At 40.5% G+C, this 57,671-nt stretch carries 54 protein-coding genes, 1 other RNA gene and 1 pseudogene (2 of these 56 only partly in view); 32 read left to right on the top strand and 24 right to left on the bottom strand.

The features are described from left to right. Positions 1-424: the 5' portion of a non-canonical purine NTP diphosphatase gene (locus FHG64_RS02370; RefSeq protein ID WP_139064908.1), read on the bottom strand. The gene continues 149 nt to the left of window position 1, outside the view; 424 of the gene's 573 nt are visible here — the first part of the coding sequence; its start codon is at positions 422-424; the stop codon falls past the left edge of the window. Between the two features lie 11 nt (positions 425-435). Next, on the bottom strand, positions 436-909 hold the full coding sequence (gene rlmH, locus FHG64_RS02365) for a 23S rRNA (pseudouridine(1915)-N(3))-methyltransferase RlmH (protein WP_139064907.1): 474 nt from the start codon (positions 907-909) through the stop codon (positions 436-438). 41 nt (positions 910-950) lie between these two features. Here rlmH and nadC point away from each other — a divergent pair, with 41 nt between their 5' ends. From nadC to priA, 5 genes are all read left to right on the top strand, one after another. Next, complete coding sequence (gene nadC, locus FHG64_RS02360; RefSeq protein ID WP_139064906.1) at positions 951-1,808, top strand: carboxylating nicotinate-nucleotide diphosphorylase; 858 nt, start codon at positions 951-953, stop codon at positions 1,806-1,808. Positions 1,809-1,811: 3 nt separating this feature from the next. Further along, on the top strand, positions 1,812-2,735 hold the full coding sequence (locus tag FHG64_RS02355; protein ID WP_139064905.1) for a YihY/virulence factor BrkB family protein: 924 nt from the start codon (positions 1,812-1,814) through the stop codon (positions 2,733-2,735). A 25-nt stretch (positions 2,736-2,760) separates the two neighbouring features. Continuing rightward, on the top strand, positions 2,761-3,324 hold the full coding sequence (locus FHG64_RS02350; protein WP_139064904.1) for a chalcone isomerase family protein: 564 nt from the start codon (positions 2,761-2,763) through the stop codon (positions 3,322-3,324). A gap of 48 nt (positions 3,325-3,372) precedes the next feature. Further along, entirely contained in the window at positions 3,373-3,804 is a 432-nt protein-coding gene (locus FHG64_RS02345; RefSeq protein WP_139064903.1) for a DUF2147 domain-containing protein, read from the top strand. Positions 3,805-3,900: 96 nt separating this feature from the next. Next, positions 3,901-6,354: a replication restart helicase PriA gene (priA, locus tag FHG64_RS02340; RefSeq protein WP_139064902.1), complete on the top strand. Its 2,454-nt coding sequence runs from the start codon at positions 3,901-3,903 to the stop codon at positions 6,352-6,354. A gap of 54 nt (positions 6,355-6,408) precedes the next feature. On the opposite strand, the gene FHG64_RS02335 is transcribed toward priA, so the two are convergent. Next, positions 6,409-7,119: a LytR/AlgR family response regulator transcription factor gene (locus tag FHG64_RS02335; protein ID WP_139064901.1), complete on the bottom strand. Its 711-nt coding sequence runs from the start codon at positions 7,117-7,119 to the stop codon at positions 6,409-6,411. A 161-nt stretch (positions 7,120-7,280) separates the two neighbouring features. Here FHG64_RS02335 and rpsF point away from each other — a divergent pair, with 161 nt between their 5' ends. The 4 genes from rpsF to FHG64_RS02315 all read left to right on the top strand — a co-directional run bounded on the left by rpsF (position 7,281) and on the right by FHG64_RS02315 (position 8,952). Continuing rightward, positions 7,281-7,619: a 30S ribosomal protein S6 gene (gene rpsF / locus FHG64_RS02330; RefSeq protein ID WP_139064900.1), complete on the top strand. Its 339-nt coding sequence runs from the start codon at positions 7,281-7,283 to the stop codon at positions 7,617-7,619. 2 nt (positions 7,620-7,621) lie between these two features. Continuing rightward, complete coding sequence (gene rpsR, locus FHG64_RS02325; RefSeq protein ID WP_029036469.1) at positions 7,622-7,918, top strand: 30S ribosomal protein S18; 297 nt, start codon at positions 7,622-7,624, stop codon at positions 7,916-7,918. Positions 7,919-7,931: 13 nt separating this feature from the next. Then, positions 7,932-8,381: a 50S ribosomal protein L9 gene (gene rplI / locus FHG64_RS02320; RefSeq protein ID WP_139064899.1), complete on the top strand. Its 450-nt coding sequence runs from the start codon at positions 7,932-7,934 to the stop codon at positions 8,379-8,381. A gap of 94 nt (positions 8,382-8,475) precedes the next feature. Beyond that, positions 8,476-8,952, top strand: a complete 477-nt coding sequence (locus tag FHG64_RS02315; protein WP_139064898.1) for a DUF6495 family protein — start codon at positions 8,476-8,478, stop codon at positions 8,950-8,952. Positions 8,953-8,955: 3 nt separating this feature from the next. Here the strand turns inward: FHG64_RS02315 and FHG64_RS02310 are convergent, their stop codons facing one another. Then, a complete protein-coding gene (locus FHG64_RS02310) occupies positions 8,956-10,197 on the bottom strand; it encodes an ABC transporter permease (protein ID WP_139064897.1) in 1,242 nt (413 codons plus the stop codon). A gap of 173 nt (positions 10,198-10,370) precedes the next feature. On the opposite strand from FHG64_RS02310, the gene hisS reads away from it, so the two are divergent. After that, a complete protein-coding gene (gene hisS, locus FHG64_RS02305) occupies positions 10,371-11,741 on the top strand; it encodes a histidine--tRNA ligase (RefSeq protein ID WP_139067871.1) in 1,371 nt (456 codons plus the stop codon). 42 nt (positions 11,742-11,783) lie between these two features. On the opposite strand, the gene FHG64_RS02300 is transcribed toward hisS, so the two are convergent. The 3 genes from FHG64_RS02300 to FHG64_RS02290 are packed head-to-tail and all read right to left on the bottom strand — an operon-like array spanning position 11,784 to position 14,174. After that, the gene (locus FHG64_RS02300) at positions 11,784-12,122 is read right to left on the bottom strand and encodes a CCC motif membrane protein (RefSeq protein ID WP_139064896.1); all 339 of its coding nucleotides are present in this window, start codon (positions 12,120-12,122) and stop codon (positions 11,784-11,786) included. A 15-nt stretch (positions 12,123-12,137) separates the two neighbouring features. Beyond that, the gene (locus FHG64_RS02295; RefSeq protein ID WP_139064895.1) at positions 12,138-12,422 is read right to left on the bottom strand and encodes a DUF2752 domain-containing protein; all 285 of its coding nucleotides are present in this window, start codon (positions 12,420-12,422) and stop codon (positions 12,138-12,140) included. Between the two features lie 15 nt (positions 12,423-12,437). Then, the gene (locus tag FHG64_RS02290; RefSeq protein WP_168191299.1) at positions 12,438-14,174 is read right to left on the bottom strand and encodes a T9SS type A sorting domain-containing protein; all 1,737 of its coding nucleotides are present in this window, start codon (positions 14,172-14,174) and stop codon (positions 12,438-12,440) included. A gap of 86 nt (positions 14,175-14,260) precedes the next feature. On the opposite strand from FHG64_RS02290, the gene FHG64_RS02285 reads away from it, so the two are divergent. Both FHG64_RS02285 and FHG64_RS02280 read left to right on the top strand, forming a co-directional pair. Beyond that, positions 14,261-14,482 carry a hypothetical protein gene (locus tag FHG64_RS02285; protein WP_139064893.1) on the top strand — a complete coding sequence of 74 codons (222 nt, stop codon included), beginning with the start codon at positions 14,261-14,263 and terminating at the stop codon, positions 14,480-14,482. Further along, positions 14,472-15,023 (top strand): Smr/MutS family protein, encoded by a 552-nt coding sequence (locus tag FHG64_RS02280; protein ID WP_139064892.1) that lies wholly within the window; start codon positions 14,472-14,474, stop codon positions 15,021-15,023. Before FHG64_RS02285 ends, FHG64_RS02280 begins: the two co-directional genes overlap by 11 nt. A gap of 2 nt (positions 15,024-15,025) precedes the next feature. On the opposite strand, the gene FHG64_RS02275 is transcribed toward FHG64_RS02280, so the two are convergent. Continuing rightward, positions 15,026-16,069 (bottom strand): hypothetical protein, encoded by a 1,044-nt coding sequence (locus FHG64_RS02275; protein ID WP_139064891.1) that lies wholly within the window; start codon positions 16,067-16,069, stop codon positions 15,026-15,028. Positions 16,070-16,156: 87 nt separating this feature from the next. Between FHG64_RS02275 and FHG64_RS02270 the strand changes: the two genes are divergently transcribed. Then, entirely contained in the window at positions 16,157-17,305 is a 1,149-nt protein-coding gene (locus FHG64_RS02270) for a cysteine desulfurase family protein (RefSeq protein ID WP_139064890.1), read from the top strand. A gap of 391 nt (positions 17,306-17,696) precedes the next feature. On the opposite strand, the gene FHG64_RS02265 is transcribed toward FHG64_RS02270, so the two are convergent. After that, on the bottom strand, positions 17,697-19,388 hold the full coding sequence (locus FHG64_RS02265) for a M23 family metallopeptidase (RefSeq protein WP_139064889.1): 1,692 nt from the start codon (positions 19,386-19,388) through the stop codon (positions 17,697-17,699). Positions 19,389-19,567: 179 nt separating this feature from the next. On the opposite strand from FHG64_RS02265, the gene FHG64_RS02260 reads away from it, so the two are divergent. From FHG64_RS02260 to rny, 4 genes and pseudogenes are all read left to right on the top strand, one after another. Then, positions 19,568-19,858, top strand: a complete 291-nt coding sequence (locus tag FHG64_RS02260) for a hypothetical protein (RefSeq protein ID WP_139064888.1) — start codon at positions 19,568-19,570, stop codon at positions 19,856-19,858. Positions 19,859-19,867: 9 nt separating this feature from the next. Beyond that, positions 19,868-20,161, top strand: coding sequence for a cell division protein ZapA (locus FHG64_RS02255; RefSeq protein ID WP_139064887.1), 294 nt, complete (start codon positions 19,868-19,870; stop codon positions 20,159-20,161). Between the two features lie 53 nt (positions 20,162-20,214). Then, positions 20,215-20,322, top strand: a non-coding RNA gene (ssrS, locus tag FHG64_RS02250) — 6S RNA. Between the two features lie 51 nt (positions 20,323-20,373). Beyond that, a pseudogene (gene rny / locus FHG64_RS02245) lies at positions 20,374-21,944 on the top strand (ribonuclease Y). A 1,122-nt stretch (positions 21,945-23,066) separates the two neighbouring features. On the opposite strand, the gene FHG64_RS02240 reads toward rny, so the two are convergent. Together FHG64_RS02240 and xerD are read right to left on the bottom strand one after the other, a co-directional pair. Continuing rightward, a complete protein-coding gene (locus tag FHG64_RS02240; RefSeq protein WP_139064886.1) occupies positions 23,067-24,032 on the bottom strand; it encodes an aldo/keto reductase in 966 nt (321 codons plus the stop codon). An 80-nt stretch (positions 24,033-24,112) separates the two neighbouring features. Beyond that, positions 24,113-25,015 carry a site-specific tyrosine recombinase XerD gene (gene xerD, locus FHG64_RS02235; RefSeq protein ID WP_139064885.1) on the bottom strand — a complete coding sequence of 301 codons (903 nt, stop codon included), beginning with the start codon at positions 25,013-25,015 and terminating at the stop codon, positions 24,113-24,115. Between the two features lie 113 nt (positions 25,016-25,128). On the opposite strand from xerD, the gene FHG64_RS02230 reads away from it, so the two are divergent. The 5 genes from FHG64_RS02230 (at position 25,129) to FHG64_RS02210 (ending at position 28,345) form a co-directional block, all read left to right on the top strand. Next, positions 25,129-25,758: a porin family protein gene (locus FHG64_RS02230; RefSeq protein ID WP_139064884.1), complete on the top strand. Its 630-nt coding sequence runs from the start codon at positions 25,129-25,131 to the stop codon at positions 25,756-25,758. A gap of 119 nt (positions 25,759-25,877) precedes the next feature. Next, positions 25,878-26,483, top strand: a complete 606-nt coding sequence (locus FHG64_RS02225; RefSeq protein ID WP_139064883.1) for a porin family protein — start codon at positions 25,878-25,880, stop codon at positions 26,481-26,483. 131 nt (positions 26,484-26,614) lie between these two features. Next, on the top strand, positions 26,615-27,079 hold the full coding sequence (locus tag FHG64_RS02220) for a hypothetical protein (protein WP_139064882.1): 465 nt from the start codon (positions 26,615-26,617) through the stop codon (positions 27,077-27,079). A gap of 121 nt (positions 27,080-27,200) precedes the next feature. Next, the gene (aroQ, locus tag FHG64_RS02215; protein ID WP_139064881.1) at positions 27,201-27,620 is read left to right on the top strand and encodes a type II 3-dehydroquinate dehydratase; all 420 of its coding nucleotides are present in this window, start codon (positions 27,201-27,203) and stop codon (positions 27,618-27,620) included. Continuing rightward, positions 27,620-28,345 carry a Dph6-related ATP pyrophosphatase gene (locus FHG64_RS02210; RefSeq protein WP_139064880.1) on the top strand — a complete coding sequence of 242 codons (726 nt, stop codon included), beginning with the start codon at positions 27,620-27,622 and terminating at the stop codon, positions 28,343-28,345. The genes aroQ and FHG64_RS02210 overlap by 1 nt, the downstream gene beginning before the upstream one ends. A 616-nt stretch (positions 28,346-28,961) precedes the next feature. Here the strand turns inward: FHG64_RS02210 and lpdA are convergent. From lpdA to FHG64_RS02185, 5 genes are all read right to left on the bottom strand, one after another. Continuing rightward, positions 28,962-30,353 carry a dihydrolipoyl dehydrogenase gene (lpdA, locus tag FHG64_RS02205; protein ID WP_139064879.1) on the bottom strand — a complete coding sequence of 464 codons (1,392 nt, stop codon included), beginning with the start codon at positions 30,351-30,353 and terminating at the stop codon, positions 28,962-28,964. A 160-nt stretch (positions 30,354-30,513) separates the two neighbouring features. Next, positions 30,514-31,071: a collagen-like protein gene (locus FHG64_RS02200; RefSeq protein ID WP_139064878.1), complete on the bottom strand. Its 558-nt coding sequence runs from the start codon at positions 31,069-31,071 to the stop codon at positions 30,514-30,516. Between the two features lie 15 nt (positions 31,072-31,086). Beyond that, positions 31,087-31,479, bottom strand: a complete 393-nt coding sequence (msrB, locus tag FHG64_RS02195) for a peptide-methionine (R)-S-oxide reductase MsrB (RefSeq protein WP_139064877.1) — start codon at positions 31,477-31,479, stop codon at positions 31,087-31,089. Positions 31,480-31,500: 21 nt separating this feature from the next. Continuing rightward, a complete protein-coding gene (msrB, locus tag FHG64_RS02190) occupies positions 31,501-31,983 on the bottom strand; it encodes a peptide-methionine (R)-S-oxide reductase MsrB (RefSeq protein WP_139064876.1) in 483 nt (160 codons plus the stop codon). Between the two features lie 20 nt (positions 31,984-32,003). Continuing rightward, positions 32,004-32,879 (bottom strand): alpha/beta hydrolase, encoded by an 876-nt coding sequence (locus FHG64_RS02185; RefSeq protein WP_139064875.1) that lies wholly within the window; start codon positions 32,877-32,879, stop codon positions 32,004-32,006. 178 nt (positions 32,880-33,057) lie between these two features. On the opposite strand from FHG64_RS02185, the gene FHG64_RS02180 reads away from it, so the two are divergent. Then, positions 33,058-33,879, top strand: coding sequence for a M48 family metallopeptidase (locus FHG64_RS02180; protein ID WP_139064874.1), 822 nt, complete (start codon positions 33,058-33,060; stop codon positions 33,877-33,879). A gap of 64 nt (positions 33,880-33,943) precedes the next feature. Further along, positions 33,944-35,260 carry an MFS transporter gene (locus tag FHG64_RS02175; protein WP_139064873.1) on the top strand — a complete coding sequence of 439 codons (1,317 nt, stop codon included), beginning with the start codon at positions 33,944-33,946 and terminating at the stop codon, positions 35,258-35,260. 47 nt (positions 35,261-35,307) lie between these two features. Here the strand turns inward: FHG64_RS02175 and FHG64_RS02170 are convergent, their stop codons facing one another. Genes FHG64_RS02170 through FHG64_RS02155 form a run of 4 tightly spaced genes read right to left on the bottom strand, consistent with a single transcriptional unit; the run spans position 35,308 to position 38,261 of the window. After that, positions 35,308-36,039, bottom strand: a complete 732-nt coding sequence (locus FHG64_RS02170) for a head GIN domain-containing protein (RefSeq protein WP_139064872.1) — start codon at positions 36,037-36,039, stop codon at positions 35,308-35,310. A gap of 27 nt (positions 36,040-36,066) precedes the next feature. After that, complete coding sequence (locus FHG64_RS02165; protein WP_139064871.1) at positions 36,067-37,170, bottom strand: DUF4097 domain-containing protein; 1,104 nt, start codon at positions 37,168-37,170, stop codon at positions 36,067-36,069. Then, positions 37,151-37,711, bottom strand: coding sequence for a DUF4179 domain-containing protein (locus FHG64_RS02160; protein ID WP_139064870.1), 561 nt, complete (start codon positions 37,709-37,711; stop codon positions 37,151-37,153). Before FHG64_RS02160 ends, FHG64_RS02165 begins: the two co-directional genes overlap by 20 nt. Continuing rightward, positions 37,701-38,261: an RNA polymerase sigma factor gene (locus FHG64_RS02155; protein WP_139064869.1), complete on the bottom strand. Its 561-nt coding sequence runs from the start codon at positions 38,259-38,261 to the stop codon at positions 37,701-37,703. The genes FHG64_RS02160 and FHG64_RS02155 overlap by 11 nt, the downstream gene beginning before the upstream one ends. Before the next feature lie 215 nt (positions 38,262-38,476). Between FHG64_RS02155 and lon the strand changes: the two genes are divergently transcribed. Continuing rightward, positions 38,477-40,927 (top strand): endopeptidase La, encoded by a 2,451-nt coding sequence (lon, locus tag FHG64_RS02150; protein WP_139064868.1) that lies wholly within the window; start codon positions 38,477-38,479, stop codon positions 40,925-40,927. A gap of 60 nt (positions 40,928-40,987) precedes the next feature. Here the strand turns inward: lon and FHG64_RS02145 are convergent, their stop codons facing one another. Beyond that, entirely contained in the window at positions 40,988-42,670 is a 1,683-nt protein-coding gene (locus FHG64_RS02145; protein ID WP_139064867.1) for a glycoside hydrolase family 26 protein, read from the bottom strand. Positions 42,671-42,846: 176 nt separating this feature from the next. Here FHG64_RS02145 and cmk point away from each other — a divergent pair, with 176 nt between their 5' ends. The 7 genes from cmk to FHG64_RS02110 all read left to right on the top strand — a co-directional run bounded on the left by cmk (position 42,847) and on the right by FHG64_RS02110 (position 49,264). Continuing rightward, on the top strand, positions 42,847-43,554 hold the full coding sequence (gene cmk / locus FHG64_RS02140; RefSeq protein ID WP_139064866.1) for a (d)CMP kinase: 708 nt from the start codon (positions 42,847-42,849) through the stop codon (positions 43,552-43,554). 182 nt (positions 43,555-43,736) lie between these two features. Next, positions 43,737-45,590 carry a 30S ribosomal protein S1 gene (gene rpsA / locus FHG64_RS02135; protein ID WP_139064865.1) on the top strand — a complete coding sequence of 618 codons (1,854 nt, stop codon included), beginning with the start codon at positions 43,737-43,739 and terminating at the stop codon, positions 45,588-45,590. A 181-nt stretch (positions 45,591-45,771) separates the two neighbouring features. Then, positions 45,772-46,311: a bifunctional pyr operon transcriptional regulator/uracil phosphoribosyltransferase PyrR gene (gene pyrR / locus FHG64_RS02130; protein ID WP_139064864.1), complete on the top strand. Its 540-nt coding sequence runs from the start codon at positions 45,772-45,774 to the stop codon at positions 46,309-46,311. Between the two features lie 9 nt (positions 46,312-46,320). Further along, positions 46,321-47,250, top strand: coding sequence for an aspartate carbamoyltransferase catalytic subunit (locus tag FHG64_RS02125; RefSeq protein WP_139064863.1), 930 nt, complete (start codon positions 46,321-46,323; stop codon positions 47,248-47,250). A 28-nt stretch (positions 47,251-47,278) separates the two neighbouring features. Further along, positions 47,279-47,611, top strand: a complete 333-nt coding sequence (locus tag FHG64_RS02120; RefSeq protein WP_139064862.1) for a ribonuclease Z — start codon at positions 47,279-47,281, stop codon at positions 47,609-47,611. Positions 47,612-47,662: 51 nt separating this feature from the next. Next, positions 47,663-48,568 carry a ribonuclease Z gene (locus FHG64_RS02115; protein WP_139064861.1) on the top strand — a complete coding sequence of 302 codons (906 nt, stop codon included), beginning with the start codon at positions 47,663-47,665 and terminating at the stop codon, positions 48,566-48,568. A 192-nt stretch (positions 48,569-48,760) separates the two neighbouring features. Beyond that, positions 48,761-49,264, top strand: a complete 504-nt coding sequence (locus FHG64_RS02110; protein WP_139064860.1) for a CAP domain-containing protein — start codon at positions 48,761-48,763, stop codon at positions 49,262-49,264. A 1,858-nt stretch (positions 49,265-51,122) separates the two neighbouring features. Here FHG64_RS02110 and FHG64_RS02105 read toward each other — a convergent pair. The 3 genes in view from FHG64_RS02105 to FHG64_RS02095 are tightly spaced (at most 17 nt apart) and all read right to left on the bottom strand, a layout consistent with a single transcriptional unit that may run on beyond the window. After that, positions 51,123-52,997: an OmpA family protein gene (locus FHG64_RS02105; RefSeq protein WP_139064859.1), complete on the bottom strand. Its 1,875-nt coding sequence runs from the start codon at positions 52,995-52,997 to the stop codon at positions 51,123-51,125. A gap of 17 nt (positions 52,998-53,014) precedes the next feature. After that, complete coding sequence (locus FHG64_RS02100) at positions 53,015-53,929, bottom strand: PorP/SprF family type IX secretion system membrane protein (protein WP_139064858.1); 915 nt, start codon at positions 53,927-53,929, stop codon at positions 53,015-53,017. Positions 53,930-53,939: 10 nt separating this feature from the next. Beyond that, positions 53,940-57,671, bottom strand: partial view of an HYR-like domain-containing protein gene (locus FHG64_RS02095; RefSeq protein ID WP_139064857.1) — the 3' portion only. Its footprint extends 6,762 nt past the window's final position; 3,732 of the gene's 10,494 nt are visible here — the last part of the coding sequence; its start codon lies beyond the right edge, outside the window — the gene reads right to left on this strand; its stop codon occupies positions 53,940-53,942.

The following is a 57,671-nucleotide window of genomic DNA, read 5'->3' as shown; positions in this document are numbered from 1 at the left end:
TTTCCCGGGTGATAGTGCCGGTACAAATCCCCTGGAATAAAAACTGGTGGTCGTGCAGGTTAAGAGCTATGACAGTTTTAAATTGTGCTCTCCTGTTATCCTCATCTTTCAATTCTTCAAGCAGTTTTTGAACGTTATCTTCATTGCTTTTGCCTTCACCGGCGTATCGGGCAGAGTAAACCCCCGGTGCACCGTGAAGGGCTTCTACTTCCAGGCCTGTATCATCGGCAAAACAATCCAGCCTGTAATGCTCTTTAATATGATCTGCCTTTAGAATGGCATTCCCATCGATAGTATCAGCCGTTTCAGGGATCTCTTCAAAGCAGCCAATATCATCCAGTGAGAGCAATTCTATACTCTGGGGCATCAGAGCCTGTACTTCCTGTAGTTTGTTTTTATTGTGTGTTGCAAAAATAAGTTTCATTTAGAGGGGTTTTATCGATGGTGGTAGGGTTCGTTTCGTAAAATGGTAAAGCCACGGTATAGTTGCTCCACGAAGAATAGGCGTACCATTTGGTGGGAAAAAGTCATTTTTGACAATGATAATTTGGAATCGGCACGCTGGTATACCTCACTTGAGAACCCGTAAGGCCCGCCAATTATGAAAACAAGCTGCTTTAATCCACTGTTCATTCGTTTTTGAAGGAATTCTGAAAATCCTACTGAAGAAAATTGCTTGCCATTCTCATCAAGGAGAACCACAAAATCTGAAGCGGTTAGACGGCTAAGCAGCAATTCGCCCTCTTTTTGTTTTTGCTGATTTTCATCCAGGTTCTTTGCATTCTTTATATCTGGAATAAGTTCCAGCTCAAATTTGGTGTAAAACTGAAGACGTTTTATATAGACATTCGTTAGATCCTGAAGAGCAGGATCATCTGTTTTGCCTATACCCAGTAATTTTATGGTCATTTTCCTTAGACTTTGCTACATTTACAAAAATAACTATTGCAATGATCTCAAAGGCACAATTTGACAAGGAAATTGATTTAATTATTAAGAACGCTGTGAGGGAAGATGTAGGGGAAGGGGATCATAGCTCTATGGCCTGCATTCCCGAAAATGCCAAAGGCAGGGCGAAATTACTTGTGAAAGATAAGGGTTTGCTTGCGGGGGTAGAATTTGCAAAAATGGTCTTTGATTACGTGGATAGCAGCCTGGTTGTTGAACAGGTGCTTAAAGACGGGGATGCCGTAAAGAGAGGTGATATTGGTTTCTATGTTGAAGGTTCCTCCAGGTCTATCCTGAAGGCTGAAAGGCTGGTCCTTAATGGGATGCAGCGTATGAGCGCTATTGCAACTAAAACATACGAGTTTGCCAGCAGGCTGGAGGGCACAAAGACAAAGATCCTTGATACAAGAAAGACCACCCCGGGGATACGGGCCCTGGAAAAATGGGCAGTAACCATAGGTGGTGGTGAAAATCACAGGTTTGGATTATTTGATATGGTGATGCTAAAGGACAATCATATAGATTTTGCGGGTGGAATCACAGAGGCTATAAGGAAAACAAAGGATTATTTACATAGAAACAATCTTGACCTTAAGATCATTGTAGAGGCCCGGGATATGGAGGAGATCGAAGAGATCCTGCAATGCGGGGGCATTCATAGGATACTTATTGATAATTTTGATTTTGAGGAGACCAGGCAGGCAGTGAAGCTTATAAATAATAAATGTCAAACAGAATCCAGTGGAGGTATCACTCTGGAAACGGTGAGGAAATATGCAGACTGCGGTGTAGATTATGTATCCAGCGGGGCACTTACCCATTCTGTATATAATATGGACCTTAGTTTAAAAGCCGTGTAATAGATGCGCGTAAAGAAAAAGGCCACCACCTTGCTGGAAAGGTTCACTTCCTCCCTGGAAAGAAGGGCCCGTAAGGTAATCCTCCCGGGTATGGATGGCTTGAGCCTTTATGACCTTTGGGTGATCTACTCCGGTGGGATCATAGAAGGAACCTTCTCTACCAGGGCCAGTGCTATTGCTTTCAGTTTCTTTATGGCCATCTTCCCATTCCTGCTGTTCATTCTTAACCTCATTCCCTATATAACCATAATTGATGATTTCCAGATCGAGTTCCTAATCTTCATGGATTCGCTTTTACCACCTACGACTTCAGAAACTTTTGAGGACATTTTTCTGGATATAGCCAACAACCCTCGCGGTGGGTTGCTGTCGTTTGCGTTTATACTTTCAATTTTTTTAATGACCAACGGGGTTAATGCGATCTTTACAGGCTTTGAATTCTCATACCATACCCATAAGAACCGTTCTATTGTACGGCAGTATATTATAGCAGTGGGTGTCTCAATTATAATGGCATTGTTGTTGCTCATTACTGTGATAATCTGGGTTTATCTTACCTATGCGGTAGATGATCTAAGTGAACTGGGGGTGCTGTTTGAAAAGACCATCACCTCTCAATTTTTGATTTATACCGTATTGGTAATATTAATTTATATGGCGGTTGCAACTCTTTATTACTTTGGCACCAAAGAAGGAAGGCAAACGAGTTTCTTCTCTCCGGGTGCATTATTTACCACCGTCCTTATAATGGTTACAACATTTTTATTTGGACTTTATATTGAGAATTTTTCCTCGTATAACGAATTATATGGGTCCATTGGGGCACTATTAGTCCTTATGGTATATATTTGGTTAAATTCTAATATATTGCTGCTTGGCTTTGAACTCAACGCCTCACTTTTAAAAATGAGAAAGAATTTTAAATAGATTAATTATTATAAACTAAAACACAATGAAAAAAGCGTTTATCTTATTTTTTGCCATGGCTTTTATAGCTGTTGCCCCTGCACAAACAAAAGCTGGTGGAGCCACGATCCCTAACACTGTAAGTTTTGAAGGTGAAAAACTCGTTCTTAACGGGGTAGGGGTAAGGGAAAAATTTTGGATGGATATGTATGCGGGAGCACTGTATCTTAATAACAAATCTTCCAATGCCAATACCATTTTAAATGCCAATGAGCCCATGGCCATTAAATTACATATAGTGTCAAAACTTATATCCAGTGATAAAATGATAGATGCGGTGAATGAAGGTTTTGAAAATTCTACCAATGGTAATATCACTCCTATAAAGCCTGAAATAGATAAATTTATAAGCTTTTTTAGGGATGAAATAACCAAGGATGATGTTTTTGATATTGTATATCTTCCTTCAAAAGGTGTGATTGTTTACAAGAACGGAAATGAAAGAGGTACTATAAAAGGGATGGAGTTTAAGAAAGCTCTTTTTGGGATATGGTTATCTAACAACCCGGCAGATAAAAAACTAAAAGAGGGCATGCTTGGAAAAAAATAGTTTTGGTCTTAATGTAAGGGATAATTTAATTTTTAATTAAATATTGAGATGAAGAAGATCAAAAACATATGTTTGCTGGCTTTGTTATTTGTGGTAACTCACATGAACGGGCAAAGCGTATTCGGGAAATGGGAAACCATTAATGAAGAAACCGGTAAGCCTAATTCAATTATAGAAATATACGAGGAAGATGGCCGGGTGCATGGGAAAGTGGTTAGGATCCTTAAAAAGGAGGACCGGGATCGCACATGTTCCAATTGTGAAGGTCACTTGAAAGACAAGCCTTTGGAAGGCCTTGAATTGATGACCGGCCTTGAAAAAAACGGAAACGAATACTCCGGGGGAGTAATAGTAGATCCCGAGACCGGTAAGGAATACAAATGCAAAATATGGGTTGACGAGACTAATCCAGACCTGTTAAAAGTGAGGGGGTATATAGCCTTCTTTTATAAGACCAAGACCTGGCATCGCCTGGAATAAAGATTTTTCCATACTTTTAAAAACCATTCTTTTTTAAAGAGTGGTTTTTTATTTGGTATCAAAAGAAGTTTAAATTTGTGATCCCATAAACCTTCTATGAGTTTTTTTTTAAATGTTATCCTGCCATTACCACTTGAAAAGCGCTTCACCTATGAAATTAGCAGGGAGGAGGCCAGCTTTATTCAGCCGGGGATGAGAGTGGCAGTGCCGTTTGGAAAATCTAAAATATATACCGGTATTGTTGCTGAAGTTCATAACACCCCACCACAGTTATACGATGCTAAACCTATAGAACAGATCCTGGATAACGCTCCTGTGGTAACACCGGGCCAGCTGAAGTTTTGGAACTGGTTAGCCAAATACTATATGTGCAGTGAAGGCGAAGTGCTTAGAGCGGCATTGCCCGGCGGATTCTTGCTGGAAAGTGAGACTCTTGTCCAGCTTGGCAATACGAAGGAGGTGAATGAGGATGAGCTGGGAGATGATGAATACCTCTTATATGAAGCTTTGCAAAGACAATCTTCATTAAAGATAAAAGAGATCATCCAGCTGCTCGATAAAAAAACAGTCTTACCCGTTATCAACAAAATGGTTACCAGGGGCATCGTCGTGGTCAACCAGGAGATCTATGAGCAGTATAAGCCAAAGCTTATAAAATATGTAAAACTCAATAAGGAACATGCTTCAGAGGCTGCGATGCACGTACTTCTTGATGATTTAGGAAGAGCCCCTAAACAGCGGGAGGTGATCCTTACTTTATTCCAGTTGCAGGCCGGTTCTAAAAAACCAATAAAGCTCAAGAACCTTGTTAAGGCCAGTGGCAGTTCAGCAGCAGTAGTGAAAACCCTCATTGATAAAAAGGTTCTAATCGATTTTAAGCTTCAGGAGGACAGGGTGAGTTTTGAAATAAATAAATCCACTACCGTTTTGGAGCTTAATGAATGGCAGCAAAAGGCCTTAAGTGAGATCAAAAAACACTTTAATGAGAAGGAAGTATGTTTGCTGCACGGCATCACTTCTTCTGGAAAGACAGAGGTGTACATCAGGCTTATTGAAGCTGCCATTGCAAATGGAAAGCAGGTATTATACCTGTTACCGGAAATTGCCTTAACTGCACAACTGGTAGCCCGGTTGCAAGCCTTTTTTGGAGAAAAGGTGCTGGTATATCACAGCAAATATTCAGTGAATGAGCGCATGGAGATTTATGAGCACGTACTTAAAGCCAGTGAGAAAGCACAGGTGATATTGGGTGCAAGGTCCTCTTTGTTCCTGCCTTTCAATGATCTGGGATTAATAGTTGTTGACGAGGAACATGAAACCACGTTTAAGCAATTTGATCCCGCTCCAAGGTATAATGCCAGGGATGCAGCTGTTGTCCTGGCAAATATGCATGGGGCCAATCTCATTTTGGGTAGTGCTACCCCATCTATCGAATCCTATTATAATGCTTCACATGATAAATACCGGTTGGTAAACCTGGACAGGCGTTACGGGGAAGTGTTGTTGCCCGAGATTGAAATAGTAGATATTAAGGAAAAATACCGCAAGAAAAGAATGACCGGTCATTTTTCTGACCGCCTGCTGGAAGAGATCAAGCTTGCCCTCGCTGAAGAGGAGCAGGTGATCCTTTTTCAAAACAGGCGCGGCTATTCTCCTATCCTGGAATGTACCACCTGCGGTCATTCCCCGCAGTGTCCCAATTGTGATGTAAGTTTGACCTACCATAGCAATAGTAACCAGTTACGATGCCATTACTGTGGATATCACATTGCAATGCAGAAGAAATGTATGGCCTGTGACAGCCCCGAATTAACTACAAAAGGATTTGGAACAGAGCAAATTGAAACTGAACTTAAGGCACTACTGCCTGAGGCACGCATTGGAAGAATGGACCAGGATACTACCCGGGGGAAGCATGGGCATCAAAAGATCATTACCTCCTTTGAGCAGGAGGAGATAGATATCCTGGTAGGAACCCAAATGCTTAGTAAAGGACTGGACTTTAGGAAAGTGAGGCTCGTTGGAATTATGAATGCAGATACCCTGCTAAATTTTCCAGATTTCAGGGCTCATGAGCGCAGTTTCCAGTTGATGCTGCAGGTGGCAGGAAGAGCGGGCAGGACCAAAGATCGTGGTAAGGTTTTGATACAAACCTACAATCCGCACCATCAAATTGTCAAACAGGTATCGGTTAATGATTATAAGGGAATGTACAAAGAGCAACTGGAGGACAGGTACCAGTACCAATACCCGCCATATTATAAACTTATAAGGTTTACTCTTAAAAGCAGGGACTATAGTAAGACAAACGAAGCGGCAGACTGGCTTGCGAGGTCTTTGCAGAACGTTTTCAGGGAGCATGTTCTGGGCCCTGAATTTCCACCGGTTGCAAGGATAAGAAATGAATATTATAAGAACATACTGCTCAAGATCCCCCCAAAGCAATCTTTAGGTAAAACCAAAGCTTATATAGAGAAGATCATGGGTAGTTTTAAGGCTATAGGTGCCTGGAGAAGTGTGCGGGTGATCATCAATGTAGACCCTTATTAAAATAAAAAATCCTGATCCGAAGGTCAGGATATATTTTTGAATATTATAGAGTTACTATTGCATTGCACTAAGAGCGTCTATAAGATTTGATTTCTTATGCCTGCTCAATGGGATTTGCTGTTTGTCTATTTCAATATTCTTACTGTTATAGCGCTCCACCTTCTCAAGGTTTACTATATATGATTTATGGATGCGCAGGAACTGGTCCCGGGGTAATTGTTCTTCAAAGGATTTCATAGTAGCAAGAACTACAAAGGTATCCTTCTCTGTCACAAATTTCACATAGTCACCCAGAGCTTCTATATATTTTAGTTTGTTTAAAAATACCTTTCGGTTCTTCAGGTTGCTCTTTACGAAAATGAAATTTTCATCTTCCAGGGGAGTTCCATGGGTTTTTAAGTTGTGAAGGTTAATTGCCTTACTCACTGCATTATTGAACCTTTCTTTGCTTACAGGTTTATGTATATAATCTACAGCATCATAATCAAAGGCCTTAAACGCGTATTTGGTCTTCCCGGTAACAAAGATGATCTGTGGTTTATTTGGCAGGTCATCCAGCAGTTCAAACCCGGTAAGGATAGGCATTTCTATATCAAGAAAAATAAGATCAACCTCTGTATCCAGCAGGCCATTTTTGGTCTCAATGGCGTTGTTGTACTCGGCTACCAGCTTTAAATTTGGATGGTCTTTGATGAGCTTAACAATCGACAGGCGTTGTAAACTTGAATCATCAACTACAGCACATTTAAGTAAAGTTTCTTCCACGGTAAAAGGTTAAGTCTAAACAATATTAAACATTAAATTTTATTAATACAAGATAAATATGAATTTCATCGATTAAAAATGTACTTTGCCGTGTGAGAAAGGCTTTGCGGTTATAAAAAAACATGTTACTTTTGCAGCCAATTTAATTTAAATCATATTTTATGAATCATTATGAAACTGTTTTCATCTTGAATCCCGTTTTATCTGATGACCAGATAAAGGAAACAGTTAAGAAATACGAAGATTTTCTTGTTTCTAACGGTGCCGAGATGATATCCAAAGAGAATTGGGGGCTTAAAAAACTTGCTTACCCAATCCAACACAAAAAGAGTGGTTTCTATCACTTATTTGAATTCAAAGCTCCGGGAGAGGCTATAAATCCTCTTGAGGTTGAATTTAGAAGAGATGAGCGCATGATGCGTTATCTTACTGTAAAGCTTGACAAGCATGCAGCTGCCTGGGCAGAAAAGAGAAGAAACAGAAACAAAGAAAAAGCGTAGTTATGTCATCTATTGAACAACAAGCAAAAGGTAAAAAAGACGGAGAGATTAGGTATCTTACTCCGCTTAACATAGAAACCAACAAAGCTAAAAAGTATTGTAGATTCAAAAGATCTGGTATCAAGTATATCGATTATAAGGATCCGGACTTTTTAATGAGCTTTGTAAACGAACAAGGGAAATTATTACCCCGTCGTCTAACAGGTACTTCTTTAAAATATCAGCGTAAAGTGGCTGTGGCTGTAAAGCGTGCACGTCATTTAGCATTAATGCCGTATGTTGGCGATTTATTAAAATAATTAGGAGGCAATTATGGAATTGATACTTAAAAAAGACGTAGAGAATTTAGGGTTTAAAGACGATTTGGTAACTGTGAAGAACGGTTATGCAAGAAACTTCCTAATTCCACAGGGATTTGCAACTTTGGCTACACCTTCTGCAAAGAAAGTATTGGCTGAAACTATGAAGCAACGTGCCTTCAAAGAGCAAAAGAATATCGAAGAAGCTAAGAAGCAAGCTGCCAAATTAAATGGACTTGAACTTAAGCTTACTGCAAAAGCAGGTGCCGGTGATAAAATGTTTGGATCTATTACAGATGCAGACCTTGCTGAGGCTTTGGCTAAAGAAGGGATCGAGCTGGACAAAAAATATATCACTATTGCAGGTGGTAACATTAAGCGTTTAGGACAATATGAAGCTACTTTGCGTTTTCACCGTGAAGTAATATCTACCTTCAACTTTGATGTTGTTGCTGAGGCATAATTGAAATAAGAATAGCTTAAAGGCCTACTCCCCGCGAGTAGGCTTTTCTGTTTAATAATGCGAAGTTTTATAAAAATTTTATTTTAGACTGAAGATGAAGTATACCCGCCTCACAAAAGAACAATTTGAAGAGCTACACCAGGAATTCATAAACTTTCTGGCCACCCAGTCCATTACTGCTGCAGAGTGGGAGTCTATTAAGAAGGATAAACCTGAAGTAGCAGAGGAAGAACTGGATATATTTAGTGACCTGGTATGGGAAGGCGTACTCGATAAAGTAGAGTACCTTGAACATTTTTCTGCAAATCAAATGTTCCTGTTCAATATCACCTCTATTCAAATTAATTTGATAGCTGTGAAGATCGAGAAGGATGATATTGATATTAGGACCCCTGCAGGTTACCAGTGGCTGCAAAAGAATTTAATGGATGATAGTGTAAATCTTTATACTTCTTCCAAAGTTCTTAAAGAGGACAGGAATAAGGATATTTTTGCTCTTATTCAACAAGGGGCCGTGATCACCAAAGGTGATCTATATAGGTACTTTGACACTGTTGTAAACGAAAGCTAACAGCTATTCGTAATGCAGTGATTCCACAGGGTCTTGTTTTGCTGCCTTGCTGGCAGGGTAACTGCCGGCCAGGATCGCCACCAGGATGGTAATCCCGGTTGCCCATAACATCGCCCTCCAGGGAGTCACAAAATCAAAACTAGCCGCTGTTGCCACTGCATATCCTATAAGTATTCCAAACAGGATTCCAAACAGGCCGCCAATTTGGCCTATGATAAGGGTTTCCATGAAGAATTGTGTGGCAATAGTACCCCTTTTAGCGCCCAGGGCTTTCCTAATCCCAATTTCCCGGGTACGCTCTGCTACAGATACGAGCATGATATTCATAAGGGCAATTGAGGAGCCAAAAATAGTAATGATGGAAATGATCCAGGCTGCCACATTGAGATAACCTGTAATTTGAAAGATCTGGTTTATAAGGTCATCACTACGTGCCATTCCAAAGTTATCCTCCTCCACAGGATTTAAACCCCTAATATTTCTGAAGGTAATAACAGCTTCACTTTGTGCGCCTTCCAGTTTTTCCTTGTCATCTACTTTCACACTAATATTATAATTAATATTTGGCTGTGTAAAAATGGAGCGGGCGATTTCTACGGGAATCAATACCCGTAGGTCCTGGTTATTCCCAAATGTGGATCCCTTGGATTCCAGGATTCCTATTACCCTGAATTTTGCGCCCCTTATACTAATAGTTTTATCAATGGGAGAAATGTCTTTAAAAAGTCCTGTAGCAAAATCGGCACCCAGGATGGCTACGTTATTATTATTCTGGATATCGAAATAGCTGAAATCGTGGCCTTCCTCGAGGTCCAGGCCCGAATTTGAAAGGAAATGTTCATTTACACCAAGAATGGAAACCTCAGGATCTGTTTTTTTATCTTCATATTTAACCTCTGCACCACTGGTCCCGGTAAAAGAGATGGAAGTTTGGGTGCCGGGGTATTCATAAACCTCTTTGAATTTCCTTACCTCGCGGTAAGAGATCACAGGGTGTACCTTTTCCCTTTGTCCGCCACCGCGTGCCTGGGCTGTAAAGGAATAACGCTGTAGATTAAAGGTATTTGCCCCCATGGATGCGAAATCACTGCTTATAGTGTTCTCCAGGGCGCTAACAGCACTTAAAATCCCTACCAGGGCAGTAATTCCTATGGCTATAATTAGGACTGTGAGAATAGTCCTGAGTAACTGACTTTTAATAGAGTCGAAAGCGATCCTAATATTTTCCTTAAGCAGTGGAAACATATAATTCTTTTAACTGGTCTACAGGATTAGACTAACAAGGAGGCTTAATGTTACTTAAAAACTGAAAATTGTTTGGGTTCGTATAAAAATTAAGATATTTGCAGCTCAAAAGTTCTGCTTTTTGTGGTCTTAAGGGTTACAGGGAGAGAACAGGAAAACAGCACATATCCATCATGGCACAAAAACCTTCCATTCCAAAAGGAACAAGGGACTTTACCCCGGTTGAAGTTGCAAAGCGCAATTATATTATAAACACTATAAGGTCCAAATTTGAGAATTTTGGATTTCAGCCTATTGAAACCCCCAGCTTTGAAAATTCTGATACCCTTATGGGTAAGTATGGAGAAGAGGGCGACAGGCTTATTTTTAAGATCCTCAACTCCGGGGATTATTTAAAAAAAGCTAATGAGGAGGCATATACCGAGAGGGATAGTACAAAATTAACTTCCTCCATAAGTGAAAAAGCTCTTCGCTATGATCTCACGGTGCCTTTTGCAAGATATGTAGTACAGCACCAAAGCGAACTTGAATTTCCATTTAAACGGTATCAAATTCAGCCGGTGTGGCGGGCCGACAGGCCCCAAAAAGGTCGCTTTAGGGAATTCTATCAATGTGATGCAGATGTTGTAGGGAGTGACAGCCTTTGGCAGGAGGTAGAATTTGTGCAGTTGTACGATGCTGTGTTTAGTGCCCTGCACTTAGAAGGAACCTTAATTAAGATTAATAATAGGAAAATACTTTCTGGTTTTGCTGAAGTGATTGGGGAGCAGGATAAGCTCATAGATTTTACCGTAGCCCTGGACAAGCTTGACAAGATTGGAAAAGATGGAGTGCAGAAGGAAATGCTCGAGAAAGGAATTTCAGCTGAAGCTTTGACGAAAATAGAACCGGTCTTTGGTTTAACGGGAACTTTTCAGGATAAGATGGATATTCTCAAGGATATCCTAAAGAATTCAGAAACTGGAAAAAAGGGAATTGAAGAGCTGGAATTTGTAGAAAATGCCGTGAAGGAGTTAGGACTGGAGACTGCAAGACTGGAACTTGATGTTACCCTTGCCCGTGGACTCAATTATTACACAGGGGCGATCTTTGAAGTGGGTGCACCTGCAAGGGTCAAAATGGGATCCATTGGAGGCGGTGGCCGCTATGATGATCTTACCGGCATCTTTGGATTAAAAAATATGAGTGGGGTTGGGATCTCATTTGGCCTGGATAGGATCTACCTGGTGCTTGAGGAGCTCAATCTCTTTCCTGAAACTGTAACTGTGTCTACCAAAATCATGTTCATTAATTTTGGAGAGAAGGAAGGGCTGTATGCCCTAAGAGCTGTGAATGCCTTACGCAAGGAGGGAATAGTTGCTGAGCTCTATCCCGATCCCGCCAAAATGAAAAAACAAATGAATTATGCCAATAAAAGGCAAATTCCATTTGTTGTGCTGGCAGGTGCCGAGGAAATGGAGGCTCAAAAATACGGCCTTAAGAATATGAACACAGGAGAACAGGAGAAGATCAATTTAGAGGAACTTATCTCCAGGATATCATAAAAAAAACCGGGATTTCTCCCGGTTTTTTTGTTATAGCTTTAATTAACCGCCATATTGCTCTATCATTTCCCGTTGCATTTCTTCTATGCCTTCCACACCATAAAGAACCAGCATTACTATATTGGCAATGATCACCAGGACACTTAAGATAACCCCGATAATGGCCAGAATCCTTCCGGTTTTTACATTTTGATAGCCGGTATAGGCTTCCGGGTTAGAGTTATAAAGATCTGTGGCTTTCTTAGAAAGGACCAGGGCTACTATTCCAAAGATTAAACCCACTACTCCCCAGCAGCAACATCCCACAATGGATAAGATGCCAAATACGAGAATAAGGGTTGCATTAGGAAGTTGTTGTCGTTCTGTGTTGTGAATTTCCATAAAGAGTTGGTTTGGTTAATTGATTAGTTGAAACATTTTAAATAAATAATTGCCCACCAGGATAGCAGCTGTTATAATAACCAGCCCCATCTTGATGATAAAATCATTTTTAAATTTATAAAACAGGTTAAAAAGCACAAAAGCAAGGAGTAAAAGGATAGGGTAGATGGGAGGGAATAATTTGAAAGCAGCTCCAAATTCCCCTTTTAAGAGAAGCAGCAGTGCTCTTTGGCCACCACAACCATAACAATCCAGCCCAAAAATCTCCTTATTTAAACAAGGGAGCAAGAATTCCTCCATGATAATTTCGTTCTTTTAATTTGAAATTATCACTTTTTTAGAAATTACGGTGTCATCTATGGATTTTATTTTCACAATGTAAACTCCCTTGACAAGATTATCTGTCCTTAGCTCATAAGTTGTAGTGCCTTTTTCTCCCTGAATTTCAAATATTCTTTTACCTGAAATATCAAAAAGCCTGATACGTTCGGCAGTAAATTGAGGTTCTATTCTAATTTCCAGCCTTTTTTCCCTGTTATTTTGAAATATGTTAACCAGGTTAGGGCCTACGGGCGGTAATTCCTCACCGGCTGCTTCACCTGCGTTAAAGGTTATGAAAAATCTTTCAAGATGGGTTCCCTGCTCCGGAAAAAGAACGGCAGCACCCGCCTGCAGGTCGTGGTAAACCTGCATTTCCTTGTCTAATAGAAATAAAGGAAGCCTGAAGTTTTCTTTTTCTGATATTTCTACACTTACCATAGAAGAATCCGCAATATCCAGCAGGATAGGTATCTCTGCAGCTTCTTGATGTGGCCTTACGTCTATGAGAAAGGCTTCATCCTGCAACCACCAGCCGGCATCTGTTACCAGAGGGGTAAGATTACGGGCATCCATAGCCAGATCAAAGCCAGGAGTGGAATCTTCCCTCAAAGCCAGTAACAACTGCCGGGTATAAGAAGGGAATTTCACATTGAATCTTATAATGGAAGTAGTGTGTTCTGGTTCATTATTATTTGCTGTTGTTTTAAATTGTGATACCCGGGGAGCTTCTTTTTGGAAAACCCTGTATTCATTCCTGAAAAAGAATGCCCCGTTTTGTGCTCCTTCCACAATAAAACCCTGGCCAATAGGGGAGAATCTACGAGCGTAGTTACCACCTGTTGCACCTGTTTCCTGAAGCGGATTCCCGGCCTGGTCATAGGAGTAGAAGACCGCAGGTACATAACCGTTATTTCCTGCAGCAGGAGAGTAAGCTCCATAGCCTCCCTGGTAATCCTGCAGGTAATGGGAGTTAACTTCTTTCGAATCCCAGAAATAAGCAATCCCTGTAATGTTAGTGTTATCTGTCAAAAATGCATTGAGGTCCAGGGCAGAGGGATAGGGGTTGCCAACGAGTTTTATCTCATCTTTTTTTATTTGCAAAGGGAACAATCCACTGTTAGGCCTTCCTCTAAAATCATAGCGTTGAGCATTTCCCGGGTTATTGGGCACCCCATAAAGGCTAACATTTAAATTTTTGCCGTTTACACCCTTCATTGTAAAGCCCTCGCCAGGCTGTATATCAAAAGTATTTCCTGCAAACTGCCAGTCACCGTAATTACTCCCGTCAAGGGTGTAGACCCACCGGGAGGAAATAGTTAAGGGTTGAGCCTGCCCATCCAACCCTGTGGTGATAATTGCTTTTTGGCTCTCAAGTGTAGTTAGTGGCTCATAAAGAATTTCACCAAAAGAAGGATGCGGGGAAATACTTTGTACAGGAGATGCCCAATAGTTGTAACTATAAGCCGAGGCAGTACCTTCCTGGAAAACAGAGAGTTTTCCATCTCCTGTATTGGGCATATTCTGGCTGCCTTGTAAGAGCTGGGCTTCCTTCCTTAAATAGATGCTGGCTATCCCACCGGGGTTGGCTTTGGTATGAATGTTCTTTTGAACAAACAGCAATTCCCCTTCAGAATAAATAAAGGCCGGTTCACTTCCCCGGGGCTGGATGTGAAGTTGGGAAATGCCGTAAAATGGCAGTAATAAAAATGCTATGATGTATATTTGTCTCATATTGCCAATTATCATTTTAAAGATAGGGCTATAGATAAAGTGTTTTTACTAATAAAAACATTTTAATTGCTAAAAATCAGTTAATTATGGACAGGAAGAATGGCCAGGTGATCAATACTATCCTCATAGTTGTAGGTGGGGGGATCTTAATTTATACCATTGCAATTGAGGAACCTCAAAAATATCTTCAAATAGCAGGATTTATATTAATTATGCTAGGGTTATACAGAGCTACTAATTATTGGGTAGAAACAAAAGACGATCATAAGATCGAAAAAGAGCAACAGGAAAAAGAAAATGAAATTTAAGATCAATGATAAGGTTGAGGTGCTGGATGATGCCTTAAGGGGTAAGGTCATTGACATTAATGGAGATCAAATTACCATTGAGACAACTGAAGGTTTTATGCTTCAGTTTCATGAGAATGAGCTGGTGGGAACAAATGACGAGCAAAGCCGGCTTATCTCCACTACAGATGTTAAAATTGCTGATGTTCTAAGGGAGAAACAAGGTTCTAAGAAGCCAAGATCCCAACGTATCAAGCCAAAGGAGCGAAATGCCCCTCCTATGGAAGTAGATCTTCACATAGAAAAACTTGTGAATTCTTATAGAGGGATGAGCAATTATGATATTCTAACCCTGCAACTGGATACTGCGAAACGACAAATAGAATTTGCCACCCGAAAGCGTATCCAAAAGATCGTATTCATACATGGAGTAGGAGAAGGGGTGCTTAAAGCTGAACTCGATTTCCTGCTGGGCCGTTATGATAATTTAAAATTCTATGACGCCGACTATCAAAAATACGGTGTAGGAGCTACAGAAGTCTATTTCTTTCAGAATTCCTGATCCTATCCTTCGTCAGGATTTTCTTCTTCTTCTTCTTCTTCTTCTTCTTCAGGTTCTTCGGTTCCGGCCGGTACAATAAGAGTGGGGGTGGTAGCGCCGGGAGAGAAGCTACCCAAAGTTTTTTCAGTGAAAGAGATTTCCTCGCCGTCACCACCCTGGTTCCTTAGCTTCAGGTTTCTTGCTTCAATGGTAGAGGAATAACGTACAGGGATGTTGTTCACAATATTGAAAGTTATCTCGCCGGTGAATCTTTCAGCAGTAAAGCGATCAAGATACCTTCTCAAATTTCCGCCTTCATTAAAAACCCGGTGAGGTTCCTGTATCTCCCCGGTGATTTCAAGGCGCGTTGGTACGCCGTCACCATCATCATCAGGGTCCAGGTAATTTGGTATCCCATCACCATCTGTATCCAAAAATCCATCAACTGTAGGATTTTCTCCTATTGCAATTCTTATCTCTTCTGAAGTTAACACATTGTCCCCGTCATCGTCAATATCAAGATAATCTGGGATCCCATCGCCATCTGTATCGCGGTTTGTGGCCATCCCTTCTTCTGCTGAAGGTATCCCGTCACCATCATGGTCCAGCTGATTATTTACCCGGTTATATGTAATCGAGGAGGATATAATGATCTCTCCGCCAACGCTTCTGTATTCCTGAAGTACACGCGGGGAAGCGGGGGGCACATCCCTGCAAAAATAATCATTGGGTATTTCGCCGTCATAAGTACGGTAGATCACTTCATTTGCCCCGCTCAGTGTGATCCTAATTGGTGCAATTTGTTCATTATCCAGCGGCACTCGTAAACTTTGTAGGCCACTTATGAGCCTCGAATTATCTGCAGACAAACCAGAGTTATTTATCTGGATGGAAAGGGTTTCATATACATTGCTGTTGTTGATGTGATAGAGAACCTTGTTTCTCTCATTGCTGCACATACCGCTAAAAGCCTGGTCTTCGAAATCAAAAGTAGTAATGATGATCTCCCCGTCATCACAGGAAGCGAATAGAAAAAACAAAAGGGCTATAAAGGGCAATGCTCTCATGGATATCATTTTCAACAAAAATAAACTTTTAAGAATTTATGGCAGAGCATCGACCTAATAATTTAAATTATTTTAATTTTGTTGCCCATGAAAAAAGTATACCTCGACAGCGCTGCCACCACCCAAATGCGGGATGAAGTCATTGAAAAAATGATTACCGTAATGAAAGAAAATTACGGAAACCCTTCATCTACACATGCATATGGAAGGTCATCTAAATCCTTAATTGAAAATGCCCGAAAGACAGTTGCCGGCATTTTAAATGTTTCTGCTTCTGAAATTATTTTTACTTCAGGAGGTACAGAGGCAGATAACCTGGCTCTTAATTCGGCCATACGAGACCTGGGTGTAAAAAGGATCATCACCTCAAGGATAGAACATCATGCCGTTCTTTATACCGTAGACCAATTAAAGAAATGTTTTGAGGTTGAGGTGGAATATGTAGGCCTTGATGAAAAGGGACAGGTGAAATTGTCCCATCTGGAGGAACTACTGCAAAATTCGGAAGCCAAAACCCTGGTGAGCTTAATGCACGTGAATAATGAAATTGGGAATATTCTGGATATTGAAGCGGCAGGTCAAATTTGCAAAAAATATAATGCGCTATTTCACTGTGATACAGTACAATCAATAGGCCATTTTAAACTGGACCTTCAAGCCTTGCCTGTGGATTTCACAGCAGTGAGTGCCCATAAATTCCATGGACCAAAAGGGGTGGGATTTGCTTTTGTGAGAAAGAACAGCGGACTTAAACCTCTTATCTTTGGAGGGGAGCAGGAGCGGGGACAACGTGCCGGTACAGAGAGTGTTCATAATATCGTGGGCCTGGAAGAAGCGCTTAAAATAGCATATAGTAACCTGGAAGAGGAAAAGGAATATGTAGCTTCGCTTAAAGGATATTTTATCGAGCAGTTAAAAGAAAATATTCCGGGAGTAAAGTTTAATGGGCTATGTGAAGATCCCGATAATAGTACTTACACTTTAATCAATGTTTGTCTACCGGTCACCCAGGAAAAAGCGCTTATGCTTTTGTTCCAGTTGGATCTAAAAGGTATTGCCTGTTCCAAAGGTAGCGCCTGCCAGAGCGGGAGCGATAAGGGTTCCCACGTGTTAAGTGCTTTCCTTCCTGAAGAAGACCTTCAAAAACCATCCTTGAGGTTCTCTATGTCCCATTATAACACACGGGAAGAGGTAGATTACGTGGTGGAGGTGCTAAGGGAGTTTGTTGAAGCGTAGGTGTTGTATACTGTATACTGTAATTGGGGGCTGGAGGTAAATTAGTGGCGGGGGAAATTGTTTTCTGTTTACCTTTTTCTGTTTTCCGTTTTCTGTTTTCCGTTTTCCGTTTTCTGTTTTCTGTTTGTCTGCTGAATAAACCACTAATTCACGAATATATTTGCTCCCTTTCTGCAATTAGTATTGGTTAATATTGGAAAAGGCCACAAATGGTAGAGCAATGCCATTTTTTATATGATGCCGAATTTCTTTTTCCGCCGGGAATAATTGATTTAGGATATGTGAACCATCCGGTTTGATTTCAAAAGTACTATCCGGCCAATATTAAAATTCCGTACCACATCCGCTAAGCATTACATTATACAATCTACAGTATACAGTATTCAAAAACCTACTTCCTAAAAAAAGTAGCCTCATAAGTGGAGCTGTTCCCAACATTATCGGTAACTATCACTTTAAGATTATTCTCGGTATCAGTAACAACACCGTCACTAAATTTATGAGTGAGGGTATTGTTCTTGTATTCATATTCCATTAGAATGAACTTTCCGTTTACCGTGGCCCTGTAGCTCTTTATTCCTGAAAGATCATCGGCTATACGTATCACCAGGGTGCTGTTCCCCGAGATCCACTGGCCGTTCTTAAAATTGACCGGAGTGATGGAAGGTGGCCTGGTGTCTTTTGCCAGGGTATAGGTGCCAAAGGTCCTAATTCCTGTAGTAAACCTGTCACCTTTTTTTGTAGTGGAGTTATAGGAAGGCCTGCCCCCGTAACCAAGACGGGCAATAAACATTTTCTCTCTTTCTTCTTGCGGGTAATCGCTTACATTAAATCCAAGGGTGATGTTACTGTGAATGGGAGTGTCATCTTTATGGAAATATATAGTGTCTCCCTGGAATTTTATGTCCAGGTAGGTGTCATCATACAGGCTGCCCTTTGGAATGTAAGCATCAATACCGTTCTCATCTACATTAAAAGCCTGGTTAGCCTGAACGAAATAATCGGTTTCAGGTTGGCGTTTTTCGGGTTTAACAGCAGGTTGTTTTCCCTGGATCTGTACTCTTACCATCTTTTCATTTCCGGAAAAGTCGGTTACCTTTATACTGTAAATATAATTAAGGCTGTCCTGTACATTGACAATTCCGCGATCTACTACAGTGTTATAGATGCTCAGGTGATTATTTGGTCCCACAAAAAGCTTTTTAACCCTGCTGCGGTTATTTGCATAATACTCATAATCTATAAGCTGGTTAAGATGTCTTGATTCATTAAATGAGAACCGGTCCATATTCATATCAAAAACAACATCCCCGTTAAGGTTGGCCTGGACCCTGTAAACCCCGTTATTATTTGCCGCAGCATCCTGCTTATCAATGGCAGAGATCCCAAAACCAATTTCTCCACAAGCGTCTATTTGTTCTGTCCTGAAGGAGCCGTCATTCAAAGGAATAAGCCTTATCCTTTGCCTGCGGGTAGAGCCGTTCACATGCGCATCTTCCCCAATAGGATATGCATATAAGCTATTGATGGTTGGTGGCTGGGAATCCTTTACATTGATCCCGAATAATTTTGGGTTCATAGGCCTTTGATTGCCATCCCGTATTTCGAAGTGAAGGTGTGGCCCGCCACTACCTCCTGTATTCCCGCTGTAAGCAACAAGGTCTCCCTGGTTAACCGGCAGGACACCTGCTTCAGGGTAGATTTCTACTTCATAGCTTTCCTGTGCGTATTGAATTTTCTTTATATAAGCTTCAATTTCCGGGGAGAATTCTTTTAAATGGCCATAGACCGTGGTGTAGCCGTTTGGGTGCTGGATATAAAGTGCTTTCCCGTATCCATAATGCTGTACGTTGATCCTGCTTACAAAGCCTCCTGCAGCAGCAATCACATTGAGGCCTTCCCGTTGCTGGGTTTTAATATCCAGGCCACTGTGAAAGTGATTAGACCTTAATTCGCCAAATGTGCCTGAGAGTACCAGGGGAACATCCAGCGGCTCCTGGAAGTATTCTTCGGGAACCTGAGGTTGTGCCCATAGGCCGCTAGTTATTATCAGTGAAAAAAGGGTAAAAATTTTCTTCGTCATACAATTGGTAATAGCAATTTTGGGGTGGGTAAAGATAATTAAACTTTTGTACAAAAATAATGCCCTGGTAATGTGCGGGGTAGAAGAATTTACATAGATTTTGAAAATAGATTTAAAAGTATTGGGAAATTTCAAGCGGTATGTTAACTTTGTATGAATAAGTAGCACGTTGAGCTTTTATGAGTGAATTGACAGAAATAGTTGATAATCTTGAAAATAGGATAAGTAAGTTACTTCACAAATATGAAGTGCTTAGACAACAACATCATTCTATACAGGAGGAATTAACAGCTGTTAAAAATGATAACACCAGGTTGATACAGGAAATTGAAAGTTCCCAGTCCCAGGTCCAAACACTTAAAGCAGCCAACGCGATGCTAGGCAGTAATGATTTCAAAAAAGAAACAAAGCTCAAAATAAACAGCTTAATAAGGGAAATTGATCAATGCATTGTTCAATTATCAGAATAGGAGAAAATAATGTCGGATTCGCTGAAAATAAAATTATCAATTGCAGACAGGGTTTACCCCCTTACCATAAAATCCCATCAGGAAGAAGGGCTTCGTAAGGCTGCAAAAAAAATTGAGGCGATGATCAAGCAATTTGAGCAGAGTTATGCCGTTAGGGATAAGCAGGATGTGCTGGCGATGTGTGCCTTGCAGTTTGCAGCCCAAACCGAGCAAAAAAGTATAGATAATCAAAGTGAAGTGGAACTTGCAGAAGAGAAATTGAGATCCCTCAATGAACTGCTGCAGCAACACTTAACCACTTAAGTTCTTTAAAATAAAAGAAGGTTTACTGCCTGTATTAGTCATTTTTTTGATAAACTCAACACGGATTCTTTAAAAAGGGTGAGTTTAAGTTGTAAAAGCGAGCCGTCTTTGAGCGGATACTTGATCAGCTTGTTAGCCCTATACTTGTTTTTAAGGAGTTTATACAAAATCGAAGCTAATACAGGCTTTTTTTTTACATCTAATCTAACTATATGGAAACAACTACAATTATAATTATTATTTCTGCCCTTATCGTGGGACTCGCAATTGGATATGGAATTGCAAAAGTCCTCGAAAGGAATAACGCCTCCAAAGTGGTACAACGGGCCAAGAAATCGGCTGCGGGGATCCTGAAGGAAGCGAAGACCGAAGCAGAAAGCATCAAGAAGGATAAGATCCTGCAGGCCAAGGAAAAATTCATAGAACTTAAGGCTGAACACGAGAAGGTGATCCTTGGAAGGGATAAGAAGATAGGCGAGGCAGAGAAGAGAATACGCGATAAGGAATCCCAGGTATCAAGTGAAATAGCAAAGAACAAGAACCTTAATAAGGACCTGGAAGACAAGATCAAGGATTATGATAACAGGAATGAATATTTAGAGAAAAAACAACAGGAAGTAGACAAGCTTCATGCAAGTAAGGTGCAACAACTGGAAGTTATTTCTGGCCTTTCTGCAGAGGAGGCAAAATCACAACTTATAGAATCCCTTAAGGACACTGCAAAGGCAGATGCGATGTCTATGATCCAGGATACGGTTGAGGAAGCAAAATTAACTGCCCAGCAGGAGGCAAGGAAGGTGATCATCAATACGATACAACGTATAGGTACAGAAGAGGCCATAGATAACTGCGTTTCTGTTTTTAACCTTGAAAGCGATGATGTTAAAGGAAGGATCATTGGAAGGGAAGGAAGGAACATTAGAGCAATTGAGGCTGCTACCGGTGTGGAAATCATAGTAGATGACACCCCGAGGCCATCATTCTTTCCTGCTTTGACACGGTTCGTAGGGAAGTTGCGAGATTATCCCTGCATAAGCTAGTAACCGATGGAAGGATTCATCCTGCCAGGATTGAAGAAGTGGTTAAGAAGACCAGGAAACAAATCGATGAGGAGATCATAGATATAGGGAAACGTACTGTTATAGACTTAGGGATTCATGGTTTACATCCAGAATTGATAAAGACGGTGGGTAGAATGAAATACCGTTCTTCTTATGGGCAAAACCTGCTACAGCACTCAAGGGAAGTTGCAAAACTATGTGGTGTAATGGCGGCAGAACTTGGTTTAAACCCAAAACTGGCAAAAAGAGCAGGGTTGCTACACGATATAGGAAAAGTGCCGGATACAGAGACTGAAATGCCTCACGCGCTACTTGGTATGCAGTGGGCAGAGAAGTATGGTGAAAAACCTGAAGTATGCAATGCCATAGGGGCTCACCACGATGAGATTGAAATGAATTCCCTGTTATCTCCAATTGTACAGGTTTGTGACGCCATAAGCGGTGCAAGACCCGGTGCAAGAAGACAGGTGCTTGATTCCTACATTCAGCGACTTAAAGACCTGGAGGATATCGCCTTTGGATTTGGCGGGGTGAAGAAAGCCTATGCCATACAGGCTGGTAGGGAACTGCGGGTAATAGTGGAAAGTGAAAAGGTAACCGATGATAAGGCTGCAAACCTTTCTTTTGAAATTTCTCAAAAGATCCAGACAGATATGACCTATCCCGGCCAGGTTAAAGTAACAGTAATAAGGGAAACAAGAGCGGTTAACATAGCCAAGTAATCTTTTAGAATTTCACATCTGAATCCTTAACTAAACAGGCTTCAGAAATACTTAAAAAAGCCTTTGAATTGATCAAAGGCTTTTTTAGTATGTTATTTTTAAAGAACAAGAAACAAGAAACAAGAAGCAAGAAACAAGAAACAAGAAACAAGAAACAAGAAACAAGAAACAAGAGAAGAGAGAAGAGAGAAGAGAGAAAAGACGGGATGCATGTAACGCTAAATGCTGAATACTAAATTATATTAGATACTGAAACGAGTTCAGGATGATGTTACTGGGAATACTGCATAACTAAAAAAATATTAGTGCATTCGTGGCCCACACTCAATCCCAACTAAGAACCAGGAAACAAGAACCAGGAACCAGGAAAAAAGAGAAGGGATGTGTACGCGAAGCGCTGAACACTCAACGCCATTAGATCCTGAAAGGAGTTCAGGATGACGGTGCGAGTATAGGTTTTGGTAAAACAGAGTTTGAAAATACATTTTGCCTTCTACTAACGCTGCAGATAAAAATATTTGTCCTCATCATTCCCTCACTTTTTATTCACTAACAAATAGAAAACATTCGTGCATTCGTGGCTCACACCCAATCCAAACTAAGAACCAGGAAACAAGAACCAGAAACCAGGTAAAAAGAGAAGGAATGTGTACGCGAGGTGCTGAACATTTAACTCCATTAGATCCTGAAACAAGTTACCATTGACGTATTTTATTAGATATAATTCTATGGAATCTGGAAGAAACGGTGTCGAGGTTATCTTCATTTCATAAGACCACTCCTTCTTTTTTGCTGCAATCCTCTCCCTCTGGTCGTCGGTTGCAAGAAAAAGAAGCAAAAAAGTCTAGGCTTACGAAAGCTTATCTAAATTTATCATTCGGTGGCTAAATTTTAGGTACTCGCGGGAAAATGAATTCATGCGAGATTAATCCGTTGCGCTCAGACAGCCTAAAATTCTAACGCCCCACTCATTTCAAATTTTACGATAAACTTTCGTAGGCCGGGGAAAACGTCATCACCTCACGCTAATAAAAAAATTTTATTGGGGTCTCAGGATGACGAAACTGATGAGACAACCTACAACCGTAAACGGCAAACGGTAAACAGAAAACCCTCTAACGACTACTTCTCCCTATAATCATCTTCATCAAAAATATTGGAATAAGGATTGCCTTTTGTTACAAAAAACTCCCCGTTTACATAGCGAAAATGCTTGTCCAGTTGGGAGATCTCCTGCAAATCACTTTCATTGAGGTTGACTCCTGTACTTTCAATATTCTCCTGTATTCTTTCGGGATTCGTAGATTTAGGAATTACGGCAGTTCCTCTAATGAGGTGCCATTTTATTAATACCTGTCCGGGAGTTGCGCCGTGTCTTTTGGCGATTCCGGTAATCACCTTGTTCTCCAGCAGGGAAGGTTCGTTGGAAGCTTTCATGGCATCGGGCCGGTCACCACTGCCAAGTGGTGAATAGCCGGTGAGGTGTATATCATGTTTGCTGCAAAATTCCAGCAATTCATCCTGTTGAAGGTATGGATGGATCTCTACCTGGTTCATTTCAGGAATATCATTGGTTTCCTCCATAAGGTCCTCCAGTTTTGCTATACTAAAATTGGATACTCCTGTATGCTTTACCAAACCATGCTCCTTTGCCTTTAGCATCATATTCCAGGTCTCTATTATAAGTGCCTCTTCCAGGGAAAGATAATCATCATCCTTTTGAGGTGCGGCAACCTCTGGCTTAAATGCTACCGGCCAGTGAATTAGGTAGAGGTCGAGGTAATCTAATTGAAGATCTTTTAAAGTCTTCTTTAAAGCAGGGATCACATCTTCCTTTTTATGGGCATTATTCCACAGTTTGGAAGTGATCCACAAGTCCTCTCTTTTCACCTTACCCTCCTTAAAAACTTCTGCAAGGGCTTCTCCAATTTCAGCTTCGTTTCCATAAGTGGCCGCACAATCGATGTGCCTGTAGCCGCTTTGGACTGCCGCCTTTACGGCCTTACCAACTTCTCCTTTTCCAGATTTCCAGGTTCCCAGCCCAATTGCAGGCATTTCATCGCCGTTTCTAAAATTTAATGTCTTCATGCTTTTCTATTATTCTATTTTCCCTTAAGGTAAGGCACAGGAAGTATAATCTAAAGCAACCCGGCCCATTTAGCATGAATTTAATAATTGCTACGTGGATGATAATTGCTTATTACCTCGCGCAAATGACTTTTGTCCACGTGCATATAGATCTCGGTGGTGGTGATACTTTCGTGCCCCAGCATTTGTTGAATAGACCTTAGATCGGCCCCGTTTTCAAGAAGATGGGTTGCAAATGAGTGCCTGAAGGTGTGCGGACTTATATTCTTTTGAAGGTTTGCCACAAGCGCAAGGTTTTTAACGATGGTAAAGATCATAGCGCGGGTTAGCATTCTCCCGCGCCTGTTGAGAAAGACAATATCAGTAAAAGTGGGTTTTACCGGGACATTTCTACGGGTGTTTGAAACATATTCTTCAATATACTGTTGTGTTATTTCCCCAACCGGAACGAAGCGTTCTTTATTTCCCTTACCGGTAACCTTGATAAAACCTTCTTTAAAATAAAGATCACTTAACCTAAGATTGATCACTTCAGAAACCCTTAATCCGCAGCCGTAGAGGGTCTCTATGATCGCGCGGTTGCGTTCGCCTTCATTAGTTGAAAGGTCTATGGCTGCTATTAGCCTGTCAATTTCAGGAAGAGAAAGTGTATCTGGTAACTTTCTTCCTATTTTTGGGGATTCCACAAGTTCCATAGGGTTGGCATCCCTGTAACCTTCAAAAATCAGGTAGTTGAAAAAACTTTTTAATCCTGAAATTAAACGGGATTGTGAGCGGGCATTCAGCAATTTTGCAACCTCATAAATAAAATTTTGAAGGTCCTCTCTTTCAATTTTTGTAGGAGAAACGGCTACATCATTTTGTTCCAAATAGTTAATAAGTTTGGAAATGTCCAAGGAATAACTTTCAATAGAATTCGTTGAAAGGCCCCGCTCTATCTGCAGGTGCTCCTTAAAATCCTTTAGTGCTTGATACCAGTTCATTATATGAGTTATCAACAATCCTCTTTCCAGTATTAGTAATACTTTAGGCTTGTGTAAGTTTTTCTTAACAAATGTAAGCCTAAATTTGTCCCCGAACTTTAAAACAGAAAGATATGAAAAAGTCACTTTTATTAATTGCAATAGCATTGTTTGGTTTCACTACAATGCAGGCACAGGAATATGTAATGTTTGGAGCAAAAGGTGGTGTGAACTTCTCTACCTTCTCCGGTGATGGAGTGAATGCTTTTAACGATCCAGATGGCAGAACATCTTTTCATTTAGGGTTAATTGCAGAAATTCCATTAAGCGAACGATTTTCTATACAGCCCGAGGTACTGTATTCCGGGCAGGGGTATGACATTGCAGACAGGAATAATGCCAATGATATAGAATATCAATTGGATTATATTAATGTACCTGTAATTGCAAAAGTTTATCTTACAGAAGGATTGGCATTGGAAGCCGGTCCACAAGTAGGTTTCCTAGTAAATAGTGAAATCGATGGCAATCCTTCATCAACTAATGATGAATTTTCCGTTTCTCTGGATGAAGAGCAGTTTAATACAGTGGACTTTAGTGTGGCCCTTGGTGCTTCATATAAGTTTAGAGGAGGATTCTTCGTAAATGGACGTTATAATATTGGTTTAACTGATATTTATGATGACAGCTTTAGAAACAATATATTTTCTGGAGCAGATGCAAAACATTCTGTAATTCAAGCAGGAATTGGATTCATGTTCTAGATAAAGAATAACTAATCAACAACAAGGTGTAAGTGAGAACTTACACCTTTTTTGTTTCCGGCCCTTTCAAAGGCAATCAAATCCTTTTAATTTTATAATTATAAATCAGGAAAAATTCTATGATGATAAAAAGAATCTTTTTAATTTTTACATTATGCCTGTTGGGTTTACAGTTACAGGCGCAGGAATATTTTAAAGTTGGTTTAAAAGGCGGGGTTAATATTTCCGGCTTTGCAGGTAAGGATGCCATACAGGGTAACTTTAAAGACAGAAGCGATATTCATTTGGGAATATTAGGTGAGATTCTTGTGGCCCCCCAATTTGCCTTACAGCCTGAGATTATTTATTCCTCACAGGGAGCAAGGTCTTCTTCTCATGAGTTGGCTGAATTAAGGGGCCGGGAGGTCACTTTTAAAGTAGATTATATTTCCCTTCCCGTAATGCTGAAATATTTCATTGTGCCGGGACTAAGTATTGAAGCGGGGCCACGCTTTTCCTTTCTCATTGATTCCAAAGCCGAGGCGACGGGTAGTGAGAATGCTTCTACCCTTGATATTACCAATAAAACTGAAAAATTTGACCTGGGTGTGGCCGGCGGATTGGGCTATGAGCTTCCCCTGGGAATTTTTGTGCAGGCCAGATACCTAAGGGGTTTCAGCAATATTTATGAGGATGTTGATTACCGCAACTCACTCATACAATTGTCAATAGGATATAAATATTAGGTCACCTGCCCGATGGGTTTTCTTTAATACAGATTAAAAAGAGGTTAAAATATTGAATGCTAATGCATTATGTAGATTTTGAATTCAAAAATCCTTACATTTAAGTAGTCAACCAATTAAATAAGGAAAACATGAAAAAATTATTTATTACTCTGGTAGTGGTTATGATAGGTGTCACTTCTGCTTACAGTCAGGGGCATTTAAAGCTGGGAGTGAATGCCGGAATACCTGTTGGTGATGCTTCAGATTATTCTTTTCAATTGGGAGGTGATCTGGCATATATGTTCAATGCAATTCCAATCCTGGATATAGGCCCTATGGTAGGGTATTCCCACTTTTTTGGGGATGACGATTTTGACGATATGCAATTTCTCCCTGCAGCAGTTGCGGGAAGATTGAACTTTCCTGGAATTACAGTAGGACTTGACCTGGGGTATGCTGTAGGACTTAATGATGGCAATGACGGCGGATTTTATTACAGGCCTCAATTAGGGTTTAGAGTTTTAGGCCTTGGTTTGATCGCTTCTTATCAAGGTATAAGTATGGATCCCGGGAATATTTCCTCGGTAAATCTTGGAGTAGAATTTGGACTATGATCTTAACTGAGATGAACTGAACAAAAATTTTTAAACAACTCTTACTTCATTTTAATGCGGAAAAAAGCGGAGGCCATAACTTCCGCTTTTTTCCTGCGCCTTATTTAAATATCTTTAGCCTATGAAAATCATTATAATAAATGGCCCGAATCTTAATTTATTGGGAACCCGGGAGCCAGAAACATACGGTAATAAAAGCTTCGAGGATTATTTTGCCGACCTTCAATTCAAATTCAGGGAAGTGGAACTTTCTTATTTCCAAAGTAATATAGAAGGAGAACTTATAGATCAACTACAACAGGCAAATAAGGACTTTGACGGGATTATCCTCAATGCAGCCGCATATACTCACACTTCTGTGGGTATTGGGGACGCAATTAAAGCAATAGAAACCCCGGTGGTTGAAGTACATATATCCAATACCTTTTCCAGGGAAAGCTTTCGGCATACCTCTTACGTTTCACCCAATGCCAAAGGAGTGATCATTGGCTTCGGGTTGCAGAGTTATGATCTTGCCATACATAGTTTTATTGGAGAATAATGAAAAAAGCATATCTTAACTGGAGTAGTGGTAAGGATGCTGCTTTTGCTTTATACACCCTTCAGAAAAACCAGGCTGTCAAAGTTGAGAAACTCGTTACCACCATAAATAGGGAGATTGGGCGCATTTCAATGCATGGAGTAAGGCAGCAACTTCTTGAGATGCAGGCAAGGAGTATAGGGCTTCCTCTACATCAAATATTCCTGAAAGGAAATGTTTCTATGAGCACCTATAATCAAACCATGCAAGAGCAGGTAAAACTTTTGAAAAAGGAGGGATTTACTCATTCTGTCTTTGGAGATATTTTCCTGGAGGATCTTAAGGTTTACCGGGAGGAACAGCTTGAAAAAGAAGACATCACAGCAGTATTCCCGTTGTGGAAGCGAGATACCCGGCAACTTATGCAAGATTTTCTCGACGCCGGGTTTAAAGCGATTACGGTATGTGTAAATGCGAAATATCTGGATGAATCTTTCTGCGGAAGGATCATCGACCGGGAGTTTATTGATTCATTACCCGAAGGGGTAGATCCTTGCGGGGAAAATGGCGAATTTCACACGTTCGTCTATGATGGACCAATCTTCAAAGAGCCTGTCAAATTTGAAATAGGGGAGAAGGTGCAAAGAACTTATCAGTCTTCAGAAAAAGAAGATGATAATTGTTTTGCAGATAAGGAGAAAAGTTGGGATACCAGGTTTTGGTATTCTGATCTAATTCCTGTTTAAATCGAATTCTTTCAAAGCTCCTCAGAAAAATAATTTACAGCAAGAAAAATTGTCTTTCTAAGAAAACCTCACAGGTTGGAAAAAACCTGTGAAGTTTGTTCGAATTCCATTGGGTAAGGATCTCAATTGCGAGAAAGACCTACCAGGTTGAATTTTCCTGAAAACTTATTCCTCCTTTTATAGGTCAATCCTGCAAAGGAGAAACCTGGCAGGGCTAGAAAAAGAGACTACAAGCACCAACAATTTCCAAATTCCAAGCACCAAATTCCAAATTACAGGCACCAAGCACCAAATTCCAAATTCCAGGCACCAAATTCCCGAATTTAAAAATGGTACATAGAAAATAACCGAAAAACATTAGTGCATTCGTGGCTAAAAAAAAAACCAAACACCAAACACCAAACACCAAACACCAAACAATTAACCCTGAACACTAGTAGTACAGAGAGCAGAGAAAAGAGAACAAAGAACGGAAAACAGAAAACGGAAAACGGAAAACAGAAAAAAAATCCCCGCTAAAATGTTACTTCCAGCAGGGATAATTTTTTTTTGACTAAAGACTAAAGACTAAAGACTAAAGACTAAAGACTAAAGACTAAAGACTAACGACTAACGACTACAAGTGGATCACCTCGTCATAAGCGGCGGCTACAGCTTCCATCACCGCTTCACTCATAGTTGGGTGTGGGTGGATGGTTTTAAGGACTTCGTGCCCAGTAGTTTCAAGTTTTCTTCCAAGAACAGCCTCAGCGATCATATCTGTCACTCCGGCACCAATCATGTGGCAACCTAACCATTCTCCATATTTCGCGTCAAAGATCACTTTCACAAAACCATCTGGCGTTCCGGCAGCTTTTGCTTTTCCTGAAGCTGAGAATGGGAACTTTCCAATTTTCAATTCATAGCCTGCTTCTTTTGCCTGCTTTTCAGTCATTCCAACCGATGCTATTTCAGGAGTTGCATAGGTACATCCCGGGATATTACCGTAGTCGATTGGTTCCACGTGCATACCGGCGATCTTTTCTACACAGGTAATACCTTCAGCAGATGCAACGTGAGCAAGTGCAGGACCAGCAACAACATCACCAATGGCGTAAATGCCATCTACATTGGTCTGGTACCACTCGTTAACTACGATCTTATCCTTATCTGTCTTGATGCCCAGGTCTTCCAGGCCTATATTTTCAATGTTTGTTTTGATCCCAACAGCAGAAAGTACAATATCTGCCTCAAGGGTTTCTTCTCCTTTTTTGGTCTTCACCTTTGCCTTGATCTTTTTTCCGGAAGTGTCAACGCTCTCTACAGAGGAGTTTGTCATCACTTTTATTCCGGCTTTTTTCACACTGCGCTCAAATTGTTTTGAGATTTCCTCATCTTCAAGAGGCACAAGGTTTGGTAGGAATTCCACGACTGTAACATCTGTCCCCATCGCGTTATAAAAATGGGCAAATTCCACCCCAATAGCACCAGATCCTACAACGATCATAGATTCCGGCTGCTTATCAAGGGTCATAGCCTCGCGGTATCCTATTACTTTCTTACCATCCTGCTTTAGGCTTGGCAATTCACGGGAACGTGCACCTGTGGCGACAATTATGTGCTTGGCTTCGTACTCTGTAGTTTTATCATTCTTATCTGTTACCGCAATCTTTTTACCGGATTTTAATTTTCCGAAGCCTTCAATAACATCAATTTTATTTTTTTTCATAAGGAATTGAACCCCTTTGCTCATTCCATCTGCCACATTCCGGCTTCGCTTTATAACTGCACCAAAATCCTTATCGGCATTTTCAACTTTTAACCCATAATCGGCCGCATGGTTTAGGTAATCAAACACCTGGGCGCTTTTAAGAAGTGCTTTGGTTGGGATACAACCCCAGTTAAGACAAACACCTCCAAGGCTTTCCTTTTCAACCACGGCTGTTTTAAAACCTAATTGTGAAGCGCGAATGGCAGTAACATATCCACCGGGACCACTTCCTAAAACAATGATATCATATTTACTCATATTCGGAATTTTTTGTAACAGTTTAAGAAGATGCGAATTTAAGGAATAATAGGTTAAACTGAAAGTTTAATGAGGCAAGAGGTGGTATATATTTGAGAAAAAAGAGGCTTATCACCCGCAGGTAATAAGCCTCTTTTATATTTTGGTAAGAGAATGTGTGCTAGAAATTTGCTTTCTTAATGTCCATTTCCTGGATATCAAGGGATTTAAGTACAGCATCTATGTTTAATGTATCCATAGTTTCTGCGAATTCTGCAGGTACGATCACTACGCGAAACACCCTGTCATTCGTATAATCTGTATCCAGAGAGGCCAGATCTACTGTGCCATCTAAAAATATAAGTACATCAAAAAATGTAAAGTCAAAGTTATATTGCAAAGCTTCTCCATTGATATAATACGTTTGAGGAAGCATTCTAAAGACTTCCACGGGGGCACCATCTGCAGTACCGTCTTCGCCTGTCTTCATATAAACAAGAACTGCATCAGATTCAAAAACTTCTATATTCTCCTCATTGAAATCTAAAAGTAAAGAGTAATCATTGGCGGCGTTGAAGGTTCCAACGAGGTCAATAACTGTTCCTATTTCAGCATCACCGCCACCTGGTCCCGGAGGGCCTTGTGGTCCCGGAGGCCCGGGAGGTCCCTGTGGGCCATCGTTGCTACACGAGGTCAATGCGAAAACAGACATAAATAGTAAGGTGAAAATCTTTTTCATAATAATAAGTTTAGGTTATTTATTGAAATTTATACTGGCCGAATTCACGCAGTAGCGCTGGCCGGTATCTGTAGGGCCATCGTCAAAGACATGTCCCAGGTGGCTGCCACAATTGGCGCAAAGTATCTCTGTGCGTATCATTCCAAAAGTCTTGTCCTGGACATATTCTATGCTTCCTTCAATTGCTTCATCAAAACTGGGCCAGCCACAGCCGCTCTCAAATTTTGAATCGCTCTCAAATAGCTTTGTATTACAGGCTGCACATTTATATTCCCCTTCGTCAAAGTGAAGGTTATATTCTCCACTGTGGGGCGCCTCTGTACCTTTTTGGCGAAGGATACGATACCTGTCCTCGCCCAGTTGTTCTTTCCATTCAGCCTCAGACTTTTCTATATTATACTTTTTCATAAATCCTTTTTTGGTGGATAATTATTCCTTCGGAATAAAATTCATTGCAACGCCATTGATACAATGCCGCTTTCCTGTAGTCTCGCGTGGGCCGTCATCAAACACATGGCCCAGGTGGCCGCCACAATCGGCACAATGTACTTCATCCCGCTGGTATCCCAGTTTGGAATCGGCACCGTAAGCAACGCCTCCTTCAATTGGCCTGTCAAAGCTTGGCCAACCTGTACCGCTTTCAAATTTGTGTTTGGTTTCATAAAGCTCATTTCCGCAGCCGGCGCAAACGAATATTCCAGGGACATTAACGTCATTGAGTTTGCTGGAATGGGGCCTCTCGGTAGCAGCCTCACGCAAAACGGCGTACTCCTGTGGTGAAAGGATCTCTTTCCATTCGGCTTCGGTTTTTGAAACCTTATAATCTTTTGTTTTGGTTTCTGAATTCTGCTGGGCATTGCTGTTGCAGCTGGATGCTACAATAGCAATAATCAATATTATAATCTTTTTCATAGTTCATAAAAGTACAAAGATTATACCGCGATGAACGTTGTGATTTTGTTAATTACTTTTTGATCTCCCAGGATTTTGCGATGTCCCAGCCCTTCTGTTAAAAATAATTCGCCGTTCTTGAGCTTGTCCCTTATTTCATATGCCGAGCTAAAGTGGACATCCACATCGTTCTTATCATGGACCACCAGGGTTGGGATGTTCACACTTTCAGCAGAAAAAGCTCCGGAGAGATTATCCATATCCATCCCATATTTTTCGTCGAAATATGATTTCATTTTTCGTGCTACTTCTTCATTAAGTTTCATGTTCCTGGCAAATTCGTACGTAATATGTGTAACACTGTTTGCGGTACCAATTATTACCAGTTTTTCTAAAGCCAGTCCCTCTTTTGCTGCACGTAAAAGGGACATACCCCCAAGAGAATGGCCAATTGCAGCGTGAAAAGGCCCATGGGTGTTATCAAGATGGTGGATAGCTTCTATAAAGAACGGCATCATGCTCATTTTTCCCGGGGCCTTACCATGGCCCGGGGCATCAAAACTTACTACTTCATAATTCTCTTTTACCAGCGCAGCTGCCAGTTTCGGCATTTGAGTCCCCCTGCCGCTCCAGCCGTGAGCCAATAATACCTTCTTGCCCGCAGCAGGATCACCATAGCGATAAACCACGATCTCCCTATTTATACCGGGAACCTCCTCCACGATTTGCGAGGAATTCCTGTCCATCTCCTTTTCCCTTTCAGGTAGCTTGTATTTGTGAGGGGTCAAAAATAATTTCGCGGCAAACCGGCTTGCCAGGAAAGGTGAGATTGCGGTAAGGATCTTTCCGGCCACTAAAATATATTTAGGCGTTAAAAGCACCTGTACCGGGGTATTCTCTTTTTGCTTTTTAGTCATAATGTGCTGCAGAAAAAAGCGAAGTTAGGAATTTAAGAATAAAGCCATACGGGGCTGGGAACATTATTTCCTGCTGCTTTGGTATCATTTTTGAAATTGCTTTTATGTTAAAGCGAACTTAAACCCATAACCATACAGTGGGGTGTTTTGTACTTTTATCATATTAAAACCAAAAATTATGAGATTTAGAAATTTATTTATAGTCGTATTTACAGTCCTTGCGCTGGCAGGCTGTAAAACCAATCCTTTTACAGGGGAGAGGAACCTTAATTTTGTATCCAACGAGCAGTTGTTCCCCGCTGCCTTTGCGCAGTATGACCAATTTCTTGCTGAAAATGATGTGGTGACCGGTACAGCTGAGGCGAATACTATAAAAAATGTCGGCCAGAAGATAGTAACCGCGTCAGAACGTTACCTGAACGCTAACGGGTACCAGGGATACCTGAACGATTTTGCCTGGGAATTCAATCTCGTTAAAGATGAGGCTGTCAATGCCTGGGCTATGCCGGGTGGTAAAATAGTTTTTTACACAGGAATATTGCCAGTGGCACAGGACGAAACTGGAATTGCAGCGATCATGGCTCATGAGGTTGCCCACTCTCTTGCAGATCATGGTGCTCAACGAATGAGTGCAGGGCAGCTGCAACAATTAGTTGGTGTGGCCGGTAGTGTAGCGGTAAGCGGAAGAAGTGAGCAAACCCAGCAAATCTTCGCACAGGCCTACGGTTTAGGTTCTCAACTTGGAGTGATGCTTCCTTTTAGCAGAAGCCACGAGACAGAAGCTGATAGAATTGGACTTACTTTAATGGCTATTGCCGGTTATGAGCCTATGGAAGCTGCAGAGCTTTGGAAGAGAATGGCTGCACAAGCCGGAGGTCAGGGTCCACCAGAATTTCTTAGTACTCACCCTGCTTCTTCTACCAGGATTAACAACATCACGAAGTGGGCTCCGGAAGCTAAGGCAGAAGCCAGGAAATACGGGGTTACTTCCTTTAAATAAGATATAATTCAATAAATTATAAGAGAAGCTGTTCATTAAGAGCAGCTTTTTTTATTTTTAGCCAATGAAAGATCTCCCCAAAGGAAGTAAAAAGCTTCTTAATGCCTGGGCATTTTATGACTGGGCAAACTCTGTTTACAGCCTGGTAATTTCCAGCGCCATCTTCCCCATTTTTTACGGGGCAATAACAATCATTAAGGATGACCAGGGACGTATTCTTGACGATACCGTGCCCTTTATGGGGATCAATTTTAATAATGATTCCCTTATAAGTTATGTAACTGCCCTGGCATTTTTTGTAGTATCGATCATAAGTCCTATTCTCTCAGGGATTGCAGATTTCGTGGGCAATAAAAAATCCTTCCTTAAGTTCTTTTGCTATTTGGGGGCCGTCTCCTGTATAGGGTTGTACTGGTTTGACCTGGAATACCTGTGGTTTGGATTGCTTTGTTATTTTCTGGCCCTCATTGGTTTTTGGGCCAGCCTGGTATTCTATAATTCGTATTTGCCAGATATAGCTTTTAAAGAGCAACAGGATAGGATAAGTGCCAAAGGTTTTTCCCTGGGTTATATTGGCAGTGTGATCCTATTGGTGATTTGCCTGGTAATGATCCTTAATTATGAATTATTTGGGTTTGAGAATGAAGGAATTCCCACCAGACTCTCCTTTGTTTTGACAGGAATTTGGTGGATTGGCTTTAGTCAATACACCTATTATTATCTCCCTCAAGGTAATAAGGCCACAGGACTAACCCGCAATGTCGTTTTTAACGGCTACCGGGAGTTGCGATATATTTGGAGATCCCTGGGTAACAATTTACGCTTAAAGCGGTATCTATTGGCTTTCTTCACCTACAGTATGGCGGTACAAACAATTATGTTGATTGCGACTTATTTTGGAATAGAGGAGTTGGACTGGGGAGAACAAAATGCAACCACAGGATTAATAATTAGTATCCTACTTATACAGCTTGTTGCAGTGGCCGGAGCAACAGGGACATCGAAACTTGCCGGCAAAATAGGAAATGTTCCCACTCTCATTGGGCTCAATATATTTTGGATAGCTATTTGTGTATATGCTTATTATATAATGACCCCCAATCAATTTTACGTAGCTGCAGCCTGTGTTGGACTTATTATGGGTGGGATACAGGCATTATCACGTTCCACCTATTCAAAGATGTTACCACCTACAAAAGATACCGCCAGTTATTTTAGTTTTTACGATGTTTCAGAAAAAATTGGGATAGTGATAGGGATGCTTATGTATGGTATAGTGGCTCAGGTAACCGGCAGTGTGAGGGATGCGATCCTATTCCTTGTAGTCTTCTTTATTGCAGGGGTGGTATTGCTTTTAAGGGTTCCAAAAGAAAAAGGATAGAATAAAACCGAAGTTTTTATCCTACCCTTTTCAAAAATATGATAATATTAGTTTTTTGCGACCGTACCCGATCCTGAGGTTTTAAAATTCTGTTTTTGAGGATTGCCTTTATATCGAATATCTCCCGAACCTGAAACTTTTGCCTGCAGCTCGTCTTCGACAGAAATTTCAATATCTCCAGATCCGGTAACAGAAGCATTGGTAGTTTGCGTCCTTAGATCATAAGCAAGGAAGTCGCCAGATCCTGTTACAGTGCAGTCAAGATGCCTGGCTTTTCCTTTTAATTTCACGTCTCCGGAACCGGTTACGGTACCTTTAAGATCTTCCACATCAAGGTCAAGGTTCATGTTCCCAGAGCCGGTTACACTTACTTTAAAACTCCTGGCGCTTATCACATCACTCCCGCGAATATGCCCTGAACCTGTAAGGGTTACCGCATCAAGGTCTTCAAAAGGAACAACGATTTTAATTGGGTAATTCCTTGATGGCTGCAGGTTTATACCTTTTTCCACAGAGATCTTCAACGTTCCACCGCTAACTTCTGTTTCAATGTATTCCAGTAAATTGCTTTCCCCTTCAAGGTCAATTTTTCCTTCCTTTCCTGCCACGAGTTGCACATCCATCATACCTGTAACATTTATACGATCATAATCCTGGACGGTCCTTGATTGGTTAACAACCTCTTTATTTCCAGTGATCTTTTTTGAACTGTTCCACCACTGGGCCTGGGCAGATGTTATACTTAACAAAAGGCTGAATAAGAATACTAATTTTCTCATTTCTTTAATGGTTTTTGATTGATAAATTTATAGTTGTTGGAAGGATATACTTCCATAGCTGGAGGTGATAGTAATATTACCGTTACCTGAATTATTTAGGTGATAACCGGCATAACTTTTACTGGTATTACCCTGGTTTTGTTTATTGATCTCAAAATTATCCATTCCTTTTACATTGGCATAATTGGCGTTAATAGAAAACTGAAATGCATGTTCCCTGTCATAACCTATTTTAAGCCCGGTATAATCTGAATTTATTTTTACTTCCCCGGCACCTCGTATGACTTTTCCAATAGCAAGGCTGCCGTAGTCCATACTAAGATCTGCAGAGTGATGTATATCTCCAATCTTAGTACTTAGATAATCTCCGCTGCCTGCGATTCGTTTTACTTTATCTATTGTAAGGCTGCCATAATCGCAACTAAACTCCACAAGCTCTGCGCGTTTGATCTTTGAGTTGGTATAATCAGCATTGATCTTTAAAGTTTTAGCGTCATCTACAGTGAATTCAGAATAATCGGCATTTATCACTGCTTTATTGATATATCCAAAATGGCTGTTACGGGAGTAGTCGAAATTAAGCTGATTATTGCTTCCGTGAAGTTCCCTTATATCCATCCTGCCATAGTCACAATTTATTTTTGCATTTCCGGTCAATTTATCAATAAAGATATTTCCATAGTCATTGCTAAAGTCCACATTATTTGTTGCAGGAGCCCTTACTATATAATTTATCTCCATATTCACATTAGAGCTACCGCTAAATAAGGAACTCCACCAGGAACTGTTTTCCTTTGTAAACCGGGTCCTTGCGCTTACCCCCGATGTGGTTTGATTAAATTCAACATTGATCTCCTCCAGTTTTTCCCTTACCTTTTCTTCATCATTCCCATTGGTCTTTATAATAACCTCAATGGTCACCCGGTTTTGATCCCAGGTAGCAAGGTCTATGTTTCCATAGCTATTATTTATTTTTAGCAATGCATCTGGTGACACGTTGAATTCTTTGGAGATCTTTTTCTCTTTTGTGTGCCTGCCCTTCAATTCATCGGGCTGCGGTGAGTTGGTGCAAAACACCAGGCTGGGTGATAAAGCCAGGATAAATAGTAGTTTATATAATGTTGTTCTCATTGTTAGGGTTTTTAAGTTCTTTAATATTTTCTATGTGCGTTAAAACATTATTCAGGAGGTCAATTCGTTGTTGCAGGTTTGATACCATTGCGAAAATGACCCGTTTATCCTGCCCGCTGGTTTTAAGGTCTTTTTTCAATTTTTCATAATCATTGTCCAGCTTTTCCAGCTGTGCCAGGGCATCATTTACCAAAGCTTCAGTCTCAGGAGTTTTGGCTTCTTCAATTTTTGCCAGTTCGGTCGTGATAAGAGAAGTATAGAATTGGTGTGTTTCTTTCATCTCGGGGGATATACCGGCCAGGTCGGCAGAGTTGGTAAGGGAATAGGATCCCATCAGATTACCGCCAATTAGGATAATGAGCACCAGACCTGCAGCAACTGCAGCAATTGGGCTCCACAACATCCTTAGTTTCCCGCCGGGGGCAGGTTTTTTCTGTTTCTCTTTGAGCCTTTGCAGGAACCTGTCTTCGTGCCCGGAGGCAGGTTCAGCTACATCGAAGTCCAATCCTTCAAATAGCTCATCTATATCTTTATACTTCATATTCCAGTAATTTATTTCTAAGACTTTCTTTTGCCCTGGAGATAAGGGTCCTGCAATTGGCAGAGCTAATTTCCAGGATCTCGCAAATCTCCTCGTAATCATATCCTTCAATAAGGTGAAGATTTAGAGCTATTTGGTAACTTTCTTTTATGCCCTTCATAGCTTTTAATATCCTTTTTACCTTAGAATTAGTTTCTTCCTCCTTAATGTCTACCCCCTGGGCTTCTTCAGTTTCATATTTGAATTGGTCCTCATAGGATACATTTTGGAATTTAGATTGTTTATTAAAGGAAATAATACTCAAATTCACAGTGATCTTTTTTAACCAGGCTCCAAAAGTTGATTTTCCCTGGAAGCTGTTTATTTTTGAGAAGGCCTTTATAAATGCCTCCTGCATAACATCCTCAGCTTCGGCAGGATCTTTTACAATTCTTAGAGCAGTATTATACATGGCTTTATAATATTTATTATAAATTTCCATTTGTGCACGTTGGTCGCCTTGGCGACAGCGTACAACCAGTTCGTCAATATAAGTGATGGTTGGTGTCAAAAAATTAACTTAAGCTCTACTATAAAGATAGCCTTACCTTTGAATTGTTACAGTTTCATGAAATTTTTTTTTCATAATTGCCGATGGCATAGGAATTGAAATAATACCTTCAGCAAAAACCTTCAACTCACTGCCTTAGGTATATAAGAAAATAAGGAAGGTTTGAAAGAGAAATAAATAACCAACTGTAGTGACAGTTTGACCTAAAATATGATATGGCTAAATCTAAATTAATGAATCTTGACAGTTTGTCATTTCAGGGAATAGATGAAGATGCAGAATTAATTCCCCTAATGACTCCTGAAGATGAAGAAGAGATAAATAATGAGGATCTCCCCGAGATCCTGCCCATTTTGCCTTTACGAAATACCGTTCTTTTTCCCGGGGTTGTAATACCTATTACAGCCGGAAGGGATACTTCCATAAAGCTTATCAATGATGCCAATAACGGCACAAAGGTTATTGGAGTGGTTGCTCAAAAAGATGAAGAGGTTGAAAATCCTAAATCAAAAGATATTCACCGCACAGGGGTAGTTGCAAGGATACTTAGGGTTCTTAAGATGCCAGATGGTAATACTACTGTAATTATCCAGGGAAAAAAACGTTTTAAAATCGCCGATGTAATCTCTGAAAAGCCTTACCTCTCTGCTTCCATCAAAGAGGTGCCTGAGAAAAGACCAGAGGTAGATAATCCCGAGTTTAGTGCGATTATTGATTCTATTAAGGAACTTGCCCTGCAAATCATCAAAGGAAGCCCCAATATTCCAAGTGAAGCATCTTTTGCAATCAAGAATATTGAGAGTCCTTCCTTTCTAATAAATTTTGTTTCCTCTAATATGAATCTAAGTGTGGAGGAGAAACAAAAGTTACTGGAAACGAATGATCTTAAAGACCGGGCACTTTCTACCTTAAAATACATGAATGTTGAGTTCCAGAAGCTGGAATTGAAGAATGATATCCAGAGCAAGGTGCAAAGCGATATGAGCCAGCAGCAAAGGGAATATTTCCTTCACCAGCAAATGAAGACCATTCAGGAAGAACTTGGAGGGGTTTCCCATGAGGATGAGGTAGAGGAAATGCGATTGCGATCCAAGAAGAAGAAATGGGATGAGAAGGTAAAGAAGCATTTTAATAAGGAACTCTCCAAAATGCAGCGAATGAATCCGCAGGTGGCAGAGTATTCCATACAACGTAATTACCTGGATTTATTCCTGGACCTTCCCTGGAATGATTTCAGCAAAGATAAATTTGACTTAAAACGGGCCCAGCGTATCCTGGATAGAGACCATTACGGTCTGGAAGATGTGAAGAAAAGGATCATTGAATATCTGGCAGTTCTTAAATTGCGGAATGATATGAAATCTCCAATACTCTGCTTGTATGGACCTCCGGGGGTTGGGAAAACCTCCCTTGGTAAATCTGTTGCAGAGGCTCTTGGTCGGGAATATATAAGGATTTCTTTGGGAGGTTTGCGTGATGAGGCCGAGATTAGAGGGCACCGTAAGACCTATATAGGCGCAATGCCGGGAAGGATCATTCAGAGTTTGAAAAAAGCCGGAACAAGCAATCCTGTATTTGTACTTGATGAAATTGATAAGCTGGCGGCTGGAAACCAGGGGGACCCATCTTCAGCTTTACTGGAAGTACTGGACCCTGAACAAAATAACGAGTTCCACGATAATTTCCTTGAAATGGGATTTGACCTTTCAAAGGTGATGTTCATTGCTACAGCAAATAGTCTTAACACCATACAGCCTGCTCTTAGAGACAGGATGGAGATCATTAATGTTACTGGCTATACTATTGAAGAGAAAGTGGAAATTGCCAAACAACACCTGTTGCCAAAACAACTGAAGGAACACGGACTTACCAAAGAGAACCTTAAGATCGCCCGGCCGCAGCTGGAGAAGATCATTGAGGGTTATACCCGGGAATCTGGAGTACGAGGGCTTGAAAAGCAAATTGCGAAAGTAGTGCGTTACGCAGCCAAGAATATTGCAATGGAGGAGGAGTATAAGGTCAAGGTAAGTAATGATGATATTATTGAGATCCTTGGAAGCCCAAGGCTTGAACGGGACAAATATGAGAATAATGACGTCGCGGGAGTGGTAACCGGCCTTGCCTGGACACAGGTAGGAGGGGATATCCTCTTTATAGAATCAATTTTATCACAGGGTAAGGGAAATCTTAATATTACCGGGAACCTTGGGAAGGTGATGAAGGAGAGCGCCACCATTGCAATGGAGTATATCAAATCCAATGCAGATAAGTGGGGAATAGACCCCGAAGTATTCAATAAATATAATGTGCATATCCACGTGCCGGAAGGAGCAACCCCAAAGGATGGTCCCAGCGCAGGAATTACTATGCTTACTTCACTTGTTTCCTTATTTACACAACGTAAGGTAAAGAAGAGCATCGCAATGACCGGAGAGATCACCCTACGAGGAAAAGTCTTACCTGTTGGCGGGATAAAAGAGAAGATCCTTGCAGCAAAAAGGGCAAGTATAAAAGAGATCATCCTTTGCAAGGATAATGAAAGAGATATTAAGGAGATCAAAGAGGAATATCTAAAAGGCCTTACTTTCCATTATGTTAAGGAGATGAGCGAAGTGATAGATATGGCTCTAACAGATGAAAAGGTTTACAATGCGAAAACGCTTTAATAAGCGTTAATAAAATATATTTGAGGGCATCCTGCGTAAGATAAGCTTGCGCAGGATGTTTTATTTTAAAGGAGTATTTAAGATCCTTATGAATTCGCTGAAAGAATTCTTTGAAATAGTCCATTGTGGTGGTGATATATCTCCCCACACTTCAGGTGAATCAGTATAATTAAAATAAGAGATCCCTCTAATCCTGGGATGTTGTTTAATAATGTATGCAGCCTCTCTAAGCCAATGAGTTTGAAACTCTTCCTCTCCTTTTACTCCAAATTCTGTGATAAAAATAGGTTTATCAATTAACCTGAACCGAAACATTTTTCTATTTAGAATTTTTGAGAAAGATTCTTGTTTATTGGGATCTGAAATATTTTTATCTGGCAATCCATATATTGCAATACTTATAAAATCAACTACGTCATTACCCGGCCACCAGTCGAGAGACCCACGATCTCCGGCAGGTCCCCATATTTTATATATATTAAGGTCTTTACCATGATCGTATTGCATAAAATATCTAAATGCTTCAATATATAACAAAGGATCTGCACTCTGCCAGGGATACCTTGTTATGGGAATTTCCATTTCGTGTGCAAAACGCAAATATATATTTCTATTCGTTGCAGGTATGGATTGGTAGAATTTTTCAATATACTTATCCAATTCGCCGTTTTTTATGCGGTTGAGAATATTTTTATCCTTTTCCTCATTCCACCAGGCGGGTTCTACAGAAATTATAAGGTCATGATTCCTGGCAATAACCTCTTCCATATCCCTAATATATGATCCACTTTCTATTTGTTTAAAACTTATAAATAAATGCTCAGTATTAACAGCATTTTCATGTACCAATTCTCCTTGTGGATCATAAAGTCCTATTTTTAAATTGTCCAGATCTCCTTCCCACTGGGAAGAAGGCCTTTTGAAGTTTTCGGTCGAATAAATAATATCCCTGTTTTCCTGAATCTTCTTTATAGCGACCTTGATAAGTTCGTCGTGGTGCGAGGAGTCACCTGCATTGTCAGAAGTTATTATTAATATAGGTTTATTGATGAAGCGCAAGCGATGTAACTTTCTTGTGATTTGGGAGCCCAGGTCCTTATGTTCCTTTGTTTTTAGGTGGTTCTCAGCCTTACTGTTGAGAGTAATGCTGGCGAAATCTACCACATCGTCCCCGGGATAATTTTCCAGGGCTCCAGCGAATCCTGCCGGTGAATAAACCATTTTCACTTCCGGATTTATTTCTTTCAGGATTTGAGCAAATTCTCTGAAGGCGGCAATATATGGTAAGGGCCTGTTATTCCAGGGATAGAGGTTGACCGGTACTTCCATTTCAGGATTCCATCGAATATAAATGTTCTTACGATTAGTGATAACCAGACTAAAAAATTGCTTTACATTCTTATTATTTCTCCCTTCTGAAGTTTTTGTCAACCCCCTTGGATCCCACATTTCTACAGTAAGCATTACTGGTATGGTATCATGTAAATTCTGAATATGGTTGCTGTCAATACGCCAGTTATCGTCATCATTAAGACGAATAGTATAATGGGTGATCTTTTTAACTTTACGTATGTCAATTTTTTCCTCCCGGTCATAAACACCCAAAACAGCTTCCTGAAATCTTTCTTCCATTTTAGATTTCATGAAAAGTATATTGATCCTATGAGGATAGGTCTTTATAATATAGTATCCGAAAAGGGTTGCAGCCAGGACCATAATGGTGGCCAGTATTTTCTTCATCATTCAATATCTATGATTCCTATAAAAATAGAATAATATTTAAATAACCTTTATGTCTGTTTTTGAAGAGATTTCTGTAAACCCTTCCTTAGTTAATCAAATCGTCTTTAATAGTATCCTAAAATTATCCCAGCCGGTATGAATTCATTATTTTTGCACCTTTATAAAATGAAACAGGAATGAATAAAAGGATCACGATAGCAATAGACGGATTTTCATCTACAGGAAAAAGCACTGTTGCCAAACAACTCGCCAGGGAATTGGGTTATGTATATGTAGATACCGGGGCGATGTATAGAGCAGTTTCTTTTTATGCTATGAGGAATGATCTTATCACGCCAACCTCTTTTGATAAAGAGGGACTGGTAGCAAAGCTTGATAATATACAATTAAAGTTCATCTTCGATCCCGATCTTGGTTATGCGGCAATTTACCTGAATGATGAAAATATTGAAGATGAAATAAGGACCCTCGAAGTTTCAAATTATGTAAGCAAGGTAGCGGCAGTATCACAGGTACGGGAAAAACTTGTTTCCCAGCAACAGTTAATGGGGAAGGAAAAAGGAGTGGTAATGGATGGCCGTGACATAGGCACCGTTGTATTCCCTCATGCCGAACTTAAACTTTTCATGACGGCTACTTCCAAAGAGCGTGCTCAACGCAGGTATAAAGAGTTAATTGAAAAAGGGCAGGAGGTTAATTATGAAGAGGTGCTTAAAAATGTGGAGGAGCGGGACCACCTGGACACCACCCGCGAGGATTCCCCGCTGGTAAAGGCGCAGGATGCCATTGAAATAGATAATTCCTCCTTGAGTATAGAGGAACAGTTTGAGAAAATATTGAAACTTTCCCTGGATAAAATTGCTGAGGTAAATTCTGCTGAATAATCTGCAATCAATTTACTTTCAGTATTTTGATAATCAAAAAATTTAATTGTATTTTTGCACTCCTTTTCGGCAAAATAATGGAAAAAAGAAAAGGGCTGAAAATCAAAACAATAATCACTTCTGTGTTTTTTATTGCCTTAGTTTTTTCCGAAGAGACACAGGATACAAATAATTAATCAGCAATGGCTGAAGAAAACAAAAATCAGGAAGTTCAGGATTCTCAGACTCCGGAAGTTCAGGACGTAGCAGGACTGGATACTGCGTCACAACCAGAAGCGGCAGACCAGCAGCAAGATCCCGAGAAATTTTTAGCAGACTTTAACTGGCACAACTACGAAGAAGGTATTGATCCTGTAGATGATACCAAGTTAGAGGAATTTGAGAAACTGGTTTCAGAGAATTTCGTTGACACTTTGGATGATGAGGTTACAACAGGAAAAGTAATTAATATTACAGATCGTGATGCAATCATTGACATTAATGCAAAGAGTGAAGGTGTTATCTCCCTGAACGAATTCCGTTACAACCCGGACCTTAAAGTAGGTGATGAGGTAGAAGTATTAATTGATGTGCGTGAAGATGCAACAGGTCAATTGATCCTTTCTCACCGTAAGGCCCGTGTTATCATGGCATGGGATCGTGTGAACAAAGCTCACGATGAAAGCCTTATTGTAAACGGTTTTGTGAAGTGTCGTACCAAAGGTGGTATGATCGTAGACGTATTTGGAATTGAGGCATTCCTGCCTGGATCTCAAATAGACGTGAAACCAATTCGCGATTACGATGCTTACGTAGGAAAAACAATGGAATTCAAAGTTGTGAAGATCAACCACGAATTTAAGAACGTTGTTGTATCTCACAAAGCCCTTATCGAGGCAGATATTGAAGAGCAGAAGAAAGAGATCATTGGACAGCTTGAAAAAGGTCAGGTACTTGAAGGTACTGTTAAAAACATTACTTCTTACGGAGTATTCGTTGACCTTGGTGGCGTAGATGGACTTATCCATATTACAGACCTTAGCTGGTCACGTATCAACCATCCAAATGAGATAGTTGAACTGGATCAAAAACTTAATGTTGTAATTCTTGACTTTGATGAAGCTAAGACAATAATTCAATTAGGTCTTAAGCAATTACATAAGCACCCATGGGAAGCTCTTGATGAGAACCTTGCAGTAGGTGACAAAGTAAAAGGTAAAGTAGTTGTTATAGCAGACTACGGTGCATTTATTGAAGTTGCTGAAGGTGTTGAAGGTCTTATCCACGTTTCTGAAATGTCCTGGAGTACGCACCTGCGTTCAGCTCAGGATTTCGTGAAAGTAGGGGATGAGGTTGAAGCTCAAATCCTTACTTTAGATCGTGATGACCGTAAGATGTCACTTGGTATTAAGCAATTAACTCCAGACCCATGGACAGATATTACTTCCAAGTATCCTGTAGGTTCAAGACATACAGGTATCGTACGTAACTTCACCAACTTTGGTGTGTTCGTAGAACTTGAAGAAGGAATTGACGGTCTTATTTACATTTCAGATCTTTCATGGACCAAGAAGATCAAGCATCCAAGTGAATTCACCAATGTAGGTGATAAGCTTGAGGTTGTTGTTCTTGAACTTGATGTTGATGGACGTAAATTAAGCCTTGGACACAAGCAAACTGAGTCTAACCCGTGGGATAAATACGAAACTGAATTTGCTGTAGGTACTACACATACTGCTGCAATTACAGAGATCGTTGACAAAGGTGCAACTATAGACTTTAACGAGGATATTACTGCATTTATTCCTACCCGTCACCTTGAAAAAGAAGATGGTAGCAAGCTTAAGCAAGGAGAAACTGCAGAGTTCCAGATCATTGAATTCAATAAGGAATTCAAGAGAGTGGTAGCTTCTCATACAGCTATCCACAAGGAAGAAGAGCAGCAAATAGTGAAGCAGGCAGCTAAAAAAGCTGCAGCACAGAACAATGAGAAAACAACCATTGGTGATGTGAATGCAGAGCTACAAGCCCTTAAAGATAAAATGGAAGGAAAGTAATTTCCAATCTGTTTTCTTAAATATGAAGCCTCCCCGGGAAACCGGGGAGGTTTTTTTATGTCCCGACATATTTGAAATTACTACAAGATAAATTTAATGAGACAGAGTAAGGAGATTTTAGCAGGTAAGTATTCCAAAAAAATCTTACTTTTGAATTATCAATTCCAGCCCGAAAAATATTATGAGCCAAAAAGTGTTGCTTAACTCCAAAGAGATCAACATCATTCTTCATCGTTTGGCCTGCCAGTTAATAGAAAACCATCCGGGGATGGAGAACACCGTTTTAATTGGAATACAGCCAAGAGGAGTATATCTGGCAAACAGGATCATCAAAATGCTGGAGGAGGAGTACAATATTGGGGATATTCCATATGGTCAACTTGATATCACTTTTTACCGGGATGATTTTAGAAGAAGCGATAAGCCTCTGGAAGCCAATAAGACCAAAATTGATTTTCTTGTAGAAGATAAGAAAGTCATTTTTATAGATGATGTTCTTTATACAGGACGAAGTATAAGAGCAGCACTTACAGCCATCCAATCCTTTGGAAGACCCAGTGAAATTGAGCTCCTCACCTTTATAGACCGTAGGTTTAGCCGCCATTTGCCCATACAACCAGACTATAACGGCAGGCAGGTGGATGCTATTAACGATGAACAGGTGAAAGTACACTGGAAAGAAAATCAGGGAGAAGATGCAGTTTATCTCATTCCAAAATAATAACAGTCAATGAACGAGTTAAGTGTAAATCACTTATTGGGAATTAAATACCTTAACCAGGCCGATATTGATCTTATCTTTAAAACGGCCGATCATTTTAAGGAAGTGATCAACAGGCCAATTAAAAAGGTTCCTTCTCTGCGGGATATTACCATCGCCAATTTATTTTTTGAGAACAGCACCAGGACGAGGTTATCATTTGAACTGGCTGAAAAAAGATTAAGTGCAGATGTGATCAATTTCTCTGCGTCATCCTCATCTGTAAGCAAAGGGGAAACACTTATTGACACCGTAAATAATATACTTTCAATGAAAGTGGATATGGTGGTGATGAGACATCCAAACCCCGGGGCAGGCATTTTTCTTTCAAAACATGTGGATGCCAGCATCATTAATGCCGGTGATGGAACCCACGAACATCCTACACAGGCCCTCCTGGATTCATATTCCATAAGAGAAAGACTTGGAGAAGTGAAAGGTAAGAAGGTTGTTATTGTGGGTGATATACTTCACAGCAGGGTAGCCTTATCAAATATCTTTGCTTTAAAATTACAGGGAGCAGAAGTGAAGGTATGTGGCCCTAAAACCTTGCTTCCAAGATATGTGGAATCTTTGGGGGTAGGAGTGGAGACAAATTTAAGAAAGGCTCTTGAATGGTGTGATGTGGCAAATATGTTAAGGGTGCAGAATGAGAGGATGGAAATAAGTTATTTTCCCAGTACAAGGGAATATACCCAGCAATTTGGAGTCAACAAACAGTTACTGGACTCCCTGGATAAGCAAATTGTGATTATGCACCCCGGGCCAATCAATAGGGGAGTGGAGATCACCAGTGATGTTGCCGATTCCAAACAGGCTATCATCCTGGACCAGGTGCAAAATGGCGTTGCCATTCGAATGGCAGTCATATATTTACTGGCCTCCAAGATTAAACCCTAAGGCAGGAGGAACATTTAAAAGAAAGATTATGAAAATTACAGAGAAAGACAAGTATAAGATACTTGAAGATGAAAAAGGAGATCTTACAGGTTTTGCCACTTATATTTCCCAGAATCACAAAAAGTTTAAAAATGACAATGTGATTATCAATCTCCTGCAAAAAGAACCGGTGCAACTTGAAAATTTACTGTCGTTCCTTGAAATCTCAAATTTACACCGCAGCAATAAAAAATCCTTTGTGATTGTTAGCAGGGAAATTGACATCGATTCTATACCAGAGGAATTGATAGTAGTGCCCACCCTGGTGGAGGCAGAGGATATTATTAATATGGAAGAACTTGAAAGGGAGCTTGGATTTTAAGCTGCTGAAAGAAGAATATAACAGGGTGACGGAGCTTTAATTACAGGAAATATGAAACTTACCATATTAGGATGTTATGCCGCCACTCCCCGAACATTTACCAATCCATCTGCACAAGTACTTGATATTAATAACCACAAATTTCTTATAGATTGTGGGGAAGGTACACAGGTTGAACTAAGGCGCAATAAGGTTAAATTTTCCCGTATCCAGCATATCTTTATTTCCCACCTGCATGGGGACCATTGTTTTGGACTCGTAGGCCTAATTTCTACCTTTAGACTGCTTAACCGGGATACAGACCTTCATATTTACGGTCCAAAAGGAATAAAAGAGATCATTACGCTACAGCTAAAGTTATCCAATTCTTGGACGAATTATCTCTTAATTTTCCATGAACTTGATAGCAAGGAACCTCAGTTGCTTTATGAGGATGATAAGGTTACCGTAGAAACCATTCCGCTTAAGCACCGTATCTACACCAACGGATTTTTATTCAGAGAAAAACCCGGGCCCCGAAAGCTTCTTATAAATGAGATCTCCAGGTATAAGATCGATGTTTCTCTCTACAATAGCGTAAAACAGGGAAAGGATGTGGTTTCAGAGGATGGAAAGCTTATCCCGAACCATTGGGTTACTGCCCCTCCAGATCCACCAAAAAGCTATGCATATTGCAGTGATACGGTTTATGATGAGGGTATAATAGAACAATTGAAGGATGTCTCTGTCCTGTACCACGAATCCACCTTCCTTGAAGAACATTTGGAACTTGCTTTTCCCACCAAACATTCTACTGCCAAACAAGCTGCTGCCATAGCCAAAGGAGCCAACGCTGGCCGGCTTATCCTTGGTCATTTCTCTACCAGATATGGAGATCTCAACCTTTTTAAAACTGAAGCTGAAACAGTTTATTCCAATGTAGCTCTTGCCGATGATGGTAAAATCTTTAATTTGTAAGGCCCTGCCTGTATAATTCCTTAAATCCTTTCCTGTTATTTCTTATTCTATATGATCCCTGTTTGTAGGACGGGGATTACAAATTTTGTTAAAATTTCGATAAATCGCACATTGCGAAGGACAAAACGTGCATTTAATCGATTTTTTGTGTATTTTGGCTATCCCAAATTTACCTAACTAACCTGTTTGCCTATGTACACTATTACTAAAAAAGTGTGTCTTGTCCTTATTTGCGTGTTGACATTTAGCTCCTGCGCTACAGACAATGATCTTCCAGCCGATGATCCAATTAAGACTGCAAACCTTGTAGATTATATCGCCTACAGTTCTATTGAAAAAGATATTATAGTAGCCGTGAATAACTATAGAAGAGATAATGGTCTAAAAGTACTTGGTACCTTAGATGATATCACCCACCAGGCTATCGAACATAATAATTATATGATCGCGAATAAAAAAGTGAGCCATGATAACTTTAATAAAAGATATATTGCCCTTGTAAATGATATAGGAGCCAAAGCAGTTAGCGAAAATATTGGTTTTGGATATCGTACTGCAGAGGCTGTTGTAAATGCCTGGATCAATAGCGATGGTCATAAGGATAATATTGAAGGAGATTTCACCCATTTTGGAATCTCAGTGGAGCAAGACGAGGATGGGAAGAATTATTTTACTAATATATTTGTAAAGAGATAGTAAATGAGATTTCATTTTAATGCCAAATAAATCTGATTAGTCTGCTATGCAGGAAAGGGTTTGACGAGAGTCAGGCCCTTTTTTTATAGTTTATTTTCCAGGAGCCGTTCTGGGCTGTCCAAACCGAAATACAAATCTTTTACCTTAAAAAAATTATCAGGTATGGCCTACAATTCCTGGTTTATATTCTGTACCTAAAGGCACAGGTTGCTTCCCGGATAAAAATTTTCTACCCATAGAAAGTCCCTATGGGACAGTATCACCGGTGGCTGTGCGTACCATTTCCGTCTTCTTTAATTTTATAATCGAGTAGTTAAAAGATATAGATTGAAGGCAAGTGAGAGCGTCAGTTCGCCTTTATTTCATTAGATGCTGAAACGAGTTACCATTGACGTATTCTATTTTTCTTACATTATCCAGGCAGGTTTATAGGCATTATATAGGACCGCTTGTTCTTTTTTGCTGCAATCCTCTCCCTTTGGTCGTCGGTTGCAAAAAAAGAACCAAAAAAGTTTAGGCTTACCAAAGCTTCTCTAAATTTTTCATTCGGTGGCTAAATTTTAGGAACTCGCGGGCAAATAAAATCCTGCGAGAATATTCCGTTGTGCTCAAACAGCCTAAAATTCTTAACGCCCCTCTCATTTCAAATTTTACGATAAGCTTTCGTAGGCCGGGAGAAATTCTGCAAAGAAGAATATTATACTCATTGATGATATTCATACGTCATCACCTCACGCTAATAAAAAAAAATTTATCGGGGTCTCAGCATGACGCTTGAAGGTTCTTTTAGGTTTTATTAGAATGCTTGTGATTAGGTTTAACCGATTAGCGCACATATATTCCATAGTTGCTGTGTCCCGTTAGGGACTATCTGTGGGTAGAATCGAAATGCTATTTTTTTTCCGTGCCTTTAGGTACGGTATATAAATCTCCTGTGTATATTCTTTACCTAACGGCACAGGCTGTTCACCGGATAAAAATTTTCTACCCATAGAAGTCCCTACGGAACAGGAGCACCGGTGGCTGTGCGTGCAATTTTCACATTCTTTAATTTTTATAACCGAGTAGTTAAAAGATAAAGATGAAGGCAGGTGAGAGGGGCGGTAAGTATTAAGATCATTAGATTCTGAAACGTTTTTCAGAAGGACGAATGAAAGTTCTTTTAGGTTTCATAAGAATGCTTGTGATTCGGTTTAAGCGATTAGACTACCTATTTTCCCTAGGTCGTTTGTCCCTTTAGGGAATATCTAGGGATAGAATCGAAATGCTATTTTTTCCCGTGCCTTTCGGTACGGCATATAAATACGCTCTATATATTCTGTACCTACAGGCACAGGTTGCTTCCCAGATAAAAATTTTCTACCCATAGAAAGTCCCTGCGGGACATCTGGCTAAAGGATAGTTCTGGAGGCCAACGATAGGGCTGGCATTGTTTCAGGCGATTGGATGCTGAAACCTTTTTCAGCTGTCGTAGGAAGGTTCTTTTAGGATTCATTAGAATGGTTGTGGTTGGGCTTAAAAAACAATTAGCGCATAGCTATAACAAAGATGCTTTGTCCCGTTAGGGACTATCTATGGGTAGAATCAAAATTAATTTTTTACCTGTGCCTTTCGGGTACGGCATATAAATATCCCGAATATATTCTGTACCTAACGGCACAGGTTGTTCATAGGTATAATAGTTTCCTTCCCATAGAAAGTCTCTATGGGACAGGATCAATAGAAGCAGTTAATAAAAATTCTATGTTTCCAATTTATATTAATGACCTGGTTATGAGAAAAAGGTTTAGGGAAGGTGAGAGGTAAAAAAAAGGGCCCGACTGCTGCCGAACCCATTTTAATCATTTGCCCTAAAACTTTAATTCATTTTTACCACCTTGAAAATAGATCTTCGGTTCATTTGATGGTCTCTTTCTGTGCATTGGTCACAGTCTATTGCAGGTTCTTTTTTACCATAACCTCTGTATTCCACGATCCTATCTTCAGAGATTCCCTTTGATATAAGATAATCATAGGTGGATTTCGCTCTTCTTTCAGCAAGGCCTTCGTTATACTGTTCACTTCCTCTCCTGTCTGTATGCGAACCTATTTCAATTACAAGTTCCGGATATTTGTTCTGCATCAGGTCAACAAGTTTATCCAGCTCCTTTGCAGCATCTGGCCTTATATTATGTTTGTCAAAGTCAAAATAGATGATATCAATTTCAGCTAAATATTCAACATCTTCAATTGGGTCGAGTTCAATATTATAAACCAGTTCATCGCGCTCGTTGCTGTCCATAGAACTAATGCTACCTGTTTTCTCCTCGTACTCAATATGCTTGGCTTCTACAGGATATTCCTTATTCCTGCTTATTTCAGTTTCGTAAGTCCCGTCCTGTTTTGTTTCAAGGAATGCAACCTGATTATTATTCTCATCAAATAAGCGAATGGTTGCATTTGGAACAGGTCTTTTGTTGATAGCATCTGTCACAGTACCTTTTAAAATTAACGGATTTAAAAGATTATACCCGTAGATATTATCGATTCCACCTTCACGATTTGAAGCAAAATAACCTGTATTATTGCCATTCATCATGAAATAGGCGAAGTCGTCCATATTGCTGTTCACAGGTTCTCCAAGGTTGGTTACCTTAATTCCCATTTGTCCAAGATCTACCTTGAATATATCCATCATTCCCATTCCAAGGTGGCCATTGGAAGAAAAATACAGTACATTATATTCAGTTACAAAAGGAAAGGCCTCATCCTGGGGGGTATTGATCTCTTTTCCCAGGTTAGATGGTATTCCATATTCGTTTTCACCAAGGATCTCAACTTTATAAATGTCTGTCCCTCCCAAACCTCCAGGCATATCTGAAGCGAAATAAAGGGTCTTTTCATCGGCAGAAAGCGCAGGGTGGCCCACTGAGTAGGAGTCACTGTTAAACGGCAGTTCTACCACATCTTTCCACTGTCCATTAACATTGGTTGCCCGGTAGATCTTAAGGTGATTTGTTTTATCCTTATCGCGCTTACCCTGTTTATTATTCAGATAATTGTTGCGGTTAAAATACATATATCTGCCATCCTTTGTTATAGTTAAAGGTCCGTCGTGTAATACTGTGTTCACATCACCCGGTAGGGCTGTAACATTTCCTGCTTCAAATTGATATATATCCAAAAACGGCTCTCCCGTCCAGGAATAAGTCTTACTTTTCTTTGACATCCCATCATCCCTGGAGGAAACAAAATATACTCTTCCGTCCTTTTCATAGGCTCCGAAATCACTGAAACCGGAGTTAAAGTTCACACCATTAAGTGAATACTCATCGGCTATCTCGATATCTGAAACATCTCCCTCCAGCATCCTGTCAACATTTTGAGTATTACCTTTGGAGTTTCTGTATTTTTGTAACCATTCCCGGGATTCCTCGTATCGCATAACCCCTCTTAATGCCTGTGCGTACTTATAATAATATTCAGGAGAGACGTTAGGGTCATTTACAATCTCCTCGTAATATGCCACCGCCTGTGAAGGCCTGCGAAGTTTTATGTAACTGTCTCCAAGCTTTTGCTTGTTGTAGAGGGTATTATGGTCCCTTTCCACAAGGTCTTTATAAACCTCTACAGCTTCTGTATAAGCAAGGTCATTAAAGAGCCTGTCGGCTTTTCTTTGCTTTGCATTTTGAGCTGAACTTATAAAACTATTTCCAATGAATAGTAGAATTAATAAGTAGTTGAAATTCCTCATAATAGCTTTATTATAGTTTAGAAAAATCTTGGGGATTTGAATTTGGTGTTCTTATACCTCATTTCATAAATCAGGATGATCTCGTGGGATCCTGAAGTATATGGCCTAAGGTCTGAGATTGAGTACTCGTAAGCATATCCAATCCTTAATGGTTCAAAGATCTGGAAATCGAGAAAGGCTCCTATTGCATCATCAATCCTGTAGGTGGCACCAAGGTAAAGCTTCTCATCATAGATCACGGTTCCCGACATATCAAACGAAAGCGGTGCTCCCGATGTTACTTTTGCAAGAGCGGTAGGCCGTAGTTTCCAGGTATCACTAAGATCAAAAACATAACCCCCGGTTAGATAATAATGAACCTGCTCCAGGGCGACGTATTCGCTAAATTCATTGTTGTTATTGTTGATCAATTTAGGAGCTGAAAGTCCTACGTACCAGTCCTGTGAAGATAAATATAACCCGGCCCCCACATTGGGAGTCCAGCGATTAAATTGCTCCCTGAAGAAAGGATCTTGTAATACACTTGGCTCAGTAAATAAATTCTCATCAAGATTGTAGTAGCTAAATCCACCCTTGGCACCAAAGGAAAGGGTAACATCGTCACTCACATTGATAGTGTAAGAGAAATCCCCATACAAATAGGTGTAGTTCTCATACCCGGTCTTATCATTGATCACAGAAAGGCCCAGACCAACTTTCTCATTGGAAAGAGGGGAGTGGATAGAAAAGGTTTGTGTACGTGGTGCACCTTCAATTCCTTCCCACTGGCTACGGTGAAGTGCCGTTAGAGATAGTCCATCCCTGTTCCCGGCATAGGCAGGGTTTATCGCTATGGTATTATACATATATTGAGTGAATTGCGGTAGTTGTTGTGCCCGGGCAGAGGACAATCCCACAAAAAGTATCAATATGAGGATGTAATAATTTTTCATTTGATTTGGTTTATTTAGTTCCTAAGTAGATGTAACCCTGGATTGGCTCAAAACCACTTCCATTTATTTCAAGAATATAAAAGTAGGTACCTGAAGGTAGCTGGTTTGAGGAAGTTACAGACCTGTCTGAATTTCCATTCCAGTCATTCTGGTAGTTTGCTGCAGAGTATACCTGTGACCCCCATCTATTAAAGATTTTTACATTGTAGGTGAAACCACAATCTGTATTCAGGTTTACCGTGAAAAAGTCATTATATCCGTCTCCATTGGGAGTAACTGCTTTTGAAATGCTATCCTTGATATCCTGGAATCCACAGGGAAGAACCACACAAAGATCATTGATGCTCACAGCAACCATCGTTGTTGAAGGACATTCCCCACCCAGATTGTAGGTGAAGGTATAGTTTCCAACCGGCAGCAGGGAAGGATCAATTCTGCTTCCTGTAAGGGCACCAGTTTGGGTTGGATCGCTCCAGGAACCTGAATCGTCATAATCCCCCAGCAATAGTTCAAAAAGATCAAAGGTCTCATCTTCAATACATAGGTCTACAGTAGTGGTTTCTATAGCAACCGCGCCCTGTACCGTGTTAATGGTCACTTCCACAGCCTGGGAAACACATCCTTCTTCATTTCGTGCGGTTAAAGAATAGATACCCGGTGCAAGTTGTGTAAATTCACCTTCAGCCTGGTAATCTGTACCATTTATGCTGTAGGTAACACCCTCTTCTACATCCACAGTGAAAGATCCCGTTGCCACCTCACAAGATGGTTGAACCACAGCAAGAACCTGAGGAGAAGGAAGAGTGGAGGATTCAGTGATCTCAACTTCTGTAAGAGCCGACATACATCCTGTTTCATTCATCGCGGCTACAAAATAGATCCCCGGCTCCAGGCCTTCAAAGTTTCCTGAAGTAGTATACGTTTCTCCATCAATACTATATTCCAGTCCGTTAACCACCTGTACCGAAAATGATCCTGTTGCAACACCACATCCAGGCTGACTCACAGAGGATACCACCGGAGCGGCAGGAGTTGCAGGTTGTGCATTTATTGTTACTGAAACAGCCTCAGTAACACATCCCTGAGCGGTTCTTGCAGTTACAGTATAAGTACCTGCGGAAAGCCCTTCAAAAGTAGTAGTTGCAGTGTATGAACCACCATTTATATTATATTCAAGACCTTCAACAGCAGTAATGCTGAAAGATCCGGTTTCTGCATCACAGGTTGGTTGTGTAACCGAAGCTACAACAGGGGCGTCGATTTCAATTACAATTACTGTTTGAGTCTGAGTGGAAGTGTTTCCATTTCCATCATCGAAAGTCCAGGTTACAGTATAAGTTCCCTGCTCAGTATAAGTAAGAGCATCTTCAGTAGTTCCGTTGATAGTTCCACCACAATTATCAGTGGCAGTTGGAACAACAGATACCGTTGCAGAACACTCACCTGTTACGTTTGGAAGTTCAGCTACATCAGCTACAGGAGCAGTAACGTCATCAACGATCACTGTTTGAGTCTGAGTGGAAGTGTTTCCATTTCCATCATCGAAAGTCCAGGTTACAATATAAGTTCCCTGTTCAGTATAAGTAAGAGCATCTTCAGTAGTTCCTTCTATAGTTCCACCGCAATTATCAGTGGCAGTTGGAACAGCAGCTACAGTTGCAGAACATTCACCTGTTACGGTTGGAAGTTCAGCTACATCGGCTACAGGAGCAGTTACATCTTCTACAATTACAGTTTGAGTCTGAGTGGAAGTGTTTCCGTTTCCATCATCAAAAGTCCAGGTTACGGTATAAGTTCCCTGCTCAATATAAGTAAGAGCATCTTCAGTCGTTCCTTCTATAGTTCCACCACAATTGTCGGTGGCAGTAGGAACAACAGCTACAGTTGCAGAACACACACCGGTTACGGTTGGAAGTTCAGCTACATCGGCTACAGGAGCAGTTACATCTTCTACAATTACAGTTTGCGTCTGAGTGGAAGTGTTTCCATTACCATCATCAAAAGTCCAGGTAATCGTATAAGTTCCCTGTTCGTTATAAGTCAACGGATCTGAAGTGGTACCGTTAAATTTCTCACCACTGCAATTATCGGTTGCAGTTGGAATAGCATCTACAGTTACAAAACATTCCGCAGTTATCGTTGGAAGGTCATTCAAGTCCGCCACCGGAGCGCTGGTATCATTCACTTCCACAGTTTGAGTCTGAGTGGAAGTATTTCCGTTCCCATCATCGTAGGTCCATGTTATAGTGAAGGTACCTTGCTCTTCATAAGTTAGAGGATCATTGGTAGTTCCTTCAATAGTTCCTTCGCAGTTATCAGTTGCGGTAGGTACAGTAGTTACTGTTACTGAACAACCTCCAGTTAATGTTTCTAAAGTTGTTACATCAGCTACAGCAGCAGTAACATCTTCTACAATTACAGTCTGCGTCTGAGTGGAAGTGTTTCCATTTCCATCATCAAATGTCCAGGTTACAATATAAGTTCCCTGCTCGGTATAAGTAAGAGCATCTTCAGTAGTACCGTTGATAGTTCCACCACAATTATCAGTGGCAGTTGGAACAACAGCTACAGTTGCAGAACATTCACCAGTTACGGATGGAAGCTCAGCTACATCGGCTACAGGAGCAGTTACATCTTCTACAATTACAGTCTGAGTCTGAGTGGAAGTGTTTCCGTTTCCATCATCAAAAGTCCAGGTTACAGTATAAGTACCCTGTTCAGTATAAATAAGAGCATCTTCAGTAGTACCGTTGATAGTTCCACCACAGTTGTCGGTGGCAGTAGGAACAACAGCTACAGTTGCAGAACACTCACCGGTTACGGTTGGAAGTTCAGCTACATCGGCTACAGGAGCAGTTACATCTTCTACAATTACAGTTTGCGTCTGAGTGGAAGTGTTTCCATTACCATCATCAAAAGTCCAGGTAATCGTATAAGTTCCCTGTTCGTTATAAGTCAACGGATCTGAAGTGGTACCGTTAAATTTCTCACCACTGCAATTATCGGTTGCAGTTGGAATAGCATCTACAGTTACAAAACATTCCGCAGTTATCGTTGGAAGGTCATTCAAGTCCGCCACCGGAGCGCTGGTATCATTCACTTCCACAGTTTGAGTCTGAGTGGAAGTATTTCCGTTCCCATCATCGTAGGTCCATGTTATAGTGAAGGTACCTTGCTCTTCATAAGTTAGAGGATCATTGGTAGTTCCTTCAATAGTTCCTTCGCAGTTATCAGTTGCGGTAGGTACAGCAGTTACTGTTACTGAACAACCTCCAGTTAATGTTTCTAAAGTTGTTACATCAGCTACAGCAGCAGTAACATCTTCTACAATTACAGTCTGCGTCTGAGTGGAAGTGTTTCCATTTCCATCATCAAAAGTCCAGGTTACAGTATAAGTTCCCTGCTCAGTATAAGTAAGAGCATCTTCAGTAGTTCCGTTGATAGTTCCACCACAATTATCAGTGGCAGTTGGAACAACACTTACAGTTGCAGAACATTCACCAGTTACGGATGGAAGCTCAGCTACATCGGCTACAGGAGCGGTAACGTCATCAACGATCACTGTTTGTTCCTGTATTGTGATATTTCCATTACCATCATCAAATGTCCAGGTTACAGTATAAGTTCCCTGCTCGGTATAAGTAAGAGCATCTTCAGTAGTTCCGTTAATAGTTCCACCACAATTATCAGTGGCAGTTGGAACAACACTTACAGTTGCAGAGCATTCTCCGGTTACGGTTGG

This window comes from Antarcticibacterium flavum (assembly GCF_006159205.1).
In the GTDB taxonomy this organism is placed as follows: domain Bacteria; phylum Bacteroidota; class Bacteroidia; order Flavobacteriales; family Flavobacteriaceae; genus Gillisia; species Gillisia flava.
Note: the sequence above shows the minus strand (reverse complement) of the source record. Positions and strands in the feature narration are given on the sequence as shown.

Bases quoted from the DNA above. Each gene is read 5' to 3' on its own strand.
- lpdA (WP_139064879.1), bottom strand. From the start codon at position 30,353: ATGAGTAAATATGATATCATTGTTTTAGGAAGTGGTCCCGGTGGATAT.
- FHG64_RS02180 (WP_139064874.1), top strand. From the start codon at position 33,058: ATGAGATTTAGAAATTTATTTATAGTCGTATTTACAGTCCTTGCGCTG.
- FHG64_RS02295 (WP_139064895.1), bottom strand. From the start codon at position 12,422: ATGGAGGAATTCTTGCTCCCTTGTTTAAATAAGGAGATTTTTGGGCTG.
- FHG64_RS02285 (WP_139064893.1), top strand. From the start codon at position 14,261: ATGGACAGGAAGAATGGCCAGGTGATCAATACTATCCTCATAGTTGTA.
- FHG64_RS02230 (WP_139064884.1), top strand. From the start codon at position 25,129: ATGAAAAAGTCACTTTTATTAATTGCAATAGCATTGTTTGGTTTCACT.
- FHG64_RS02260 (WP_139064888.1), top strand. From the start codon at position 19,568: ATGAGTGAATTGACAGAAATAGTTGATAATCTTGAAAATAGGATAAGT.
- FHG64_RS02115 (WP_139064861.1), top strand. From the start codon at position 47,663: ATGAAACTTACCATATTAGGATGTTATGCCGCCACTCCCCGAACATTT.
- FHG64_RS02165 (WP_139064871.1), bottom strand. From the start codon at position 37,170: ATGAGAACAACATTATATAAACTACTATTTATCCTGGCTTTATCACCC.
- FHG64_RS02290 (WP_168191299.1), bottom strand. From the start codon at position 14,174: ATGAGACAAATATACATCATAGCATTTTTATTACTGCCATTTTACGGC.
- FHG64_RS02310 (WP_139064897.1), bottom strand. From the start codon at position 10,197: ATGTTTCCACTGCTTAAGGAAAATATTAGGATCGCTTTCGACTCTATT.
- msrB (WP_139064876.1), bottom strand. From the start codon at position 31,983: ATGAAAAAGATTATAATATTGATTATTGCTATTGTAGCATCCAGCTGC.
- FHG64_RS02220 (WP_139064882.1), top strand. From the start codon at position 26,615: ATGAAAAAATTATTTATTACTCTGGTAGTGGTTATGATAGGTGTCACT.
- FHG64_RS02350 (WP_139064904.1), top strand. From the start codon at position 2,761: ATGAAAAAAGCGTTTATCTTATTTTTTGCCATGGCTTTTATAGCTGTT.
- FHG64_RS02210 (WP_139064880.1), top strand. From the start codon at position 27,620: ATGAAAAAAGCATATCTTAACTGGAGTAGTGGTAAGGATGCTGCTTTT.
- lon (WP_139064868.1), top strand. From the start codon at position 38,477: ATGGCTAAATCTAAATTAATGAATCTTGACAGTTTGTCATTTCAGGGA.
- rpsF (WP_139064900.1), top strand. From the start codon at position 7,281: ATGAATCATTATGAAACTGTTTTCATCTTGAATCCCGTTTTATCTGAT.
- FHG64_RS02270 (WP_139064890.1), top strand. From the start codon at position 16,157: ATGAAAAAAGTATACCTCGACAGCGCTGCCACCACCCAAATGCGGGAT.
- rplI (WP_139064899.1), top strand. From the start codon at position 7,932: ATGGAATTGATACTTAAAAAAGACGTAGAGAATTTAGGGTTTAAAGAC.
- FHG64_RS02280 (WP_139064892.1), top strand. From the start codon at position 14,472: ATGAAATTTAAGATCAATGATAAGGTTGAGGTGCTGGATGATGCCTTA.
- FHG64_RS02255 (WP_139064887.1), top strand. From the start codon at position 19,868: ATGTCGGATTCGCTGAAAATAAAATTATCAATTGCAGACAGGGTTTAC.
- pyrR (WP_139064864.1), top strand. From the start codon at position 45,772: ATGAGCCAAAAAGTGTTGCTTAACTCCAAAGAGATCAACATCATTCTT.
- priA (WP_139064902.1), top strand. From the start codon at position 3,901: ATGAGTTTTTTTTTAAATGTTATCCTGCCATTACCACTTGAAAAGCGC.
- FHG64_RS02145 (WP_139064867.1), bottom strand. From the start codon at position 42,670: ATGATGAAGAAAATACTGGCCACCATTATGGTCCTGGCTGCAACCCTT.
- FHG64_RS02345 (WP_139064903.1), top strand. From the start codon at position 3,373: ATGAAGAAGATCAAAAACATATGTTTGCTGGCTTTGTTATTTGTGGTA.
- cmk (WP_139064866.1), top strand. From the start codon at position 42,847: ATGAATAAAAGGATCACGATAGCAATAGACGGATTTTCATCTACAGGA.
- FHG64_RS02225 (WP_139064883.1), top strand. From the start codon at position 25,878: ATGATGATAAAAAGAATCTTTTTAATTTTTACATTATGCCTGTTGGGT.
- FHG64_RS02200 (WP_139064878.1), bottom strand. From the start codon at position 31,071: ATGAAAAAGATTTTCACCTTACTATTTATGTCTGTTTTCGCATTGACC.
- FHG64_RS02125 (WP_139064863.1), top strand. From the start codon at position 46,321: ATGAACGAGTTAAGTGTAAATCACTTATTGGGAATTAAATACCTTAAC.
- FHG64_RS02110 (WP_139064860.1), top strand. From the start codon at position 48,761: ATGTACACTATTACTAAAAAAGTGTGTCTTGTCCTTATTTGCGTGTTG.
- FHG64_RS02240 (WP_139064886.1), bottom strand. From the start codon at position 24,032: ATGAAGACATTAAATTTTAGAAACGGCGATGAAATGCCTGCAATTGGG.
- FHG64_RS02170 (WP_139064872.1), bottom strand. From the start codon at position 36,039: ATGAGAAAATTAGTATTCTTATTCAGCCTTTTGTTAAGTATAACATCT.
- nadC (WP_139064906.1), top strand. From the start codon at position 951: ATGATCTCAAAGGCACAATTTGACAAGGAAATTGATTTAATTATTAAG.
- FHG64_RS02120 (WP_139064862.1), top strand. From the start codon at position 47,279: ATGAAAATTACAGAGAAAGACAAGTATAAGATACTTGAAGATGAAAAA.
- FHG64_RS02105 (WP_139064859.1), bottom strand. From the start codon at position 52,997: ATGAGGAATTTCAACTACTTATTAATTCTACTATTCATTGGAAATAGT.
- FHG64_RS02100 (WP_139064858.1), bottom strand. From the start codon at position 53,929: ATGAAAAATTATTACATCCTCATATTGATACTTTTTGTGGGATTGTCC.
- FHG64_RS02300 (WP_139064896.1), bottom strand. From the start codon at position 12,122: ATGGAAATTCACAACACAGAACGACAACAACTTCCTAATGCAACCCTT.
- aroQ (WP_139064881.1), top strand. From the start codon at position 27,201: ATGAAAATCATTATAATAAATGGCCCGAATCTTAATTTATTGGGAACC.
- rpsA (WP_139064865.1), top strand. From the start codon at position 43,737: ATGGCTGAAGAAAACAAAAATCAGGAAGTTCAGGATTCTCAGACTCCG.
- FHG64_RS02355 (WP_139064905.1), top strand. From the start codon at position 1,812: ATGCGCGTAAAGAAAAAGGCCACCACCTTGCTGGAAAGGTTCACTTCC.
- msrB (WP_139064877.1), bottom strand. From the start codon at position 31,479: ATGAAAAAGTATAATATAGAAAAGTCTGAGGCTGAATGGAAAGAACAA.
- rlmH (WP_139064907.1), bottom strand. From the start codon at position 909: ATGACCATAAAATTACTGGGTATAGGCAAAACAGATGATCCTGCTCTT.
- FHG64_RS02275 (WP_139064891.1), bottom strand. From the start codon at position 16,069: ATGAGAGCATTGCCCTTTATAGCCCTTTTGTTTTTTCTATTCGCTTCC.
- FHG64_RS02315 (WP_139064898.1), top strand. From the start codon at position 8,476: ATGAAGTATACCCGCCTCACAAAAGAACAATTTGAAGAGCTACACCAG.
- hisS (WP_139067871.1), top strand. From the start codon at position 10,371: ATGGCACAAAAACCTTCCATTCCAAAAGGAACAAGGGACTTTACCCCG.
- FHG64_RS02185 (WP_139064875.1), bottom strand. From the start codon at position 32,879: ATGACTAAAAAGCAAAAAGAGAATACCCCGGTACAGGTGCTTTTAACG.
- rpsR (WP_029036469.1), top strand. From the start codon at position 7,622: ATGTCATCTATTGAACAACAAGCAAAAGGTAAAAAAGACGGAGAGATT.
- FHG64_RS02265 (WP_139064889.1), bottom strand. From the start codon at position 19,388: ATGACGAAGAAAATTTTTACCCTTTTTTCACTGATAATAACTAGCGGC.
- xerD (WP_139064885.1), bottom strand. From the start codon at position 25,015: ATGAACTGGTATCAAGCACTAAAGGATTTTAAGGAGCACCTGCAGATA.
- FHG64_RS02175 (WP_139064873.1), top strand. From the start codon at position 33,944: ATGAAAGATCTCCCCAAAGGAAGTAAAAAGCTTCTTAATGCCTGGGCA.
- FHG64_RS02160 (WP_139064870.1), bottom strand. From the start codon at position 37,711: ATGAAGTATAAAGATATAGATGAGCTATTTGAAGGATTGGACTTCGAT.